The following is a 55,265-nucleotide window of genomic DNA, read 5'->3' as shown; positions in this document are numbered from 1 at the left end:
CGAGGGCTTCGGCTTTGAATCCTGGGTCGACTACGCGCTCGATGTGCCGATGTATTTTGTCTACCGCGACGGCCGCTACGTCGACGCGCTGGGCCAGAGCTTCCGCGACTTCCTCAAGGGCGAGCTGCCGGCGCTGCCGGGCGAGAAGCCGATGCTCTCGGACTGGGCGGACCATCTGACCACGATCTTCCCCGAGGCGCGGATCAAGAAGTTCATCGAGATGCGCGGCGCCGACGGCGGCCCCTGGCGGCGGCTCTGCGCGCTGCCGGCCTTCTGGGTCGGGCTGACCTACGACCAGGGGGCGCTCGATGCGGCCTGGGACATCGCCAAGGACTGGGACGCCGAGACCCGCGAGGCCTGGCGCGTCGCCGCCGCGACCGATGGCCTTGCCGCCGAGGTCGGCGGACGCCACATGCGCGAGCTGGCCGCCGAGGTGCTGGACCTGGCGCGCGGCGGGCTGAAGGCGCGGGCGCGGCCCGGCGCCGGGGGCCTCCTGCCCGACGAGACGCATTTCCTGAACGCCCTGCAGGACAGCATCGAAAGCGGCGAGGCGCCCGCCGACGAGCTGATCCGCCGCTTCCACGCGGATTGGGACGGTGACGTGCGGCCGGTCTTCGCGGAATATTCCTACTGAGGGGCCGGGGTCTGGCCCCGGCGCGCTGACCGGGGCCCGGGCCGGGCGCGCGGGGGCTCAATACCCCAGCGCGATGCCGTCCTTGCGGTGGTCCGAGGCGCCTTCCAGCACGCCTTCCGCATCGATGCGGATCGCCTGGGCGCCGCCGATCGGGCCATCGGGCACCTGCACCTCGTGGCCCATGTCGGCCAGTTCGCGGCGCACGCTCTCGGGGTAGCCGCGTTCGACCTGCAGGACCTGCCCGTCGGCGAAGGCGCGCGGCGCATCGAGCGCGTCCTGCGGGGCCAGCCCGTAGTCGCGCCAGTTGCTGACCATCCGCGCGTGGCCGGTGGATTGATACTGCCCGCCCATGACGCCGAAGCTCATGCTGACCGCGCCGTCATCTTGCAGCATGGCCGGGATGATCGTGTGCATCGGGCGCTTGCCCGGGGCCAGTTCGTTGGCGTGGCCCTCGGTCAGCGAGAAGCCCGCGCCGCGGTTCTGGAACAGGATGCCGAATTTCTCCGAGGCGATCCCCGAGCCGAAGCCGTGGAAGATCGAATAGATCAGCGAGACGGCCATGCGGTCGCGGTCGACCACGGTGATGTAGATCGTGTCCTTGTGCACCGCCTCGGCGATCTGCGTGGTCGCACCCTGGGCGCGGCGCGGGTCGATCAGCCCCGCCAGCGCCTCGGCGGTGGCGGGGTCGAGCATGTGGTCGAGCCGGGTCATATGGTCAGGATCGGCCAGGAAGCGGTTGCGCGCGTCATAGGCCAACTTGGTGGCCTCGGCCTCGATATGGGCGCGCTGGGCCCCGAAGGGATCGAGCGCGGCGAGGTCGAAGTGCTTCAGGATGTTGAGGAGCAGGATCGCCGTCGCGCCCTGGCCGTTGGGCGGATGCTCGAGCAGTTCGGTGCCGGCGTAGTGCCCCGAGATCGGCGCGCCGAAGGTGGCCTCGACCCCGGCGAAATCCTCGGCGGTGTGGGCACCGCCCAGGGCGCGGAGGCTCGCCAGCATGTCCTCGGCGACCTCGCCTTCGTAGAAGGCCTTCGGGCCGTCGCGGGCGATGCGGCGCAGGACCTCGGCCTGGCCAGGCAGGGCGAAGCGGGTGCCGGGGCGCGGGGCCTCGCCGCCGGGCAGGAAGTGGTCGCGCGCCGCGCCCTGCAGCACCTTGTGCTGGCCCGCCCAGTCGAAAGCGACGCGCGGGGCGACGGGCACGCCCTCCTCCATGTAGGCGATCGCGGGGGCGAGGCTTTGGGCCAGACCCAGCTTGCCCCAGCGTTCGGACATCCGGGCGAAGGCGTCGACGGCGCCGGGCAGGGTGACGGCCTGGGCGGAATGCACCGGCACGGTCTCGTGGCCCGCGGCGCGCAGGGTCTCGGCGCTGGCGCCGGCGGGCGCGCGGCCCGAGCCGTTGACCGCGGTGACGCCTTGCCCGGGTTCGGAGACCAGCGCGAAGCAGTCGCCGCCGATGCCGGTCATCTGCGGCTCGCAGAGCCCCAGGAGCACGCCGCCGGCGATGGCCGCATCCATGGCCGAGCCGCCGGCCTTGAGGATGTCGATCGCGGCGGCGGCGGCCAGCGGATGCGAGGTGGCCGCCATGCCGTTCTCCGCGAAGACGGCGGAACGGCTGGGCAGGTGGAAGTCGCGCATGAATATCTCCCCCGGGGCTGCACTGGCGCGAGCCTACTGCAGATCCTTCGGGCGTCAATCTCGGGAAGGGAGGGGGAAGACCTCGGCGCCGCGCACTGGGTGGGGGCTATTACGACGCGACGCCGAGGGAAGCATATTGCAGCTACAGGGAGAGTTATCGCCTTGCTCTGTGTCGCTTTTGAGCAGGGAAAGGGGTCTTTTTGAGGCGCGGGGTGCGGCGGGCGTGGATGCCGTGTAAGGCGTTGTTTTGTTGGGGAAGAAAGAGGGGCTGGTGGCGCGCGGAAGGGCTGTCGCGGGGTGGAATCGGTGCAACCATGAGGCGGGAGGTGGCCGCGGTGGGGCAGGTCGCGGCGGTAGGCGAGGGCTGCCGGGCGGTCAGTCCGGGGGATGGGATCAGGCGATCAAGTCGGGAGCCGGGATCAGGCGACCAGACCTGGGGCTGAGATCGGCCGACCAGGTCGGGATCCGGGAAAGGTCAGTGGCGCGCCTGAGCCCACGCCGTTCTTGCCCGTACGCGCTGAGCCTCGTTCAGCCGTTGCCCGGCCCACCCGCAGCGCCAACTCAGCGCACCCCAAACACCCTCTCGCCACCCACCCCTCAGGGCGCCAGCACGATGTCCAGCACGTTCTCCTGGCCGCGGCGCATGTAGCGCACCTCGTCGGAGAGGCTGTGGATGATCGACAGCCCGAAGCCGCCCTCGGGCAGGCCGACCTTGCCCTCGATCACCGGCGGGGCCGGTTTGCGGAAGACCGAGGCGGGCACCGGGCTGCCGCGGTCGGCGATGCGCAGCCGGCAGCGGCGGCCGCTGGAGAATTCCAGCCGCAGCTCGCCCGCGCCCTCGGCGTGCTGGCCATGTTCCACGACGTTGTTCAGCGCCTCGGCGCAGACCAGGGCGACGCGGCCCGCAGGGGCGGCCTCGAAGCCCGCGCCGATCAGGTCGGCCTCGAAACGGCGGCAGGTCTCGCGCACCGAGAGGAGCGCTGCGGGCAGCGTGTAGAACAGCACCACCCCGGGCTGGGGGCGGTTCGAGGTGCGGTCTTGGATGCGATTCTGGGTGCGATCCTGGGCACCGGTCCGGGCGGCGGCGTTCTCAGGCATCTTCGGCGATCCCCGCGTCAAGCGTGTCATGGATGCGGAAGATCGTGTCCATCCGGGTCAGCCGGAAGACCGTGTCCACCGTGGGGTTGAGCCGCACCAGCTCAAGCTCCTGGCCCGCTTCGAGGTGTTTCATCACCGCGACGATGGCGCCGAGACCGCTGGAGTCGACGAAGCCGACCTGCCCCAGGTTCAGCAAGATGCGCCCCGGCGCGCCCGCCGTGACCGCGCGCATCGCGTCCTTGAACTCGATCGTGGCGGCGGCGTCGATCCGCTCTGCCAAGACGTGGACCACGCGGATCGCGCCGATATCTTCCGCTTCCAGCAACATGCCGCACCTCCTACCGGGATGCCGGCAGGGTAGGGAGCAGGGCTTACCAAAAGGTAAGCGACGCCGGGATTTCCGCGGATCAGCCCTCGGCGGGGGCGGTCAGCCCCTCGACGGTGGCCTGCAGCCAGGCGCGCAGGTCGTTGACCTGGGCCACGTAGCCCTCGAGCGCGGGGGCGGCGGCGGGGGCCATCTCGGCCAGCGGCGCGGCGTAGACATAGGCCGCCCCGGCGAGAAGCGCGAGCACCAGGACCAGCATCAGCCCGCGCCCGTAGCCCGAACGGCCCCGGTCCTCGGGGTCGGGCGCGCGGCCCTGCGGGGTCTCGACCGGGCGGCGGTCGCCGGCCGAGCGCAGCGTCTGGTTGATCTCGTCGACATCCGGCAGCATGCCGCTGCGGGCATTGGGGTCGGGCTGCTCGGGCGTCGCCTCGGCGGGCGCGGGCGCAGAGGGCGCCTCGCCCTCGGGGCCGCGCATCTTCTCCATCCGGGCGCGGGACTGGCGCGCGCGCTCGGCTTCCTCGTCCTCGGCCGGCGCGTCGAGGCCCAGGTCGGGCTGGCTTTCGATCGTGCCGCCCTCGGCGCGGCGGGCGAGCGCCTCGCGGCGGGCCTCCTCGCGCAGGACATTGGTGACCTCGGGGTCGAGCTCGCGGCGCGGCGCGGTGGCAGCGGCGCCCGGCGCGGGGCCTTCCTCGGGCGGCGGCAGGCCCTCGTCCTCGGGGGTCTCATGCGCCTCGGGCGCGGGCCGGGGGGTGATGTCGTCGGGGGCGGGATCGTCCTCGGGGGCGAAATCGGGATGATGCTCGAACCAGGTGTGCCCGCAGTTCGAACACTGCACGTCGCGGCCCGCCTCGGGGATGACTTCCGTCGGAACTTCGTATTGCGCGCCGCAATTGGGGCAGATCAGTCGCATCGAATTCGCGAAACCCTTGCCGGACAAACCATCATCGTTGCGAAACAATAGGCTGGCGGCCCCCCCGGTTAAAGCCGTTTTCGGCGCGGCTCCGGATTGAAACCGGGCCGATGCTCGGGCACAACATGGCCCGGAGTGCGAGGGAACAGGCGTGATCGAATTCGACCAGGTGGCCTATAGCTACGGTGGGGGCGAACTGCTTTCCGAGCTGTCGCTGAGCCTGCCGCCGGCCTCGTTCCATTTCCTGACCGGCCCCTCGGGGGCGGGCAAGACCACGCTTCTGAAGCTGTGTTACGGCGCGCTGCTGCCGACCGCGGGGCAGGTGCGTCTTTTCGACCGCGACGTCACCCGGATCGGCCGCGACGGCGTGGCCCTGGCGCGGCGGCGGATCGGGGTGGTGCACCAGGACTGCCAGTTCCTCGATCACCTCTCGGTCGCCGAGAACGTCGCCCTGCCGCTGACCGTCGCGGGCGAGGCCAATGCGGCGATGGAATCGGACCTGAGCGAGCTTCTGACCTGGGTCGGGCTGACCGACCGCGCCCATGCGCTGCCGCCCGAGCTCTCGGGCGGCGAGCGGCAGCGCGCGGCCTTAGCGCGGGCGGTGATCATGTCGCCCGACGTGATCCTGGCCGACGAGCCCACCGGCAACGTCGACTGGGACATGTCCCAGCGGCTCCTGCGGCTCCTGATCGAGCTCAACCGCATGGGCAAGACGGTGATGATCGCCACCCACGACCTGAGCCTGATCCGCGCCGCCAAGGCGCATGTGCAGGCCCGGGTGCTGCGGATCTCGAACCGGCGGCTGCAGCTCGCGGGGGCCGACCTGTGAGCGGGATGCGCGCCGATATCTCCGCCGCCTTCTCGCGCGAGGCGGGGGCCGACCGGGTGGTCCCGCCCTCGGGCTTCACGGTGCAGCTGACGCTGTTCTCGGCGGCGGCCATGGCCTTTCTCGCGGTCTTCGCCCTGGCGCTGTCGCTGGCCGCCGGGCGGCTCGCTGACCGCTGGGGCGACGAGCTGGCGCGTTCGGCCACGCTGCGGATCTCGGCGCCCGCCGAGGAGATGCCGCGCCAGACCGCCCGCGCGCTGGAGATCCTGTCCACCACGCCCGGCGTGGCCGAGGCCCGGGCGCTCAGCGACAGCGAGCAGCGCGGGCTTCTCGAGCCCTGGTTCGGCCCCGACCTGCCGCTCGACCAGCTGCCGGTGCCGCAGCTCATCGAGATCGCCGAGGGCCCGGAAAGGCTCGATGCCGCGGGGCTGCGGCTCAGGCTCCAGGCCGAGGTGCCGGGGGCGGTGTTCGACGATCACGCGCGCTGGCGCGAGCCGCTCCTGGCGGCGGCGGGCGGGCTGCGCTGGCTCGGGGCGGCGGCGCTGCTGCTGATCGCGGGGGCCATGGCGGCCATGGTGACCCTGGCGGCCAATGCCGCGCTGGCCGCCAATGCCCAGGTGATCGCGGTCCTGCGGCTGGTCGGCGCCACCGACGCCTATATCGCCGGGGCCTTCGTGCGCCGCTTCACCCTGCGTGCGCTCATGGGCGCGGCGGCGGGCACCGGGCTCGGGGTGCTGGCGGTGACGCTGATGCCCGACACCGGCGACACCGGCGGCGTGCTGACCGGCCTGGGCTTCGAGGGCGCGGGCTGGCTCTGGCCGCTGGCGGTGCCGAGCCTCGCCGCGCTGGTCGCGCTTGTTGCAACGCGGGCCGCGGCCCGCCGGGTTCTGGAGGATCTCGCCTGATGGCCCATGCGCTGCAATGGCTGCGCTCGCTCGCGCATATCGTGACGATCTACACCGCGATGCTGGTGATCGGCATCGCCTATTTCCCCTGGGCGCTGGTCTCGGCGCGGGGCGCCCGCGCGGCCTGCAAGACCTGGTGCCGCTTCACGCTCTGGACCGCGCGCTGGATGATCGGCCTGACCTACGAGATCCGCGGAGAGGTGCCGCAGGACGAGGTGGTCATCGCCGCCAAGCACCAGAGCTTCCTCGACATCATCCTGATCTTCTACGCGGTGCCGGCGGGCAAGTTCATCATGAAGCGCGAGCTCATGTATGCGCCGATCATCGGGCAATACGCGCTGAAGATCGGCTGCGTGCCGGTCGATCGGGGCAAGCGCGGCCAGGCGATCCGCAAGATGGTCGCCGATGTCGAGAAGGGCCGCGCCGAGGCCGGCCAGCTGATCATCTATTCCCAGGGCACCCGCGTCGCGCCGGGGGTGAAGGCACCCTACAAGGTCGGCACCTCGGTGCTTTTCGAACAGCTCGGCCAGGACTGCGTGCCGGTGGCGACCAACGCCGGGGTGACCTGGCAGCGCAAGGGCATCTACCGCCGCCCCGGCACGGCGGTGGTGGAGTTTCTGCCGCGCATCGCCGCGGGCACCGACAAGCGCGGCTTCCTCGCCCGGCTCGAGACCGAGGTCGAGGGCGCCTCGGACCGGCTCCTCGAAGAGGCCGGCGGCCCCGAGGGCCTGCGTCCCGCCCGGGCCCTCCGGTGACAGCCGCCCCGGCGCGGGAGACCCGCGCGGGCCGCCTTCTGATCTACGCGCCGGTGCCGCTGTACCGCGACGCCTCGGGCCTGCACGTCGAAGGCCAGGCCGTCGCGGGGCTGCGCCGCTGGGCCGACAACTTCGCCCATGTCACCGCCCTCATGCCCGAGCTGCCGGGCCCGCCGCCCCCGGGCTACCGGCCTGCGACCGCGCTCGACCCGCTTGCGGACCGGCTGCGCCTCGCACCCATTCCCGCCGCCTATCGCCCCGACGCCTTCCTGCGCGCCCTGCCCGCAGGGCTGCGCCAGATCGGCGCTCTGATCGATCAGGCCGACTACCTGAGCTTCGCCATCGGCGGGCTCTTCGGTGACTTGGGGGTCGGTCGCGTCCCTTCTGGCGCACCGCCGGGGCCGGCCCTTCGCGGTCTGGACCGACCGGGTGGAATCCGCGGTGCTGCGCGCCGAGCAGCGCGCGCCCAACCGAAGGGTTGCGCTGCGCGCGCGGCTCTACGCCGGGCCGACGGCGCTGCTCGAGCGCATGGCGATCCGCCGCGCGACGCTGGGGCTTTTCCACGGGCAGGAGACCTATGAGACCTATGCGCCGCAAGCCCGCCGGGCCGAGATGGTGCACGACATCTCCCTGACCCGCGCCGATCACATCACTCCCGAGGCCCTGGCGGCAAAGATCGCCCGGGCGGGCGAGGGCCCGCTGCAGATCCTCTACGTCGGGCGGCTCGCGCCGATGAAAGGGCCGATGGACTGGCTCGCCACGCTCGCCGCCCTGCGCGACGCGGGCATCGCCTTCGAGGCCCGCTGGATCGGCGAGGGCCCGTCCCGCGCCGAAGTCGAGGCCGAATGCGCCCGCCTCGGGCTCGAGGACCACGTGCGCTTCCCCGGCTTCCTGGGCGACCGCGCCGCGGTGCTCGAGGCCTGCCGCGCCGCCCATGTGCTGCTCTTCTGCCACCTGACCCCCGAGAGCCCCCGCAACCTGATCGAGGCGCTGGTCTCCGGCACCCCGATCCTCGGCTATGCCGACGCCTATGCCCGCGACCTGATCCGACCCGCCGGCGGCGGCCGCCTCGTTGCCCGCGGCGCGGTGCGCGAACTGGCGGGTGAGCTGGCCAGGCTCGCCCGCGACCGCGTGGCCCTCGCCGATCTCATCACCCGCGCCGCCCGCGACGGCACCCCCTTCGACGCCGACCGCGTCTTCGCCCACCGCAGCGCGCTGATCCGGAGGTATCTGGGGGCGGGTTGACGTTGTGGGCGTTGGGCCTGACGGGAGGAATTGGTTGAGGGCGGGGCGTTTTCTTGTGGGTCCGGGCCGCCTGCGGCGTCCCGGACCGGGGGGGCGCTGCCCCCTCAGCGGGCCATTGGCCCGCATTCACCCCCGAGGTATTTTTGCCAAGCTGAAGCTGCGGGGTGTGGCGCGTGTTGGGGTCTGGGCGCGCTTATGGGCGGCGGTGTGCTGGTGGCGCGCGGGGTGAAGGGGGCTTGTGGCGCCTGGGGCGTGTCGGACGAGCCGGGTGAGGTTTTTTTGGTGTGGCGTGTCGTCGAGCGATTGCGCTGCCTCGCCTGACGCCTGACGCCTGACGCCTGACGCCTGACGCCTGACGTCCGACGCGTAACGCCTGCGGGCTGTGCGGCGGGGCTGCGGGGGGAGGGCGTCGCGGCGCGGCGGGCGGGATTTGGGATTCCGCTCTGGGCCGGGACGCGCTAGCTCAGGGGATATGGATGTTGTCGTCGTCATCGCGATCATCGCGGCGCTGTTTCTGATCCTGGGCGTGGCCGAGCCGCTCGCGGGGCGGTTGCGGCTGCCCTACACGGTGATCCTGGCGCTGATCGGCATCGTGCTGGGCCTGCTGGCCTCCTTCTTCCTGCGCACCGAGCTGACCGATGCGCTGAACCCGGTGGCCTCGGCGATCCTGGATTTCCCGATCCGCTCGAACGTCTTCCTCTATGTCTTCCTGCCGACCCTGCTGTTCCAGGTGACGCTGGGCATGAACCTCAGGCGCATGGCCGACGACTGGGTGCCGATCCTGGTCCTGGCGGTGGTGGCGGTCTTCTTCTCGACGCTCGTGGTGGGCTACGCGCTGGCCTTCGTGAGCGGCATCGACCTCATCGCCTGCCTGCTCCTGGCGGCGATCATCTCGACCACGGATCCCTCGGCGGTGGTCTCGATCTTCCGCTCGATCGCCGCGCCGCGGCGGCTGGCGCGGATCATCGAGGGCGAGAGCCTGATGAACGACGCCGCGGCCATCGCGCTTTTCGGCCTCCTGATGGGCTTCGTCATGCGCGGGGTGCCCGACCCCTCGCTGCGCGACGCGGTGCTGCAGTTCCCGGGGCTGCTCCTGGGCGGCGCGGTGGTGGGCTTCGTCCTGGCGCGCTTCGCGGTCTTCATCATGTCCTTCTTCGACCGCTACGAGGCGGCGCAGATCTCGATCTCGGTGGCGCTGCCCTATTTCGCCTATATCGCCGCCGAGCAGATGTTCGGCGCCTCGGGCGTCATCGCGGTGGTGGCCTCGGGCATGACCATGACCGTCGCCGCGCCCGGGGCGATCAGCCCGACGAGCTGGGCCAACATGCGCGAGGTCTGGGTGCTCCTGTCGCATTGGGCGGGCGGGCTGATCTTCGTGCTGGCGGCGCTTCTGATCCCGCGGCTCCTGCAGGACGTGACGCTGATCGACGTGGCGCTGACGCTCTTCGTGGCGCTGGCGGCGCTCGGGGCGCGGGCGGTGATCCTCTTCGGGCTCCTGCCGGTGCTGGCGAAGCTGAGGATCTCGCCGCCGGTGGAGCGGCCCTACCGGGTGGCGATCCTCTGGGGCGGGCTGCGCGGCGCGGTGACCCTGGTGCTGGCGCTGGCGGTGACCGAGAGCCTGCGGGTGCCCGCCGAGACCCAGCGCATGGTCGGCATCCTCGCCACCGGCTACACGCTCTTCACCCTGGTGGTGCAGGGCACGACGCTGCGCTGGATGATCGGGCGGCTGGGGCTCGACAAGCTCTCGCCGCTCGATGCGGCGCTGGCCAAGCAGGTGGTCGCCGTGGCGCTGCAGACCGTCCGCGAGGAGGTGGCCGAGCGCACCCGCTCCTACGATCTCAGCCACGACATCGTGCGCTCGGAGGCGAAAAGCTTCGGCGAGCGGCTCGACGGGGCGGTGAAGGAGGCCGAAAGCTCGGTCGACGTGCTCGACCGCGACCGGATCACCCTGGGGCTGGTGGCGCTGGCCAGCGCCGAGCGGGACATCGTCTTGGAACGGCTGAAGGAGCGCGCGGTCTCCTCGCGGCTGGCGGACCGGATCCTGACCGACGTCGACCGGCTGGTCGAGGGCGCGCGGCAGTCCGGGCGGCTGGGCTATCGCCGGGCGGCGCGCGGGGCGGTGGGGCTGAACCGCTCGTTCCGGCTGTCGCTCTGGCTCTTCAACCGGCTGCGGATCTCGGGGCCGCTGGGGCGGCTGACGGCGGACCGCTTCGAGGTGCTGCTGCTGCAGGGGCTGGTGCTGCGCGACCTCGACGCCTTCATCGACCAGCGCATCCGCCGCATTCACGGCCGGCGGGTGGCGGAGCTGCTGCACGAGCTGCTCGCGCGGCGCACCGAAATGGTGGAACAGGCGCTCGACGGGCTGCGGCTGCAATACCCGGGCTACGCCGAGGAGCTCGAGCGGCGCTTCATCCGGCGCACCGCCATGCGGCTCGAGCGGCGCGAATACGACGAGCTGCTGGAGGAAGGGCTGATCGGGGTCGAGCTGCACACCGACCTCTCGCAGCGCCTCGCCCGCCGCATGGCCCGGGAGGACCGGCGCCCGGCGCTCGACATCGTCATGCAGAAGGCCGAGGTGGCGCGGCAGTTCCCGCTCTTCTCGGAGTTCGACGAGGCGACGCTGCGGCGGCTCTCGCGGGCGCTGGTCACCCGCTACGCCGCCGAGGGCGACACGATCCTGAGCCGCAGCGCGGCGCCGGACACGGTCTATTTCATCGCCTCGGGCGCGGTGGAGCTGCGCAGCCGCGGGGTCAGCTACCGGCTCGGGCGGGGCGAGCTGTTCGGGCAGCTCGCCATGCTGACCAAGACCGCACGGCGCAGCGAGGTGCGCGCCATCGCGCCCTCGACGCTCCTGGCGCTGGACGAGCGGCGCTTCCGGCGGCTCCTGCGGCGCTCCAAGCCGATGCAGAAGGCGGTGCGCGAGAGCGCCGAGAAACGCGGCATTCAGGTGCCCTACCTCGACGAACTGGCCGCCGGCGGCGGGTGAAATCCGCGCCCCGAAGGCTTAGATAGGGTGGATGGACAGAGACGCGCCAAGAGGATAGCCAGCCGGGCCATGGCCAAGAAGAAAGACGACAACCCGAACTACAAGGTGATCGCCGAGAACCGGCGCGCCCGCTTCGATTACAAGATCGAGGAGGACGTCGAATGCGGCATCGTGCTGCAGGGCTCGGAGGTGAAGTCGCTGCGTCTCAACCAGGCCAATATCGCCGAGAGCTACGCCGAGGTGAAGGACGGCGAGCTGTGGCTGATCAACTCTTACATCGCGCCCTACGAGCAGGCGATGTTCGGCCACGAGGACCGGCAGCCGCGCAAGCTCCTGGCCTCGAAGCGCGAGCTGGCGAAGTTCTGGAACGAGACCAGCCGCAAGGGCATGACGCTGGTGCCGCTGGTCCTCTACTTCAATCACCGCGGCATCGCGAAGATCAAGATCGCGCTGGCCAAGGGCAAGAAGACCGTCGACAAGCGCGAGACTGCCGCCAAGCGGGACTGGAACCGGCAGAAGCAGCGGCTCCTGAAGGAGAACGGCTGAACTTGCCTCTCGGGGGGCCCCGTTCTAAGCACTGGAGCGACCCTGACCTGACCGAGGTGGCGAAAGTGACCGACGATCCCCGGACCCTCGTCTCGACCGACTGGCTGGCCCAGCATCTGAACGACCCCGACCTGCGGGTCATCGACGCGAGCTGGTATCTGCCGGCCATGCAGCGCGACGCCAAGGCCGAATACGAGGCGGCCCATATCCCCGGCGCGCGCCATGTCGACATCGACGCGCTGAGCGACGCGCGCTCGGAGCTGCCGCATATGGCCCCGCCGCCCGAGAAGTTCATGTCGCGGATGCGGGCGCTCGGCATCGGTGACGGCCACCAGGTGGTGGTCTACGACGGCGCGGGTCTGTTCTCGGCCGCGCGGGTCTGGTGGATGTTCAAGCTCATGGGCCACATGGATGTGGCGGTGCTCGACGGCGGCTTCCCGAAGTGGCAGGCCGAGGGCCATCCGGTCGAGGACATGGCCCCGGTGATCCGCGACCGGCACATGACCGTGCGGCGCCAGGCGCATCTGGTGCGCGACGTCACCCAGGTTTCCTCGGCCGCCAAGCTCGGCGATCACGAGATCATCGACGCCCGCCCGGCGGCGCGCTTCGCCGGCAGCGACCCCGAGCCGCGCCCGGGGCTGCGCGCGGGCCATATCCCGGGCTCCAAGAACCTGCCCTTCACCGCGCTTCTGAACGGCGACGGCACGCTGAAATCCCCCGAGGCGCTGCGCGCCGCCTTCGAGGCCGCCGGCGTCGATCTCGGCAAACCCGCGATCACCTCCTGCGGCTCGGGCGTGACCGCCGCGGTGCTGAGCCTCGCCATGGAGCGCTTCGGCAAGCGCGACCATTCCCTCTATGACGGGTCCTGGTCCGAATGGGGCCAGTTTCCGACCCTGCCCGTCGCAACCGGAGAAGATTGATGTTCGAACATCTCAAGGACCAACCCGCCGACAAGATCCTGGCGCTGATGCAGGCCTACAAGGAAGACCCGCGCGAGGAGAAGATCGACCTCGGCGTCGGCGTCTACAAGGACGCCAGCGGCAACACCCCGATCATGAGGGCGGTCAAGGCGGCCGAGAAGCGGCTCTGGGACGAGGAGCAGACCAAGGCCTATACCGGGCTGGCGGGCGATCCGCTCTTCGGCGAGCGCATGGCTTCGCTGGTCCTGGGCGACGCGGTCTCGCTCGACAGCGTGGCGCGGGTCGCGACCCCGGGCGGCACCGGCGCGGTGCGCCAGGCCTTCGACCTGGTGCGCATGGCCAACCCCGAGGCGCGGGTCTTCGTCTCCGATCCGACGTGGCCCAACCACCTGTCGATCCTGAAGCACATGGGCATCGCGCATGTGCCCTACCGGTATTTCGACGCCGAGACCGGTGGCGTGGATTTCGACGGCATGATGGAAGACCTCGCGGGCGCGGGCAAAGGCGACATCGTGCTGCTGCACGGCTGCTGCCACAACCCGACCGGCGCGAATCTCACCATGGAGCAGTGGAAAGAGGTCGCCGACCTGGTGAACAAGACCGGCGCGGTGCCGATGATCGACATCGCCTACCAGGGCTTCGGCGACGGGCTCGAGGCCGATGCCGGCCCGACCCGGCTGATCGCGGCGCATTGCCCCGAGGTGCTGATCGCGGCCTCCTGCTCGAAGAACTTCGGCATCTACCGCGAGCGCACCGGCTGCCTGATGGCGGTCGCCCATGAGGCCGGGCGGCACAAGACCAATCAGGGCACGCTGGCCTATCTCAACCGGCAGAACTTCTCCTTCCCGCCGGACCATGGGGCGCGGCTGGTGCTGATGATCCTCGGCGACGACAAGCTGCGCGCCGACTGGGAGGCCGAGCTCGAGGAGGTGCGCCTGGGCATGCTGGAGCTGCGCGAACAGCTCGCGCGCGAGCTGCGCGAGCTTTCGGGCTCGGACCGCTTCGGCTTCCTGGCCCAGCACCGCGGCATGTTCTCGCGCCTGGGCGTCGGGCCCGAGAAGGTCGAGGCGCTGCGCGAGAAGCACGGGGTCTACATGGTCGGCGACAGCCGGATGAACATCGCCGGGCTGAACGCCGAGACCGTGCCGAAACTGGCGCGCGCGATCATCGACGTGGGCATCTGATCTGGCGGAGCGGGCGGCCTTATGGGCCGCCCGCGCATGTCATGTCGCCCGGGGCCGGGGGCCCCGGTCTCCGGTGCGCCTTCGGCGGGAGAGTATTTTCGGCCCGGTCATGCTGCGGGGCGGGGTGCATTTGCCCCGGCGAGGCGCGCGGGTTTGGTCTGTTTTTTGGGGGTTGGATTGTGAGGGGCCGTGTCCGGGGTGGGGCGCGGCTTTTTTGTTGTCGGGGGCCGCGTTGGGGCCGCGGAAGTCGCCGGGGTTGGCCTGCTTTCTTGAAATGTTGGTGCCGCGCCTGAGGGGGCGGGAGTGGCCCCGCCGGTGGTGACCGGCGAGGCCTGGTCTGCTGCCAGAGGGGGAGCCCCATTGGCCGCATGACCGGGCGCGGCCATCGGCGCTCCCGCCTGTTCCGCCGGGGCAGATTGCGGGCGGGAGGGTTAATGTGGCGTTAAAGCCGCCCGGTCACGCCCGGTGGTAGGGCGTGCCAGCAAGGATCGCGGTGGCGCGGTAGATCTGTTCCGAGAGCATCACGCGCGCCAGCATATGCGGCCAGACCATCTCGCCGAAGCCCAGCGTCATCTCGGCCTCGTCGCGGAGCGTGGGGTCGATCCCGTCGGCGCCGCCGATCACGAAGGCCACGTCCTGCCGCCCGGTGTCGCGCCAGCCCGCCAGCGTCTCGGCGAAGCCCGGCGAGGAGAGCCGCCGCCCGCGTTCGTCGAGACAGCAGGTCAGCGCGCCGCGCGGCAGGGCGCCGCGCAGAAGCGCGGCCTCGGCCGCCGGGCCGCCCCCCTTGCGGTCCTCGACCTCGTTGAGCTGGACGGAAGAGATCCCGAGCGCGCGCCCGGCCCTGCGGGCGCGGTCGAGGTAGTCGTCGACGAGCATCTTCTCCGGCCCGCGCTTGAGCCGCCCGACGACGCAGAGATGCAGCCGCATTACTGGGGCGTGCGGCCGGTGGGCGTGGGCACCCACATCTTCTCGATCTGGTAGAACTCGCGGACTTCCGGGCGGAAGACATGGACGATCACGTCGCCGCTGTCGATCAGCACCCAATCGCCGGTTTCCTTGCCTTCGACCTTGGAGAGCAGGCCATGCGCCTGCTTCAGGTCCTCGACCACCTTGTCGGCGATCGCGCCGACCTGGCGCGAGGAGCGGCCCGAGCAGACCACCATGTAATCGGCCATGGCGGATTTGCCGCGCAGGTCGATCTGCACGGTGTCGTCGGCCTTCATGTCATCGAGGGACTTGCGGATCAGGGCGAGGGTGTCCTCGCTCGAGTGATCTGCATGGGTCGGGCCCGTCACGGGGCCGCCCTGTTCAGCGGTGGACGCCGCGGACGCGTGTGGCAACAGGACGATGTCCTCCTTCGGTTACGGCGCGGGGATACGCTCCCGCGCGAGGCGTGGTGTAAAGATAGCATCGGGGGCATGAAATCTCAATGACAGGGCCTTGAGGCCGGCGAGAGCCGGTCAGGCGCCATAAGGCACCCAGACCGACTTCACCTCGGTGGCGGCATCGTGGAAGGCGCGGGCGCCGCCCTCGGGGCCGAACCAGTCGCGCTCGCGGCCCTGGTCGACCAGCGTGCGCTTGAGATTGCCCGCCGCGCGGCGCTCGATCTCGCCCGAGAGATCGGCCCCGGAGAAGCTCCAGAGCGCGTCGAGATCGGCGTGATCGGCCAGCGTCTTGGCGAGGTCCGCATGCGGGCCTGTCAACAGGTTCACCGCGCCCGCGGGCACATCCGAGGTCTCGAGAAGCTGGGTCACTTCCTGGGCGATCAGCGGGAAGGGCTCGGAGGCCACCAGCACCAGCCGGTTGCCCATGGCGAGCGCCGGGGCCATGAGCGACACCAGCCCCAGCAGCGGCGCCTCGTCGGGGCAGAGCGCGCCAAGGACACCCACCGGCTCGCGCAGCGCCATGGCCAGGCCGCGCATCGGCACGGCGCGGGCCTCGCCGGCGAATTTGTCGGCCCAGGCGGCGGCCTCGAAAAGCCGGGTGATCGCGGTCTCGACCTCCTTGGCGCCGGTCTTGCTGCCGGTCATCGCGTCGAGACGCGCGGCCAGTTCGGACGCGCGGGCCGAGAGGTTCTCGCCCAGGTAATAGAGCACCTGCGCGCGGTTGTGCGCGGTGGCCCCGGACCAGCCCTTGGCGGCGCGGGCGGCCTCCACGGCGTTGCGCACGTCCTTGCGGTTGGCGATGGGCGCCTGGCCGAGGACCCGGCCCTTGGCGTCATAGACAACCTGCGCGTAGCCGCCGTCGGGCCGCGCCTGCTTGCCGCCGATGAAGAGCTTGGCGGTGCGGTCCACCGGCTGCGGCTCGGCCTCGGCACCGGCGAAGGGCGCGATGCGCTTCTTGGCCTTCGGTTTGCCCGCGGGCTTGGTGTAGGCCAGCAGCCCCTCGGGCCCGCCCTCGCGGCCGAAGCCCGACTCGCGCATGCCGCCGAAGGGGGCGGAGGCGTCGAACATGTTGGTGCCGTTCACCCAGACCACGCCCGCGACCAGCTTCGGCGCGATGTCGAGCGCGACGTTGATGTTCTCGGACCAGACCGAGGCGGCCAGCCCGTAGCGGGTGTTGTTGGCCAGTTCCACCGCCTCGGAAGGCGTGCGGAAGGTGGTCGAGACCAGGACCGGGCCGAAGATCTCCTCCTGCATGAGCGGGGAGGCGGGCGAGAGGTCCGAGATCAGCGTCGGCGGGTAGAAGCAGCCCTCGGGCACCGGACAGGCGGCGCGGTAGACCGAGCCCTCGGCGCCCTCGACCAGCGAGGTGATCCGGGCGAGCTGCTCGGGATGCACGATGGCGCCCACGTCGATCGACTTGTCGAGAGGATCGCCGAGGCGCAGCTTGTCCATCCGCGCGGTGAGCTTGGCGTGGAAGCGTTCGGCGACGCCCTCCTGCACCAGAAGCCGCGAGCCCGCGCAGCAGACCTGCCCGCCGTTGAACCAGATCGCATCGACCAGCCCTTCGACCGCGCTGTCGAGATCGGCGTCCTCGAAGACGATGTAGGGCGACTTGCCGCCCAGCTCGAGGGTCAGCGCCTTGCCGCTGCCGGCGGTGGCCTGGCGGATCTTGCGGCCGACCTCGGTGGAGCCGGTGAAGGCCACCTTGTCGACCTCCGAGGCGACCAGCGCCGCGCCGGTGGCGCCATCGCCGGTGACGATGTTGACCACGCCCTTGGGCAGGCCCGCCTGGCGGCAGATGTCGGCGAAGAGAAGCGCGGTGAGCGAGGTCCATTCCGCCGGCTTCAGCACCACGGTGTTGCCCATGGCCAGCGCCGGGGCGACCTTCCAGGCCAGCATCAGGAGCGGGAAGTTCCAGGGCACCACCTGGCCGCAGACGCCATGGGCGACGCGGCCGGGCACGGTCTCTTCCATGAGCTGGGCGCAGCCCGCGTGGTAGTAGAAATGCCGCTGGGCGGTGGGGATGTCGATGTCGCGGCTCTCGCGGATCGGCTTGCCGTTGTCGAGGCTCTCGAGCACCGCGAAGAGCCGCGAGTGCTTCTGCAGAAGCCGGGTAATCGCGTAGAGGTGCCGCGCGCGGCCGGGGCCGCCGAGCTTTTCCCAGGCAGCTTGGGCCTTGCGCGCGGCGGCGACCGCGGTGGCGACGTCGTCCTCGGTGCCCTGGGTGATCTCGGCCAGCACCTCGCCATTGGCGGGGTTCGTGGTCTCGAAGGTCTCGCCGGGCTTGGTGAAGCCGCCGTCGATGAAATGCCCGAAGCGCGCGCCCTGGTCGGTGATCCAGGCCAGCGCGTCGCCGGCCGCCTCGGGGGCGGGGCCATAGTCCATCGTCTCGAAGATCTCTTTCACGCCCATGTTCGCCTCACGCCATCGCATGCCGCCAGGACGCCGAATAGGCCCCGGTAACATGGTGTTCCAATTGCCGCTCGATATCGCCCAGAAGGCTGGAGGCGCCGAAGCGGAAGAGATGCGGAGACAGCCAGTCGTCGCCCAGCTCCTCCTTGATCAAGGCCAGGTAGGTCAGCGCGTCCTTGGCCTTGGAGATGCCGCCCGCGGGCTTGTAGCCGACGCGGAAGCCGGTGGCCTCGTGGAAGTCGCGGATCGCGCGGATCATCACCAGGCTGACGGGCAGGGTGGCGTTGACGCCTTCCTTGCCGGTCGAGGTCTTGATGAAATCCGCCCCGGCCATCATGCACACCAGGCTCGCCCGGGCGACGTTCTGCAGGGTTCCCAGCTCGCCGGTCGCGAGGATCGCCTTCACATGCGCCTCGCCGCAGGCCTGGCGGAAGGCGCGCATCTCGTCGTAGAGCGCCTGCCAGTTGCCGGTCAGCACGTGGCGGCGCGAGATCACGATGTCGATCTCCTGGGCGCCGGCCTCCACGCTTTCGCCGATCTCGGCCAGCCGCAGGTGGAAGGGCGAGAGCCCGGCGGGAAAGCCGGTCGAGACCGCGGCGACCGGAATGCCCGAGCCTTCGAGGCAGGAGACCGCGGGCGCCACCATGTCGTGGTAGACGCAGACCGCCCCGGTGGTCAGCCCGGTCAGCCCCAGCGTCTCGAGGAGGTCGGCGCGCACCGGCTGGCGCGCCTTGGCGCAGAGCCGGCGCACCCGTCCCTCGGTGTCGTCGCCCGCCAGGGTGGTCAGGTCGATCATCGAGATCGCCCGCGCCAGCCAGGCGGCCTGGTGGTCCTTTTTCACGCTGCGCCGTCCCGGCAGCGTCGCGGCGCGCCGTTCGATGGCCGAGCGGTTGGCGGTCGCGCGCATCACCCAGTCGAGGTCGAGCGCGGTCCCGGGGTTCCGGGGCTCGACGGTCTGCGGCAGGAGCGTCGCGGTCGTTGTGCTTTGCATGTGGCCGGTCTTTCCTTGTCTTGGCCGGAAAGTCGCATGGCCCGGAGCCGGGAGCAAGAAGTGCCGCTCCGTCACGTCACCCGGGCCGCGGGCCCGCGCAAGGCGCGATTGTGCGCTGGCGCAAAGCCTCTCCGCGCAGGCGGCATGGACCCGCCGGGCGGGGCCCATAGTTTCTGATCCAAGCGATAGGAGGAACTCATGGGCAAGCTCGTCAACGGCGAATGGAAAGACCAGTGGTACGACACCTCGAAGACGGGCGGGAAATTCGTCCGCTCCGAGACCAAGTTCCGCAACTGGATCACCCCCGACGGCAGCGCTGGCCCCTCGGGCGAGGGCGGCTTCCCGGCGGCAAGCGGGCGCTACCACCTTTATGTCAGCTATGCCTGCCCCTGGGCGCATCGGGCGCTGGTCTTCCGCAAGCTCAAGGGGCTCGAGGAGCACATCGGCGTCTCGGTGGTGCATCCCGACATGCTCTCGGACGGCTGGACCTTCGAGAGCGACTATCCCGGCGCCACCGGGGACCAGCTTTACGGGCTGCCCTTCGCGCGGGACATCTACCTCAAGGCCGATCCCGAGATCTCCGGCCGGGTCACCGTGCCGATCCTCTGGGACAAGGAGCGCGAGACCATCGTGTCGAACGAATCGGCCGAGATCATCCGCATGTTCAACTCGGCCTTCGACGGGCTGACCGGCAACCGCGACGACTACTGGCCCGAGGAGCTGCGCGAGGCGATCGAACCGGTGAACGCGCGGATCTACGACACGGTGAACAACGGCGTCTACAAATCCGGCTTCGCCACCTCGCAAGAGGCCTATGACGCCGCGGTCTATCCGCTCTTCGAGACGCTGGACTGGATCGAGGAGCGGCTGGCCGAGAACCGCTATCTCATGGGCGACCGGGTGACCGAGGCCGACTGGCGGCTCTTCACCACGCTCATCCGCTTCGACAAGGTCTACCACGGCCACTTCAAGTGCAACCGCAACCGGATCGTGGATTTCCCCCATCTCTGGGGCTACCTGCGCGAGCTCTACCAGTGGCCCGGCGTCGCCGAGACGGTGAACTTCGACCACATCGTGCGGCACTACCACTACAGCCACGAGTCGGTGAACCCGCACCGCATCGTGCCCATGGGCCCGGCGCTCGACCTGATGGCGCCGCATGGCCGCGACCGGCTGAAGGCCGCCTGAGCGGGCCATGCCCGGGGCGGCGCGCTTCCCAGCCCGCCCCGGCGCTGCTAGAGACCGCGCGATTTCAGAACCACACCGGGGGAAACCCATGTTCCGAACGACCGCCCTAGCGCTGGCCTTCCTGGCCATGCCCGCCTCGGCCTTCGCACAGGCCTGCGGCGGCGATTTCACCGCCTTCAAGGCCGGCCTCAAGGAGGAGGCCGTGGCGCGCGGCATCGCGCCCGCCAGCGCCGAGCGTTTCCTGGCCTCGGTCAGCCGCGACCAGTCGGTCCTGGCCGCCGACCGCCGCCAGGGCATCTTCCAGGCGCCCTTTATCGACTTCTCGCGCCGCCTGATCAGCCAGAACCGGCTCGACCGGGGCCGCCAGATGGGCGAGCGCTACGATGCCACTTTCGACCGCATCGAGGAGCGCTTTGGCGTGCCGCGCGGCGTGCTCCTGGCCTTCTGGGCCTTCGAGACGGACTTCGGCGCGGTGCAGGGCGACTTCAACACCGCCGACGCGCTGGCGACCCTGGCGCATGACTGCCGCCGCCCCGAGCTCTTCCGCCCGCAGGTCTTCGCCGCGATGGAACTGGCCGAACGCGGCGATTTCGACCCGGCGACCACCACCGGCGCCTGGGCCGGCGAGATCGGCATGGTGCAGATGCTGCCCGAGGACATCCTGACCAACGGGATCGACGGCGACGGCGACGGCAAGGTGACGCTGAAGACCTCTGAAGAGGACGCGCTGATGTCCGGCGCGGCGATGCTGGCCGATCTCGGCTGGCGCGCGGGCGAGCCCTGGCTCGAGGAGGTCTCGCTGCCGGCGGAGTTCGACTGGTATCAGACCGGGCTCGAAACCCGGAAGCCCGCGGGCGACTGGGCCGCCATGGGCGTCAGCGCCCGCGACGGCGAGATCGACCGCCCGGACCTGCCCGCCTCGATCCTGCTGCCGCAGGGCAAGGACGGCCCGGCCTTCCTCGCCTATCCCAATTTCCCGGTGCTCTTCGAGTGGAACAAGAGCTTCACCTATGTGCTGACCGCCGCCTATTTCGCCACCCGCCTCGAGGGCGCGGGGATCTACGACGCGGGCAATCCCGCGCCCGGTCTCTCGGGCGAAGAGATGGTGCGGCTCCAGGAAAAGCTGCAGGCGCGCGGCTATGACGTGGGCGGCGCCGACGGCATCCTCGGCGCGGGCACCCGCGCGGCGGTGCGCGACGTCCAGCGCGAGCTGGGCCTGCCGGCGGACGCCTGGCCGACGCGCGAGCTGCTGAATCGGCTGTAAGCAAGATCCAGGCGCCGGGCCCTGCCGCTTGGGCGGGGCCCGCGGGGCGCCTCAGGCCACCATCTTCTCGGCCTTCTTGAGGTCGACCGAGACAAGCTGGCTGACCCCCTGTTCCTGCATCGTCACCCCGAAGAGCCGGTCCATGCGCGCCATGGTCACCGCGTGGTGGGTGATGATCAAAAAGCGCGTGTCGGTGCGGCGGCACATCTCGTCGAGCATGTCGCAGAAGCGGGTCACATTGGCGTCGTCGAGCGGCGCGTCGACCTCGTCGAGGACGCAGATCGGCGCGGGGTTCGCGAGGAAGACCGCGAAGATCAGCGCCAGCGCGGTCAGCGTCTGCTCACCGCCCGACAGGAGCGACAGGGTCGAGAGCTTCTTGCCCGGCGGCTGGCACATGATCTCGAGCCCGGCTTCCAGCGGGTCGTCGCTTTCGACCATGACGAGGTTCGCCTCGCCGCCGTTGAAGAGATGCGTGAAGAGCATCGAGAAATTGGCGTTCACCTGCTCGAAGGCGGTCAGGAGCCGCTCGCGGCCCTCGCGGTTGAGCGAGGAGATGCCGGTGCGCAGGGCCTTCACCGCCTCTTCGAGGTCGGCCTTCTCGCTGGCGAGCGTGTCGTGTTCCTCCTGGACCTCGCGGGCGTCCTCCTCGGCGCGCAGGTTGACCGCGCCGAGCGCGTCGCGCTGGCGTTTCAGCGCGTTGACCTGGGTGTCGATCTGGTCGGCGGCGGGGATCTCCTCGGGGGTGACGTCGAGCCGGGTCAGCAGCGCCTCGGGGGTGGTTTCCTGTTCCTCGTCGATGCGCTCGGCGGCGGTCGTCACCGCCTCGCGGGCAGCCTCGGCGCGGGCCTCGGCGGCGGCGCGGGCCTCGCGCGCCTCGGAGGCCAGCCGTTCGGCCTCGCGCTCGCCGGTCACGGCGTCGCGCAGCAGGGTCTCGGCCTCGGCCAGGGTGTCGGCGGCGGTGCGGCGGCGGGCCTCGGCCTCCTCGATGGAGCGGCTGAGCTTGTCGTGCTGCGCCTCGAGCTCGGCCGGCCGGTCCTTGGCCTCGGCCAGTTCCTCGGCGGCCAGGTCCTTGCGCTCGGCCAGTTCCGCGCTGCGGCCCTTGGCGGTCTCGAGCCGGTGGCGCCAGCCCGAGAGCTCCTTGGTGACCTGCTGGCTGCGGGCGGTGCGGGCCTCGCCCTCGCGGCGCAGCTCGTCATGGGCGGAGCGCTTGGCCATCATGGTCATCCGCGCCGCCTCGACGGTCAGCTTGATGTCCTCGACCTCGGCGCGGGCGGCCTCGAGGTCGCCCAGCTCGGCGACGCTGCGCTCGGCCTCGGTGACCTGCTTGCGCGCGGCGGTGGCCTCGTCCTCGTGGCGCCCGACCGAGAGCCGCGCGCTGTCGAGCCGCCCTTCGGCCATGTCGCGGTCGGCCTCGGCGCGGTTCAGCGTCCGGCTCGCCTCGGTCACCGCCTGGTCGGCGGCGCGGCGGGCTTCGCGGGCCTCCTTGTCGGCGCGGGTCAGATCGGCCAGCCGGGTCTGCAGCGCCTCATGCGCCTGGCGCGCGCCGGCGAGCTGCGATTCGGCGCGGTTGACCTCCTGCTTCAGCGCCTCGAGGCGGTTCAGCTGCTCGAGCCTGAGCGCCGCGGCCGAGGGCATGTCCTCGGACCAGGCGCGGTAGCCGTCCCAGCGCCACAGATCGCCGTCGCGGCTGACCAGCCGCTGGCCCGGCTTCAGGTGGCGCTGCAGCGCCGTGCCGTCCTCGGGCTCGACCAGGCCGATCTGGCTCATCCGGCGTTCCAGGACGTCGGGCACCGAGACATGCTGGGTCAGCGCGGTGACCCCCTGGGGCAGTGGCTGGGCGGCGTCATAGGCCGGCAGCACGGTCCAGCCCGAGGGGCCGTCGGCCTCCACCTCGGGGGCGCGCAGATCGTCGGCGAGCGCGGCGCCGAGCGCCTTTTCGAAGCCCTGTTCGACCTGCAGCCGGTCGAGGATCTGCCCGCCCTCGGCGGTGTCGCGGTCGAGAAGCCGCGCCAGCGCCGTGACCTCGGCGCTGAGCGCGTTCAGCTCGCCCTCGGCGGAGCTGCGTTCGCTGCGCGCCTCGGCCTCGCGCGACTGGGTCTCGGCGCGGGCGGCCTCGGCCTCGGAGAGGACCTCCTCGGCGCGGGCGGCGGTGTCCTGGGCCTGGGCCAGCTCCTCGGCGGCGGCGGTCTTGCGGTCGGTCGTGGCCTCGAGCCGCGCCTCGGCCTCGCGCACGGTGTCGCGGGCGCGGGCGGCCTCGCCCTCGTGGCGGTCGAGGGTCTTCTGCATGTCGGCGAGGTAGCGATGCGCCGACTGGTGGCGCGCGGCGAGCCGGGCGACATCCTCGGTGCGCTCGGACAAGAGCCCCTCGCGGTCCTGCAGGACCGCGGCCGCGTCATGCGCGGCCTCCGAAGCCTCGGCGACGCGGTCCTCGTGGCCTTCGCCGGCGCGGGCCAGCTCGCGGGCCTCCCATTCGAGCCGTTCGATGGTCTCGCCGGCGTCGCGGTTCAAGCCGCTCTCGCGGTCGATGTCATGGGTGAGCTGGTCGATGCGCCGGGTCAGCGTGTTGATCGTATCCTCGGCGCGGGCCTTCTCGTCCTTGAGCGTGTCGCGCTCCACGGTCAGCCGCTGCAGGATCGCGGCGGCGACGGATTCCTCGTCGCGGAGCGGCGGCAGGCGCTCTTCCTGGGCCTCGCGCTGGGTGGCGGCCTCGCGCGCGGCCTTCTCGGCACGGGCGGCGCCGCTGACGCGTTCGCGCAGGGCCTCTTCGGCGCGGGCGCGGGCGGTGTCGGCGTCGCGCCAGCGGCGGTAGAGAAGCAGCCCCTCGGCCTGCCGCAGCTCCTCGCCGATGGCGCGGTAGCGGGCGGCCTGCCGGGCCTGCCGCGCGAGGCTCGAAAGCTGGCTCGCGAGCCCCTCGATCACGTCGTCGACGCGGGTGAGATTGGCCTCGGTGTTCTTCAGCTTCAGCTCCGCCTCGTGGCGGCGCTGGTAGAGGCCCGCGATGCCGGCGGCATCCTCGAGGATGCGGCGCCGCGACTTCGGCTTGGCGTTGATCAGCTCGGAGATCTGGCCCTGCCGGACCAGCGCCGGCGACTGCGCCCCGGTCGAGGCATCGGCGAAGAGCATCTGCACGTCGCGCGCCCGGGTGTCCTTGCCGTTGGCCTTGTAGGCCGAGCCCGCGTCGCGGGTGATGCGGCGGATGATCTCGAGCTGGTCGCTGTCGTTGAAGCCCGAGGGGGCGAGCCGTTCGCTGTTGTCGATCTGCAGCGTGACCTCGGCGAAGTTGCGCGCCGGGCGCGAGCCCGAGCCCGCGAAGATCACGTCTTCCATGCCGCCGCCGCGCATGGCGGTGGGGCGGTTCTCGCCCATGACCCAGCGCAGCGCTTCGAGCAGGTTGGACTTGCCGCAGCCGTTGGGCCCGACGACGCCGGTCAGCCCGTCGGCGATGATCAGGTCCGTGGGGTCCACGAAGCTTTTGAAGCCGGTGAGTTTGAGTTTCGAAAAGCGCAAAGGCCCGGGCCCCCGATTCCGCGTTTGACGACGATGGTGGCCGCGCGGGTCGCGGCGAGTCAAACAAAATGCCGCTCATATGGCGGTGATCCGCTCGTTATCCACAAGATATCGGCGGATGAGCGAGATTTGGCATGGTTGACCGCGGCGCGAACCACGGGTTCTCTGTGCCGCGCAGCAGCAAGAGACAGGCCGCCCCATGCCCCTCCGCATCGCAAAGGTCGACCCCTTTTCGCCCCCGATCGCGGCGGTTCTGCGCCAGAGCCACGCGCTGATGCAGGCGATGTTCCCGCCCGAGGAGAATGCGTTCCTGGACCTGCCCGCGCTCGCCGCGCCCGAGGTGACGCTCTGGGCGGCGTTTGAGGGGGTGGAGGGCGTTGCGCTCGACGGTGCGGCTCTGGATGATGCCGAGGTTTTAGGCACCGTGGCGCTCAAACGCGAGGACCGTGCCGGGCGCGCCCCCGAGCGCACCGGCGAGGTAAAATCCCTCTTCGTCAGCGAAGCCGCCCGCGGACGCGGGGTGGGCGAGGAGCTTCTCGCCCATCTCGAGACCGAAGCGCGGGCCGAGGGCCTCACCGTCCTGCGCTTGGAGACCGGGCGCGGCCTGGACGCGGCGCGACGGCTCTACGAGCGGGCGGGTTTCAGCGAGCGCGGGGTCTTTCCGCCTTATGTGCCCAACCGTTCGAGCCTGTTCTTCGAGAAGCGCCTTGGCGGTGAGCAGAGCTGAGGGATCTTTCACCGCACCGCACCGCACCGCACCGCACCGCACCGCACCGCACCGCACCGCACCGCACCGCACCGCACCGCACCGCACCGCACCGCACCGCAGGTTGCAGGGCGCTACATCAGGTCTGCTGGTGGTGGGAGGTGGCCTCCACACCGCCGGTCGCCGGGCGTAACCTCCTCGCCCAACCTTCACCACCACGCCAACCCACCCCAAACCCTCACCGCCGCCGGCAGCTCAGCGCGATGTCGCTCGCCGTGAGGCCGCCGCCGAGGTCGCGGCTTTGGGTCAGCGCCTCGCAGCTCCAGTAGCGGTTGCGCGGGGGCGGCGGCGGGTCGGGGCCGCCGGGGCAGGCGAGGCCGAGGAGCATCATCGCCTGGTCGCCGGTCACCCAGGCCACCCGGCAGCCGGTGCGCCGTTCCGCGGCCGTGCCGGCCTTGCGCGCCACCGGCTGGAAGCGCGGCAGCCATTCCGGCGAGACGCGCTGCGCCTCCAGAAGCGGGCCGTCGCGGCGGAGGAGGAAGCGCGAGCCGTCCTGCGTCACCGTCTCTGCGGGCAGACCGGAAAACCCCGGGCCGCCGGAATTGCAGGACAGACAGAAACAGGCCGCGAGCAGGGCCAGGACACGGATCACCATGCCCGCATCCTGCCGCGCGACCTCTCAAGTAAGGGTTAACGCCCGCGCCATTTTGCCGAAAGCGCGCTCAGCCCCTGGGCCAGGAAGGTCACATCCGCGCCGACGGCCACAAATTGCGCCCCGGCCTCGAAATGCGCCGCGATGGCCGCGTCCGAGAAGTCGATGATGCCGCCGGCCTTCTCCGAGGCGGCGATGCGCGCCAGCGTCTCGGCCACCACCTGGCGCATCTCGGGCGCATCGGCGCGGCCCGGGTAGCCCAGGTCGGCCGACAGATCGGCGGGGCCGACGAAGACCCCGTCGACGCCCTCGACCGCGAGGATCTCGTCCAGCGCCTCGAGCGCGGCGCCGGTCTCCACCTGCACGATCAGGCACATCTGGTCGTTGGCGCTGGCGACGTAATCCTTGTCCCGCCCGAAGTTAGTCGCGCGGCCCAAGGCGCCGCCCATGCCGCGGATGCCCTCGGGCGGGTAGCGCATGGCGCGGACCAGCGCGCGGGCCTCCTCGGCGGAGTTCACCATGGGGATCAGCAGCGTCTGCACCCCGGTGTCGAGCACCTGCTTGATCAGCCAGGGCTCGCCCATGGGCAGGCGCACGATCGGGTGGCTGTGCGGGCTGATGACCTGCATCTGCCGGGCGATGGCGGCCAGGTCGTTGGGCGCGTGTTCGCCGTCGATCAGCAGCCAGTCGAAGCCCGCGCGGGCCACCACCTCGGCGGCATAGGGATCGGCAAAGCCCATCCAGAGCCCGATCTGCCGCTCGCCCGCCGCCAGCGCCGCCTTGAAGGGGTTCTTCGGTGCCGCCATGCCATCCTCCCGCCTGGGTCACATCCGGGGGCGAGAATTTCCGCCCGGGGCGGGAATGGCAAGGGGGCTAGCGCCGGGTCCAGAGCCGCCAGGCCGACCAGAGCGCGGTGCCGAGGAAGAAGACCCCGGCGATGCCGAAGACCTCGAAGAGCGCGGCGCCGCGCGGCATGCCCCGGATCGCCACCGCGGCGGCCAGCAGGCCCAGCCCGCCGATGCTGAAGCACAGCCGGAAGATCAGCTCGCCCCGGCCGGGCCCGTTCCCGGCCATCAGAGGCTGACCTCGACGCCGGGCAGGTTCAGCGCCTTCAGAAGCTCGCGCAGCTCCTGCCGGGCGGCGATATTGGAGATGTTGAGCTGCTTGACGCCCACGTCCTTGAGATCGAGCAGCGTCAGCCCGCGCGGGAAGAGCTCGCGGAAGACCACCCGTTCCGAGAAACCCGGCGCGATGCGGAAGCCGATGCGCTTCGACAGCCGGTCGAGCGCCTTTTCCATCTTCTGCTTGTTGACCATCTGCTGGGCGCCGAGCCGGTTGCGCAGCACCACCCAGTCGATCGGCGTGAGCCCGGCCTGGGCGCGCAGCTGGCGGGCGTTCCAGACCATCTCGGAATAGACCGAGGGGCCCTCGATCTTGACCCCGTCCGAGGCGATATGCGCCAAGAGGTCGAAATCGACGAAACTGTCGTTGAGCGGCGTGACCAGCGTGTCGGCCAGCGAATGCGCCACCTGGCTCAGCCGGGTGTGCGAGCCGGGGCAGTCGATCAGCACGAAGTCGGAATCGGGCTCCAGCGTGGCGATGGCGGCGGACAGCCGGTGATCATAGAGGTTCTCGCCCGGCGGCAGGCTGTCCTTGTCGATCTCGGGCAGCTCGATATAGGTCGGCACCGGCAATTCCATGCCGGCCGAGGCGGCGTAATTGCGGCGGTTGTTGACGTAGCGGCCAAAGCTCTGCTGGCGCAGATCGAGATCCAGCGCGCCGACGCGATAGCCCAGACGCACCAGCGCCGAGGCGATATGCATCGACACGGTCGACTTGCCCGCGCCCCCCTTTTCGTTCCCCACAACGATGATATGCGCCACGATTGTCCCCAGATATTCCCCGTATCAGATCAGGCGCTACGGTATCTTGGGGGACCCCACAAGTGAAGTGCGCGCAGCCCGCAAGCCGCGAATCGCGGCCTCGGGGTCACGACCCGAAGGCGATATCGGCCACCACCGGGTAGTGATCCGAGGGCCATTCCCCGGCGAATCGCTTCTGCAGCGTCACCGGCCCGGCCTCCAGGGTCAGCTCGGGGCTGAGCGCGATATGGTCGATCGCGCCAAAGAGGTTCAGCCCGCGGTCGAAGTGATAGGTCGCGCCGGGCACCTCGAGAAAGCGCAGGCCGGTCTCTGCGAGGATCTCCACCGTGGGCGCGCCGCGCCGGGCGTTCAGATCGCCGGTCAGGATCACCGGCCCCTCGGCCCGGCGGGGGCCGAGCCTCTCGGCGGTCAGCTCTGCGGACTTCAGGCGGTTCGAGCCGCTGCTGTATTCGTAATGCAGGTTCATCACAGTGAAGCTCTGCCCGCCGTCGCGGTCGCGGAACCGCGCCCAGGAGGCGAAGGCCGGGTAGGAGCCGTCGAAGGTGCGCGAATAGATCACGTCGGGCGTGTCGGAGAAGAAGAACCACCCCTGGTCGATCTGCTCGAGCCGCGCGCTGCGGTAGAAGATCGGCTGGGTCGAGGGGAAGCTGCGCCAGTCGCCGACGGCGGCGGCGGAATAGCCCGGGTTGCGCGCGAGCAGGTAGTCGCGGGCCAGGTTCTCTTCGTCGGAATTGCCGCCCGCGAAGCTTTCCATTTCCTGGAAGGCCACGATGTCGGCGTCGAGCGCCTTGAAGGCGGCATCCATGGCCGGCGCGCGGCTGGCCCAGTCGGCGCGCGACCAGGCGCCCTCGGCGCGGTTGGCCCAGATGTAATGCACGTTGTGGGTGGCGACGCGCAGCGTGCCCTCTTCGCGGGGCGGCAGGGTGCTGTCGGTGGAATGGCCGACCTGCAGCGCGCAGGCGACCAGCGCCAGGAGGGCGACCACGGCGAGGACCGCCTTGAAGAGCCGTCTGAGGATCATCATCCGCGCCTTTCCCTGTGGTGTTGTGCGCGCGCCGGGACGGTCAGGGACCTTTGTCCGACCCCGGCGCGTTGTCGGTTGAGGGCAAGGTAAAGGACAGAACCAGGATGTCGAAGAGCCCGAGATCACAATCCGCGGCTGGCCGGACGCCTCGGCGCGGTGGGAAAGCCACCGAGGGCGAGGGCAAGGCCGAGACGCCGACCCGCGCAGCGCAGGCTGCCGAGAGCAAGGGGGGCGCGCCAGCCAAGCGGACAACGAAGAGCGCCGCGAGCCAAAGCCGGAAAAGCGCCGGCACCAAAGCGGCGCCGGCGAAGCGTGGCGCGGCGAAGACCTCCAGCGCCACGGCAGCCCCAGAGAAGCGCAGCGCGGCGAAGAGCACTGGCACCAAGACGGCCTCGACGAAGCGCGGCGCAGCAAAAAGCACCGCAACCAGCGCCAAGCCCGCTGACGCCGCCACCACGGCACCCGTCCCCCCCGCCGCCGAGACCCCCGACCACAAGGAGAAGATCGGCAGCCAGCTCGAGGCCTACCGCGCGCTGGCCGCGCGCTACGTCGAGGCGCCCTTCATGTTCCGGCCCGCCGACCTCACCGGCCAGGCGCGGCGCGAACACGTCCGGCGCACGATCCTCGAGGACCACGCCCTGCGCATCGACCAGCGCGCCCATGGCACCCGCGACAAGTTCGAGAAGCTCGCGGGCTCGCTCTTCTCCTTCTTCCGGGGCACCTCGCTCCTGTTCCATCGCGACATGCTGGGCGCCGACGCGCGGATGCCGACGGTGCTGGCGCTGGGCGACGTGCATCCCTCGAACTTCGGGGTGATGCCCAATGCCGACAACGTGCCGATCTTCGGGGTCAACGACTTCGACGACGCGATCTACGCGCCCTTCTCCTGGGATCTGAAGCGCGGCGCCACGGGCTTCCTGATCGCCGCCGAGGAAGAGGGCGGGCACAAGCGCAAGCGCCAGAAGAAGATCGCCCGCAAGTTCCTGCGCGGCTATCTCGACGGGATTCGCCATTTCGCCCGGCACGAGACCGAGATCCACGCCCAGATGCGCGAGGACAACGCGCCCAAGGTGATCCGGCGGCTCTTCGAGGAGGCCCGGACCAAGCGCGCGGACTGGCTGCAGAAGCGCTACCTCGACGACAGCGGGCGGGGCTTCCGCGCCAATGACGAGTTGACGCCGATCTCTTCGCGCCGCGACGAGTTCCAGGGGCTGATCGACGCGCTGGCCAAGGCCAACGGCATCCGCCCCGAGGGCCGCGCGGGCACGCTGCGGGTCAAGGACGTCGCGATGCGGCACGGGCAGGGCACCGCCTCGCTGGGGCTGCCGCGCTACTACTGCCTGCTCGAGGGCCCGTCGCGGGATGCCAGCGACGACCTGATCGTCGAGTTCAAGCAGGCCCGGCGCTCGGCGCTCGAAGGACTGGTGCCGCCGCATGACTTCGACGCGGGCACCAAGGCCGAGCGCATCGCCCATGGCCAGTCGGTGCATCTTTCGGATGGCGATGTCTTCTACGGCAGCGCGGAGATCGACGGGCTCAGTTTCATGTCCCGCGAGCGCGCACCCTTCCGCGAGGACATTGACCTCGACGATCTCTCGAAGAAGACCTGGAAGCGTTACGCCCATGCCTGCGGCTGGGCGCTGGCGCTGGCCCATGCGCGTTCGGACGACGCAGGCCTTCTCGACTACGACATCGAGGAGAGCATCCTCGAGGCCGTGGCGCCCGAGCGGCTCTTCATCGAGGACACGCTGCGCTTCGCCGAAGAGGCGGTGGCGCGGATGCGCCAAGACCAGGCCTACTACCGCCAGGATCTGAAGATGGGCGCCTTCGACGCGACGCTGCACCGGTATCGGTAGGGCGCGCTGTCGGGGCGGAAGGTGCGGGCGACCGGAAGGTAAGTGGGCTTTGGGCGCGCAGCGGCTACGCCCCCCTTAATTGCGCGGCCCGCTCCGCGCCGGCTCACTCCGGCGCGAGGTAGATGCCCTTGGCGGCCAGCACCTCGCGGCGGGGCAACCAGTCGTAACGCGCGTCCTCCTCGGTCGGGCCCCAGTAGAGCACCCCTCCGTAGCGCCAGGGGTCGATCACCAGCCCCTCGCGGTAGCCGTCGCCCTCGGCCGAGATGATCAGCGTCGAATGCTCCAGCCGCATCAGGTTGCGCGGCGGGGCCACGGCGCGGTGCAGATCGAGGGTCTGGAAGTCCTCCTGCCGCATCCGCCGCTCCATGTCCTGGGCCCAGTGCCAGCAGAGCCCGCGCGGCTTCAGCCCGGCGTTGACCTTGGTGTTGTGCACCACCGGGCTGTCCTCGATCTCGTAGAGCGCGCGCAATTCCAGCGGGTAGGTGACGGCGATCCGCGCGGCGCGGGCGGCCTCCTCGGGGTCGACCTCGGCGTCGAGCGCCCGGAAGGCGCGGGTCAGCGCGGCGATCTCGTCCTGGCGGCTGGTGCTGTCGGGCAGCGGCGCCGCGGCGCAGGCGGCCAGCAGGAGCAGGGCGCCGAGGCACAGCGCGCGTGTCAGGATGTTCCGCATGGTCGGCCCGTCTGTCCCTTCGCGATGAAGGGGGTTCTAGCGGGCGGGGGCAGGGCTGTCGATGCGGCCCGGCGGGGCAATGAGGGGCCCCGAACACGAAATCGCCGCCCCGAAGGGCGGCGATCCCGTAAACTTTCCGCGAGGGGACGGGCGATCAGAAGCCCAGGCCCTCGTACTTCTTCTTGAAGCGCGAGACGCGGCCGCCCTGGTCCATCAGGCGCGAGGAGCCACCGGTCCAGGCCGGGTGCACGGTCGGGTCGATGTCCAGCGTCAGCGTGTCGCCTTCCTTGCCCCAGACGGTGCGGGTCTCGAAGCTGCTGCCGTCGGTCATCTTGACGGTGACGACGTGGTATTCGGGATGAAGGTTCTTTTTCATGTCGACGATCCTTGCACCGGCTTCTTGCCGTCGCCCTTGAGGGCCTTGTAGTTGACGTCCTCGGCGATCCGGGCCGACTTGCCGCGGCGCGAGCGCAGGTAGTACAGCTTCGCACGGCGCACCTTGCCGCGGCGGACCACGGTGATCGCGTCGATATTGGTGGAGTAGAGCGGGAACACGCGCTCGACGCCCTCACCAAAGGAAATCTTGCGGACGGTGAACGAGCCGGCGATGCCATGGCCGTTCTTGCGGCTGATGCACACGCCTTCGAAGTTCTGCACGCGGGTGCGCGTGCCTTCGGTCACCTTGTAGCCGACGCGCACGGTGTCGCCGGCCTTGAAGTCGGGAATGTCCTTCCCGAGCGAGGCGATCTGTTCCGCCTCGAGTTCTGCGATCAGGTCCATCTGATCTCTCCATCTCTGCTCACGGTTGCCCCGTGAAGGTGTCTCGCGTTCCGAGAGCTCCGGTCTTCGGTCGGGTCCGCCTTGGCGCCCGCAGGAGGTCACAACGTCTTTTCCGTATCCGGGCCCGGCCACCCCGCGGCGTGTCGAAGCGTCACGCCTTGGCGCACGGGCCAGTGAGCCGACCCCAGGCGGGGCCGACCGACCCGCGCCGTATAGGGGGTTGGTCCGCGTCGATCAAGGGGGAAAAGCGCCGCCCGGGCTCAGTCCTCGCCGTCCTCGCGGGCGGCCCAGAGGTCGGGGCGCCGGGCGCGGGTCAGCGCCTCGGACTGCGCGCGCCGCCACTCCGCGATGGCGCGGTGATTGCCCGAGAGCAGCACCTCGGGAATCGGCCGGCCCTGCCAGACCGCCGGGCGGGTGTATTGCGGATGTTCCAGCAGCCCCTCGGAGAAGCTTTCCTCCTCGGTCGAGGCGGCGTTGCCCAAGACCCCGGGCAGGAGCCGCACGGTGGCGTCGATCATCGCCTGCGCGGCGATCTCGCCGCCGGTCAGCACGTAGTCCCCGAGCGAGACCTCCTCGATGCCGAAGTGCTCGATCACCCGTTCGTCGAGCCCCTCGAAGCGGCCGCAGATCAGCGTCATGCCGGGCCCCTCGGCAAGGCGCCGGGCGCGGGCCTGGGTGAAGGGCGCGCCGCGCGGCGAGAGGTAGAGGATCGGCGCCTCCTCGGGCATCCGCCCGCGCGCTTCGCTCAGCGCGCGCTCCATCACGTCGGCGCGCAGCACCATGCCCGCGCCGCCGCCCGCCGGCGTGTCGTCGACGTTGCGGTGCTTGCCCTCGCCGAACTCGCGCAGATGCAGCGTGTCGAGCTGCCAGCGGTTCTCGTCCAGCGCGCGGCCGGTGAGCGAGAGGCCCAGCGTGCCCGGGAAGGCCTCGGGGAACAGCGTGACCACCTGCGCGGTCCAGGTCTCCGAGAGGCGCTTCTCGGCCATGAGATCGCGCGGGGCCGAGGTGGCCTGGATGGATTTGCGGCCGTGAGAGCGCATGAGCCTGTCCCGAAGTGAGGTATCCGCCGCGTCCTTTAGAGGCTTGGCGGCGGGTTGGCAAAGGGGGGGATGGGTGTGGGCTGTTGGGGTGATAGGCAAGGTGGCCTCGGCCAAGGCCATCACGCACCACCCGCCACGTTACGCCCCAGCTTCTTGCGCCCGAATAGCACCGAAGGTGCCGGGCGCGCGCCGGACCGGCCCGATGGGCCGGCGCTCTTGTGGGCGAAGCGCATAGATCGCCGCTAGCCCTGACCTTGCGGGGATAAAGCGCTTCGTTCGGATGTCAGCAGCGCCGGCCCCCGGTCCGGCGCGTGCCCTCTGTTGCGAGGGGTGGCTAAGGGTCGGTTTGCCTGGGGCTGTGACAGGGGGGGGAGGCGCAGGCGGTCTGCGGAGACAAGCTCGACTGGCTGCTGAGGAGGTCGGGCGTTTGTTGATGACTTCTTGGGGAGCAGAAGGCCCAACGTCTAACGACCCCAAGCCCCCTCCTCAGTCGAAAATCCCCTCCGGGGGATCCGCAACAATCCGACCCGCGGTCAGATCCACCGTGGGCACCGCCTCGCGCGTAAACGGCAGGAGCGCGGTCTGCGAGCCTCCGGGCCGCCCGACCTCCAGCAAATCCGTCGCGCCGTGGTTCAGGACCGCCTTGATCCGCCCCAGCACCACGCCGCCGGTGTCATAGACCTCGAGCCCGATCAGGTCGGCGTGGTAGAACTCGTCGTCGGGCAGCTGCGGCAGCCGGTCGCGCGGCACGTAGAGCCGCGCGCCTTTCAGCGCGTCGGCGTCCTCCTTCGAGCGGACGCCCGAAAGCCGCGCCGCGAAGCCCTGTTTCACCGGCCGGGTGATCTGCAGCTCGAAGCTGCGCGCGCCGTCCTCGCTTTCGAGGGGCGCGTAATCGGCGATGGCCTCGGGCTCGGCGGTGAAGCTCTTGATGCGTGCCTCGCCGTGCACGCCGAACGCCCCGCCGATCACGCCCACGCAGATCCTGTCGCTCACCCTGTGCCTCGCCCGTCGCTTGTGCCCATCTCCGACCCGGTGCTTACCGCGCCGGAGGGGCAAAGCGCAATCGGGGGAGGGCTCAGCGGCCGATCTGGATACTGCGGGTCAGACCCACCCGGGCGCCCCAGTCGTCGCGGCGGCCATTGTCGACGATCGGGCTGTCGGCGGCATCGTTCATGTAGCGGTCCCAGGTGACCGCGGTCTCGACGCCCCAGTTCTCGTCGATCTGGTAGATCGCGCCGAACTCCATGCCGGCCGAAACGAGCCCGCCGTCGGCGTCATAGGCCGGGTTCAGGGCCGAGGCCTCGGAGCCCGAGACGCCGAAATAGGTGTCGGTGTATTCGCCGTTGCCGAAGAGCACGCGCGGCCCGGCGGTCAGGGTCAGCTCGGGGCTGGCGCGGAAGATCGCGTCGGCGCCCGCCTCGGCGACGACGCCGGTGTGGCCGCCGAAGCCCTGGCGCAGGTCGGCGAAGGCCATGAAATGCTCGGAGGCATAGCCGAGGCCCAGGCCCAGCTCGACCGCGGCGTCGATGTCGTCGAGGCCGGTCAGCAGGTCATGCTCGCTGGCGTCGCGCGCGGCGATGTAGCGGAAGGAGCCGCGCAGCCCGAGGCCGGTCTTCTCGGCCTGCGGGTCGGGATCGCCGAAGCGCAGCGGGCCGATGTTGGCCGATTGCAGGCCGAAGCCGATGTCGGGCTTCACCTCGTATTCCTCGGCGCCGAAATAGGCCGGGCCCGAGGCGACGCCGCCGCGCAGGGTGAAGCTGAGCGCGGGCGCGTCGGAGCCGCTCTGGGCGAAGGCGGGCGTGGTCAGGCAGGCGGCGAGGGCCGGGACGGCAAGAAGACTGCGGAGCATGAAAGGCCTTTCGGGAAGCTGCGTCGTGGGGAGCGCGCAGGTCGCGCGCAGGGGTCTTCCTGCAAGGTCTAGTGCGCGGGCGGGGGCTTGGCCAGTTTCCGCCGATGCCGTGGCGTCAGGCCGGCGAAAAACCGCGTCTTTCGAGGCGGCTGGCGCCGGGAAAGCGGGCAGGGGCGGGGATAATCCGGGGGCCGCGAGCGGGGTTGTTTCGGAAGGCAGCCGCGGGCGGCCAAATCCGGTGTGCATTCAAAAACACGATCGCCGCGCACGGCAGGACCGCAGGCCAAAGCCCCCCGCAAAAGAAAAGGCGCGCAGGGCCGAAACCCCGCGCGCCTTCTCATCTCATGCGCAGCGCGCGGAAGGATCACTCCTCCGCGGCGGCTTCCTCTGCGGGCGCCTCGGCAGCGGCGGCCTTCTCGGCGCGCGCGGCGGCGCGCTCCTGGGCGGCCTTGCCCGGGGTGCCCTTCTTGGGGTTGCTGCGCTCTTTCTTGTCGACCTCGCCGGCGGCTTCGAGGAAGCGCGACACGCGGTCGGTGGTCTGGGCGCCCTGGGCGATCCAGGCCTTGGCGCGCTCGATGTCCATGATCACCCGGCGCTCGTCGCCCTTGGGCAGGAGCGGGTTGTAGGTGCCGAGCTTCTCGATGAAGCGGCCGTCGCGCGGCATGCGGCTGTCGGCCACAACGATGGCGTAATGGGGGCGCTTCTTGGAGCCGCCGCGGGCGAGACGAATTTTCAGTGCCATGAGGGTATCTCCTTTGTCTGGCTGTTCTTTCGGGCCGGTCGTCCCGGCCTCAGGATTGGTGCTTTCGGTGGTGCTGGATGACCTCCTGAATGATGAAATTCAGGAAGTTCCTGGCGAAGCTCGGGTCGAGGTCGGCCTCTTTCGCCAGGGATTCGAGCCGCGCGATCTGGTTTTCCTCGCGCGCGGGATCGGAGGGGGGTAGGCCGTGTTCGGCCTTCAGCACGCCCACGGACTGGGTGTGCTTGAACCGTTCGGCCAGGGTGAAGACCAGGATCGCATCGAGCCGGTCGATCGACTCGCGGTGGTGCTTCAGAAGCTCGGCGGCCGCGGCCACGGGATCTGCGCTTTTGCTGTCAGTCATGGGCCGGGCCTTTCCTTGCCGGACGGATGGAGGTGCGAAGGGGTGCGTCGATCCGGGTCATGCCGGGGCCCCTTCGAGGATGCGGGCGCGGTCGAAGCGGAAGGCCACCTCGTCGGCGAAGCGGGTCGGCAGGGCCGCGTCGCGCGTCCCGCCGATATGTTCCGCGATCCGGGCCGAGGCGGCGTTCTCGCGGTGCACCACGGCGCTGACGGTCTCGAGGCCGAGCTGCTGGAAGGCATGGTCGCGCACCGCGCGGGCGGCCTCGCGGGCATAGCCCTGGCCCTCGGCCTCGGCTTCCCAGAGGGTCCAGGTCAGCTCGGGCAGGCGGTGGTCGTCGAGCTGCATCAGCCCGGCGTGGCCGAAGGCGCGGCTGTCGTCCTCCTTGCGGCAGATCGCCAGCCGGCCGAAGCCGCGCATCTGCCAGTGGCCGATCATCGCGCAGAACCGCGAGAAGGCGTCGCTGCGCGAGATCGGCCCGCCGACATAGGCCGCGCGCGGCCCGGTGTAATAGGCGGCATAGCCGTCGAAATCGCCGGCGCGCAGCGGCCGCAGGGTCAGCCGGTCGGTGTGCAGGAAGACGCGCTCGCTCATGCCCCGAGCTCCTCGGGAGAGGGGTGCCGCCAAAGCTCGTCCTCGCCCATGTTCTCGTTGTGGTAGGTGCGCTCGTAGACCGCGCCGAGGCGGGTCGCGAGCCGCTTGGAGCGGTCGTTGCCGGGCACGATGTTCGAGGTCAGCGTGGTCATGCCGAGGTCGTCATAGGCCCAGCGGCGCGCGCGGATGGCGGCCTCATAAGCCAAGCCCTTGCCCTCGAAGCCGTCGAAGACCACCCAGCCCAGTTCCGGCTCGGGCCAGGTCTCGGGGTTCCAGATGCCGCAGATGCCCGCCGGGCGGCCGGTCTCGCGGTCCTCGATGACGAAATAGCCGTAGCCATGCCAGTGCCAGTGGCCGACCAGCATGGCGAACCAGCGCCAGGCCTCGCCGCGCTGCGGGATATGGCCGAAGCCCTCGGCGCGGGCGGGGTCCATGAGGAAGGCCATGACGGCCTCGGCGTCCTCGCGGCGGGGGCCGCGCAGGATCAGCCGCTCGGTCGAGAGGGTGGGGGCGTTGGTGAGGCTCATGCGCCTGCCTCCGCCGCGCGGCGCGCGGGCAGGGCGGCGCGGCGTGCCGCCGTGGCGCGCGCGCAGGCGACACCGCGGCCCGCCGAAGCGACCGCGCCCTGCGCCGCGCCGGGCGCGAGAGGATATGCCGCCCGCGACATCATCACTTCTTCTTGCCGAAGCCCGAAAGACCGCCGGGAAGGCCGCCGCCCATGCCGCCCATGCCGCCGGGCATCCCGCCCTTGCCGCCCATGGCCTTGGCCGCGGCCTCGAGCTGCTTGGGGTCCATCTGCGAGGGATCCATGCCCGGGGGCATGCCGCCCTTGCCGAACATGCCGCGCATGGCCTGCTTCAGCGCGCCGCCTTTGCTCATCTTGCCCATCTTCTTCATCATGTCGGCCATCTGCCGCTGCATCTTCAGAAGCTTGTTCAGCTCCGAGACCTCGAGGCCCGAGCCCTTGGCGATGCGCTTCTTGCGGCTGGCCTGCAGAAGCTGGGGGTTGGCGCGCTCCTTCTTGGTCATGGAGTTGATCAGCGCGATCTGCTGGCGCAGGACCGAATCGTCCATGCCCGCGCCTTCCATCTGCTTGGCCATCTTCCCCATGCCGGGCATCATGGACATCATGCTTTCCATGCCGCCCATCTTCAGCATCTGGTCGAGCTGCATCTTCAGGTCGTTCATGTTGAACTGACCCTTCTGGAAGCGCTTCATCATGCGCTCGGCCTGTTCGGCCTCGAGCGTCTGCTGCGCCTTCTCCACGAGCGCCACGATGTCGCCCATGCCGAGGATGCGGCCGGCGACGCGCTCGGGTTCGAAGGTCTCGAGCGCGTCCATCTTCTCGCCGAGGCCGACGAACTTGATCGGCTTGCCGGTGACCTGGCGCATCGAGAGCGCCGCGCCGCCGCGGCCGTCGCCGTCCATCCGGGTCAGCACGACGCCGGAGATGCCGATGCGCAGGTCGAAGTTCTCGGCGGTATGCACCGCGTCCTGGCCGGTAAGGCCGTCGACCACCAGGAGCGTCTCGCGCGGGTTGGCGACGTCGCGCACCGCCTCGACCTGGGTCATCAGCTCCTCGTCGATCGAGAGCCGGCCCGCGGTGTCGAGCATGTAGACGTCGTAACCGCCGAGGCTCGCCTGGGTCTTGGCGCGCTTGGCGATGGCGACCGGGTCCTCGCCCTTGACGATCGGCAGGGTGTCGACGCCGATCTGCTTGCCGAGGATCTCGAGCTGCTCCATCGCCGCCGGACGCTGCACGTCGAGCGAGGCCATGAGCACCTTCTTGCGGTCGCGCTCGGTCAGGCGCTTGGCGAGCTTGGCGGTGGAGGTGGTCTTGCCGCCGCCCTGCAGGCCGACCATCAGGATCGGCGCGGGCGGGTTGGAGATGCGCAGGTCGCCGGGGTCGGCGCCCTCTTCGCCGGCGAGCACGGTGATCAGCTCGTCGTGGACGATCTTCACCACCTGCTGGCCCGGCGTCACCGACTTGGTGACCGCGGCGCCGGTGGCCTTCTTCTCGACCGACTTGATGAAGGCGCGCGCCACCGGCAGCGAGACGTCGGCCTCGAGCAGGGCCACGCGGACCTCGCGCAGCGCGGTCCTGACGTCCTCCTCGCTGAGGGCGCCCTGCTTGGTCAGCCGGTCGAAGACGCCGCCCAGGCGATCTGACAGGTTCTCGAACATGGCGCTTCCGCCCCCTTCATCTTCCGTTGTCCACTGCCCCCGAGGTGGGGACTGCGGGCGCGCCACGCAAATGGCGCAGGCTCAAACCAGTAGCGCCCCCGTGGGCGCAACGCGCTGACGGAGGGCGATCCCGGGCCAAGCCCATGGGACCGGAAGTTCTGCCACTTCCGGAGTTATCGAGGCGCGATACGCGCGCGGAGCGGGGGAGTCAAGGGTGCGGGTGTTGTGGGGCGGAGGGAGGCCGAGCAACGGGTGGGCTGCGCTGTTGGCGGGCTGAGCGGTGGGAGGGTGAAGCACCGGGTCGGCGGGACGGCGGATTGGTGGACGGCTGCCCAGCACTCGCTCTGAGCTTCGGGAGCGGTAGTCTCCCGGGGCCAGTGCGCCAAGGCTGCACCTGGCGCGGTCACCGCGCACCACCCACCATCAAATGCGTACCGCCCACCACCACGTGTTTGCCCTCCTTCTTGCGCCCGAACAGCACCGAAGGTGCCGGGCGCGCGCCGGACCGGCCCCTTGGGCCGGCGCTCCTTTGGATGGCGTGCATAGCATGCCCCTAGCTCTGACCTTGCTGCCATAAAGTGCCTCGCCCAGAGGTCAGCAGCGCCGGCCCCCGGCCCGGCGCGCGCCCTCTGTCGCGAGGGGTGATGGCGGCGGAGGGCGGGGATTGAGATGCAGGGTCGCCAATCAACAGGGGTGATGCGTTCTGAGCCTGTGCACCCCGGGCTGCATTCTGCGGTTTTCCTCAGGCCAAAGGTCGCCAGGCTCGCGCGTCTTGCGCCCGAATAGCATCGAAGATGCCGGGCGCGCGCCGGACCGGCCCGATGGGCCGGCGCTCCTTGGAGTGGCGCGCATAGCTATCTCCTAGTCCTGACCTTGCTGGGATAAAGCGCCCTGCTCAGAGGTCATAAGCGCCGGCCCCCGGTCCGGCGCGCGCCCTTTGTTGAGCTGGTTGAGAGGGGGCGGGGACTTGCCTTGTGTCAGGTCACGCGGAGGGCGGCGCTGCGGCGAGCGGAGGGCAGGAGGGAAAGGTAGGGGAGGGAAGAGAAAGTTAGGGGAAGACGGGGAAATGAAGGCAGGAGAGGGGAGCAAAGGAGACGACACGAGAGGGGAGGAGAGCAAGGGGGACGAGAGGAGACGGCAGGAGGCGAGAAGCGATGAGAAGATATTTGAGAGGAGGGTTGGAGGAGCAGAGTGGAGAAGCGAAGCCTCTCTGAGGAGGCGCGAGCAGCATCACCGAGCGAGACGCAGCCGCCCATCTGTCTGAACGCAAAAAGGGGCACGACCGCAGCCGTGCCCCCTTTCTCACGAACGTCTTTGCAGTATGAGGCAGCAGGGGCAGGATCGCCGGCAAGCCACCCTGCTTCAGGGCCCAACTCCAAAAGCCAGTCCCCCCACGCACACGCCCAAACCTCCTCAGGCGCGCACCGCCCCCAGCCTCAAGCCGCCAGCTTCGCCAGCTGGTCCTCGGCGGATTTCATCGCCGCCTCGGGGTCGACCATCAGCAGGTCGGCGCTCACCAGTTCGACGTCGGTGATGCCGATGAAGCCCAGCACGTGGCGCACGTAGGTCGAGGCGAAGTCGATGTCGGAGCCGGCACGGGTGCCGCCGGAGGCCACCACCACGATGGCGCGCTTGCCCGTCAGCAGGCCCTCGGGACCCTCTTCGGTGTAGCGGAAGGTGACGCCCGCGCGAGCCACCAGGTCGATCCAGGTCTTGAAGCTGACCGGGGTGCCGAAGTTGTAGATCGGCACGCCGATCACCAGCGTGTCGGCGGCGCGCAGCTCCTCGATCAGGCTGTCGGAAAGCGCCAGCGCGGCGCGCTGGTCCTCGCTGCGGTCGGCCTCGGGGGTGAAATTGGCGCCGATCCACTCGGCGTCGACCGCTGGCAGCGGGGTGGCGAGGTCGCGCTCGATCACCTTGTCGGCGCCGAGCTGGTCGACGACGCGGGCGGTCAGGTCGCGGGAAACCGAGCCCTCGCGGCGCGCGGAGGTATCGATGTGAAGAACGGTCTGGGTCATCTCGGGCCTCTCATGAGGAAATGTTGCGTGACCCCTCGTATCTGTCACTTGCATTTCCGCACTCAAGAAGCCCAAATGAACAAGAACTGTGGGTGGATGCACAAAGAAAAGGGCCTGAGATGGAAAACTGGGACGAGGTTCGCACCGCTTTCCAGGTGGCGCGCATGGGCACGGTCTCGGGGGCGGCGGATGCGCTGGGCGTGCACCACGCCACGGTGATCCGCCATATCGACGCGCTCGAGGGGCGGCTCGGGGTCAAGCTCTTCCAGCGCCACGCGCGGGGCTACACGCCGACCGAGGCGGGCCAGGACCTCTTGCGCGTCGCCCAGACCACCGACGAGCAGTTCCACCAGCTCGCCAGCCGCATCAAGGGCCGGGGCTCCGAGGTCTCGGGCGAGCTCATGGTGACCTCGCTGATCAACTTCGCGCCGCTCCTGGTGCCGGCCATCGCCTCCTTCCAGGCGGCCCATCCCGAGGTCATCGTGCGCTACCTGACCGACGACCGGGTGTTCCGGCTGGAATACGGCGAGGCGCATATCGCGCTTCGGGCCGGGCCCAAGCCCGAGGAGCCCGACAACGTCGTGCAGGCCTTTATGAAGCAGTATGTCGCGCTTTACGCCTCGGTCGACTACATCGAGAAGGAGGGGCGGCCGGCCACCTCAGAGGACATGCTGAAGCACCGTTTCGTCGGCCCCGAGAACATCGAGAACCGCGCGCCCTTCTTCCGCTGGATGAAGGAGAACATCCCCCGGGAGCGCATCGTCTTCCGCGCCGCCGACAGCCGCGTGACGGAGCGGGCGGTCTCGGACGGGGTGGGCATCGGCTTCGTCTCGGTGCGCGCCGCCGAGGGCGACGACCGGCTGGTCGAGGTCATGCCGCCGCTCGAGGACTGGGTCTCGAACACCTGGCTGGTGACCCATGTGGACCTGCACCGGACCGCGAAGGTGCAGGCCTTCCTGAAGCATCTGAAGGCCTATGTCACGGAGCAGGGGCTGTCCTGAGGGGGGCGGGCTCGCGTGATGTGATGGGGCGGGAGCGCTCAGTCGCCGCTGGACGGGCGAGAGTCCTGATGCCGCCGGGCCGGTGAGAGCGCCTCTCCGCTGCTGAGCGAGCGAGAGCCCTCCGTAGCCGCCAAAGGGGCAGGGCGTGCCCGCACTCGCCAAACCGGCACGACTGCCCCGCCATCGCGCCGGGCCTACCCCCCGCGCTCGCCGCGCTCTTCGCCGGTCGCGCCGCCCTCCGCTGGCGTCGCGGGCTCCAGCCAGTCGTCCGGGGCCTCGCCCGGGACCGCCTCGGCGGACTTCCCGGGGGACAGCTCCGCCTCCAGGAACCGCTCGAAGGCGTCGAGGTTGATCGGCTCCACCTGGCCGAAGCCCTGCATCCAGACCGCCGCCTCGCGCAAAGCGTCCGGCTCGAGCTGACACCACTTCAACCGCCCGCGCTTGTCCTGGCTGATCAGCCCCGCGCCGGCGAGGATCGCGAGATGCTTGGAGATCGCCGCCAGCGACATCTCGAAGGGCTCGGCCACGTCGCTCACGGCCATGTCGTCCTCGAGCAGCATGGCGAGGATCTGCCGCCGGGTGGGATCGGCGAGCGCGGCGAAGATGAGGTCGAGGTCATGCGACATGGGCCGGCAGTTGCGCCCGAGTTGGCGGTGCCGTCAAGCGGGCGCGAGACCATTGTCAACTTGGCGGTTGAATATGCGCGCGGGCGGGGTTTGGGCCCAGCGCGGGCCGGGCGGATGGTGGTGCCTCGGTTTGGCACCTGCCAAAGGCAAGCAATTCCAATGGCTTACCGACCCACTCCCTGCGGCGGCCTGCCGCTTGACTCGAAGCCGGGGGGCGCATAGCAACCAGCCAAACTCCGAATGGGGCCGATCCGACGTGGAAGACCACGACCGAAAACGGCGCATGGCGTCGCTCGACGAGAAGATCGCGGCAATGAAGGCGGCGAAGGCGCCGCCCAAACGCCACCAGGAGGAGCACTACAGCCAGGCCCAACACGCCTGGCGCATGGTTACCGAGCTGGTCGCCGGATTGGGGATCGGCTTTGGCATCGGATTTGGGCTCGACAGCCTCCTGGGCACGAGCCCCTGGCTTCTGGTGCTGTTCACGATGCTGGGTTTCGCGGCCGGGGTGAACGTGATGATGCGTTCGGCCAAGGAAATCCAAGAGAAACGCCTGGCCGAGACGGCCGAAGAGGACGAGGGGAACACGCATGGCGACTGAAACCGCAGCTGCTGAAGGCGAAGGCAGCAGCCTGGTCTTCCACCCGATGGACCAATTCATCGTCTCGCCGCTCTTCGGCGACGGTCCGGTGGGCATGTTCACGATCACCAATGTGACGCTCTGGCTGGCGATCACCGTGCTCTGCGTCATCGGCCTGCTGGTGCTCGGCACCAGCGCCCGCGCGATCATCCCCTCGCGCGCCCAGTCGATCGCGGAACTGGCCTACGGCTTCGTCTACAAGATGGTCGAGGACGTCACCGGCAAGGAGGGCGTGAAGTATTTCCCCTACATCATGACGCTCTTCATGTTCATCGTCCTGGCGAACTTCCTCGGGCTGATCCCGATGGCCTTCACCACCACCTCGCATTTCGCGGTCACCGTGGTGCTGGCGCTGGCGGTTTTCATCTCGGTCACGGTGCTGGGCTTCGTGAAGAACGGCATGAGCTTCCTGGGCCTGTTCTGGGTCAGCTCGGCGCCGCTGGCGCTGCGGCCGATCCTCGCGGTGATCGAGCTGATCTCCTACTTCGTGCGCCCGGTCAGCCACTCCATTCGTCTGGCGGGCAACCTCATGGCCGGCCACGCGGTGATCAAGGTCTTCGCGGGCTTCGCGGCGATCGCGGCGGTCTCGCCCATCGCGGTCCTGGCGATCACCGCCATGTACGGGCTGGAGATCCTGGTGTCCTTCATCCAGGCTTATGTCTTCACCATCCTGACCTGCGTGTACCTCAAGGACGCGCTGCATCCGCATCACTGATCCGGGGCGCGCGGGCGGCCCTTGCGGCGGCCCGCTCTCCCGCGCGGCGCGACAGCGCCGAATGTCACCAACGAACGCAACTTCCAATTCGTAAGGAGTAACACCATGGAAGGCGATCTCGCACACATCGGCGCAGGCCTCGCAGCAATCGGTTCCGGCGCAGCCGCCATCGGGGTGGGCAACGTGGCCGGCAACTACCTGGCCGGCGCCCTGCGCAACCCCTCGGCGGCCGCATCGCAGACCGCGACCCTCTTCATCGGCATCGCATTCGCCGAAGCTCTGGGCATCTTCGCGTTCCTCGTTTCGCTCCTGCTGATGTTCGCGGTGTAATCCGCTAGGATAGATCCTTGCGCGTGGGCGGCGCCGGTCTCCGGCACCGCCCGCAGTGATCCAGACATCAACCGGAGGACGCCATGGCGACCGAACCGATTGCCGAGGAGATCGCCGGTGCCTGCGTGGGCCCCGACGGCTCTGCCATCGGCATGCCGCAGCTCTGCGGCGACTGGGTGTGGAACCAGGTCTTCTGGCTGGTCCTCACGCTCGTGGTCATCTACTTCATCCTGTCGCGCGTCGCGCTGCCGCGGATCGCGGCCGTGCTGGCCGAGCGTCAGGGCACGATCACCAATGACCTCACCAAAGCCGAAGACCTGAAGAAACAGGCGGCCGAGGCCGAGGACGCCTACGAGAAGGCCCTCGCCGACGCGCGCTCCGAGGCCCAGAAGATCGCCGACGAGACCCGCGACGAGATCAAGGCCCAGGTCGCCGATGCGCAGGCCAAGGCCGATGCCGAGATCGCCGCGAAGACGGCGGAATCGGAGAAGGAAATCGCCGCGATCCGCGATTCCGCCCTCGCCAATGTCGAGGCGGTCGCCAAGGACACCACCGCTGCGCTTGTCGCGGCACTGGGCGCCTCGGCGGATCAGGGCGAGATCGACAGCGCCGTCGACCAGCGGCTGAAAGGGTGACCGAGATGAAAAAGCTGATCGCGATTTCCGCTCCGCTCACCCTGGCCGCCACGCCTTCGCTGGCCGCGGGCGACGTGTTCTTCTCGCTGAAGAACACCGACTTCGTGGTGCTCATCGCCTTTCTCGTCTTCATCGGCGTGCTGTTCTACTTCAAGGTGCCGGGCCTCGTGTCGAAGCTGCTCGACGACCGCGCCCAGGGCATCCGCTCCGAGCTCGACGAGGCGCGCGCCCTGCGCGAGGAGGCCCAGAGCCTTCTGGCCAGCTACGAGCGCAAGAGCCGCGAAGTGCAGGACCAGGCCGACCGCATCGTCGCCAAGGCGCGCGACGACGCCAAGGCCAACGCCGAACAGGCCAAGGCCGATCTTCAGCGCTCCATCGAGCGCCGCATCGCCGCGGCCGAGGACCAGATCTCCTCGGCGGAACAGCAGGCGGTGAAAGAGGTCCGTGACCGCGCCATTGCCATCGCGACCGCCGCCGCGCGGGACGTCGTGGCGCAGAAGATGGGCTCGGCCGAGAAGGCCAAGCTGATCGACGAGGCGATCGACACGGTGGGCAAGAAGCTGCACTGAACCGACCTTCCGAGGGACAGGAAGATCGAACCGTCCGGGGCCCAAGGTCTCGGGCGGTTTTTTGTGGCCGGGGCTGTGCCGGGAGCCGCCGTTAAGCGCGGGCCCCGCTTGGCGGTTCCGCTTCGCCCGGGGCTGGGGTAAACCTCGCCCCGCGGGTTGCGCGCCGGGCCTGTCCGGGGCCGCCACCCCGCTTCGGGCCGCCCGCGAGACCGCGCGCATCGGGCCGCCGGAAGATTGACCAAACTTGCCAGCTGGGTCAAAATCTTTGCACGCGTAAATTTTGGGGACGCTCGTGGCCAAGATCAAGAACATGGAGGAGTTCGCCGCCGTCAGCGGGATCTCGCGGCCGACGATCTCCAAGTATTTCCACGATCCAACCAGTGTGCGCGCCTCGACCCGCGAGAAGATCGAGAAGGCGCTGGAGCGATTCGACTACCAGCCGAACATCTACGCGGTGAACCAGAACCGGCGGCTGACCAAGAACATCGGCATCGTGGTGCCTTACCTGGCCGACCCCTTCTTCGCCGAGATCGCGCGCAACCTCGAGGAACGCTGCATCGCCGCCGGGCTGCGCCCGACGCTCTATTCGGCGCACGGCAAGACCGAGCTCGAGGTCGACATCCTGAACGACCTGCGCGCGCTGAAGCCCGCGGGGGTGCTGCTGGCGCCGCTTGGCCGGGCCTCCGACCGGGGCGCCATCGAGAAGTTCTGCAAGGACGTGCCGACGGTGCTCTTCGACAGCAATATCGACGGCATGGGCGCGGCCTTCATCGGCTCGGACAACAACAGTTTCGTCGACCAGACCGTCGACTATCTGACCCGCAGCGGCGAGCCGCCGGCCTTCTTCGAGATGCGCCACCCGGCGAACCCCAACGCCAACAAGCGCCGCCTGGCCTATCTCGCGCGGATGGAGAAGCTGGGCCTCGAGCCGCATGTGATCTCGGTCGCGGGCGAGGGCTGGGCCTTCGAGGAGATCGGCCGCCGCGGCGGGCTCGAGGTGCTGGAGCGCAAGGCGCTGCCCACCGACACGGTTCTGTGCAGCAATGACCGCCTGGCGATCGGCTTTTTGTCTGCCTGCTGGGAAAAGGGCGTGAAGGTCGGCATCGGCGAGGACTGCGACATCCGCGTCGCCTCGCAGGACGATCACCCCTTCTCGCGCTTCACCTGCCCGCCGCTGACCACCGCGGCGCATGACTACGAATCGGTCTCCAAGAACACCGTCGAATCGCTTTTCGCGCTGATCGAGGCCGGCGGGCGGCTGCCCGAGCGCCAGGAAACCCTGGTCCCGGCGCGGCTGATCCTGCGCGCTTCCGCTTAAAAACCTCGTAAATTTGCGCGCGTAAAATTTTTGTTGACGCGCGGTAAGGAATCCCGCAAGGTTTCTCTTGAGCACTTCGGCTCGAAAGGGAGGAACTGATGTCTTTCAAAACCGCACTTTGTGCGGCCAGCGCGCTTGCCCTCACCGCAGGCGTGGCTGCCGCCCAGACGACCGTCACCATCGCCACCGTGAACAACGGTGACATGATCCGGATGCAGGGTCTGACCGACGACTTCACCTCGAAGCACCCCGACATCGAACTGGAGTGGGTCACGCTCGAGGAAAACATCCTGCGCCAGCGCGTCACCCAGGACATCGCCGCCAACGGCGGGCAGTTCGACGTGCTGACCATCGGCATGTACGAGACCCCGATCTGGGCCAAGAACGGCTGGCTCGTGCCGCTCGACGACATGGGCGACGACTACGACGCCGAGGACATCCTGCCGGCCATGCGCGCCGGTCTGAGCCACGACGGCCAGCTTTATGCCGCGCCCTTCTACGGCGAAAGCTCCATGGTCATGTATCGCACCGACCTGATGGAAGCCGCCGGCATGGAAATGCCCGAGGCCCCCACCTGGGAAGAGATCCGCGCCGCCGCCGAGGCGATGACCGACAAGGAGAACGAGGTCTACGGCATCTGCCTGCGCGGCAAGGCCGGCTGGGGCGAGAACATGGCCTTCATCACCACCGTGGCCAACTCCTTCGGCGCGCGCTGGTTCAACGAGAACTGGGAAGCCCAGCTCGACAGCCCCGAGTGGGCCGAGGCGGTCAGCTTCTACAACGACCTGCTCGAGAACTACGGCCCGCCGGGCGCCTCGACCAACGGCTTCAACGAGAACCTGGCGCTGTTCCAGCAGGGCAAATGCGGCATGTGGATCGACGCCACCGTGGCGGCCTCCTTCGTGACCAACCCCAACGACTCCACCGTGGCCGACAGCGTCGGTTTCGCGCTGGCGCCGAACAAGGACGGCGTCGAGAAGCGCGCCAACTGGCTCTGGGCCTGGGCGCTCGCCGTGCCCGCGGGTTCGGATGCCACCGATGCGGCCAAGACCTTCATCGAATGGGCGACCTCGAAGGAGTATCTCGCGCTCGTCGCCGAGAACGAGGGCTGGGCCAACGTGCCCCCGGGCAGCCGGACCTCGCTCTACGAGAACCCCGAGTACCAGAAGGTCGCCTTCGCGGACATGACGCTGCAGTCGATCAACGCGGCCGATCCCAGCGATCCGACCGTGGGTGACGTGCCCTATGTCGGCATCCAGTATGTCGCGATCCCCGAGTGGGCCGGCATCGGCACCGCCGCCGGCCAGGAGTTCTCGGCCATGGTCGCGGGCCAGCAGAGCCCCGAAGAGGCGCTCTCCAAGGCCCAGGCCCTGGTGACCGACGAAATGGAGGCGGCAGGCTACTGACGCCTTCCTCCCGACCCGGGGGGCGGCCCGCCCGCCCCCCGGGGACCGCTGCCCCGCGCGCGCCGCGCCTGTCCCGGCGCCCGCCCGCTGCCGGCGCCCGCTGCGCGGCCCGAGCCCCCGACGCCCGCCCGCATCGCGCGCCCCCGCGCTCCGATCACATGGCCGCCCGCCCGGCGCCTGTCCTGGAAGGATGAGATCATGGCCACGCAACACGCCCGCTCCGCCGCCCGCCTGATGATGGCGCCCGCCGTCATCCTGCTCCTGGGCTGGATGCTCGTCCCGCTGACGATGACGCTCTACTTCTCGTTCAAGCGCTACCTGCCCTTGCGCGGCGGTGACCTGGGCTGGGTCGGCTTCGAGAACTACGCCCGCTTCGTCACCTCCTCGAGCTTCTGGCCCGCGGTCCAGGCGACGCTGATCATCGTCGGCGGCGTGCTCCTGGTGACCGTGGTCTTCGGAGTGCTGATCGCGCTTCTGCTCGACCAGCCGATCTGGGGGCAGGGGGTGGTGCGCATCCTGGTCATCGCGCCTTTCTTCGTCATGCCCACCGTCTCGGCGCTGGTCTGGAAGAACATGTTCATGGACCCGGTGAACGGCCTTTTCGCGCACTTGTGGAAATTCTTCGGGGCCGAGCCGGTGTCATGGCTCTCCGAGGCGCCGCTCTTCTCGATCGTGCTGATCGTCGGCTGGCAGTGGCTGCCCTTCGCGACGCTGATCCTGCTGACCGCGATCCAGTCGCTCGACAGCGAGCAGCTCGAGGCCGCCGAGATGGACGGCGCCCCGGCCCTGTCGCGGTTCTTCTACATCATCCTGCCGCATCTCAGCCGGGCGATCACCGTGGTGGTGCTGATCCAGACGATCTTCCTTCTGTCGATCTTTGCCGAGATCTTCGTGACCACCCAGGGCTCCTTCGGGACCCGGACCCTGACCTACCTGATCTACCAGCGCGTTCTCGAAAGCCAGAACGTCGGCCTGGGCTCCGCGGGCGGCATCTACGCCGTCATCCTCGCCAATATCGTCGCGCTCTTCCTGATGCGCATCGTCGGCAAGAACCTCGACGCCTGAAGGAGACCTCACCATGGCCCGCGCCGTCACCACCCGCCGCAAGACGATCAACAGCCTCGCCGCATGGACGGTCGGCCTGCTGATCTTCTTCCCGATCCTCTGGACCATCCTGACGAGCTTCAAGACCGAGGCGACCGCCATCGCCGACCCGCCGGTCTTCCTGTTCTTCGACTGGACGCTCGAGAACTACAGCGTGGTGCAGGAGCGCTCGGACTACATGCGCTTCCTGTGGAACTCGATCATCATCGCCGGGGGCTCGACGCTCCTGGGCATCCTGATCGCCGTGCCCGCCGCCTGGTCCATGGCCTTCGTGCCCTCGCGGCGCACCAAGGACATCCTGCTGTGGATGCTCTCGACCAAGATGCTGCCCGCGGTCGGCGTGCTTTACCCGATCTACCTGCTGTTCATCCAGCTCGGGCTGCTCGACACCCGGATCGGCCTGACCATCGTGCTGATGCTGATCAACCTGCCGATCATCGTCTGGATGCTCTACACCTACTTCCGCGAGATCCCGGGCGAGATCCTCGAGGCCGCGCGGATGGACGGGGCGGGCCTGCGCGAGGAGATCCTCTTCGTGCTGACGCCCATGGCGATCCCGGGCATCGCATCCACGGTGCTGCTGAACATCATCCTGGCCTGGAACGAGGCCTTCTGGACGCTGAACCTGACCGCCGCCAAGGCGGCGCCGCTCACCGCCTTCATCGCCAGCTACTCCAGCCCCGAGGGCCTGTTCTACGCCAAGCTCTCGGCGGCCTCGACCATGGCCATTGCGCCGATCCTCATCCTGGGCTGGTTCAGCCAGAAACAACTTGTCCGCGGCCTCACCTTCGGCGCCGTGAAGTAAGGAGACACCGATGGGACAGATCACCCTCAAGCAGGTCACCAAGAGCTTCGGCGACGTTCAGGTCATCCCGCCGCTCGACCTATCCATCGAAGACGGGGAATTCGCGGTCTTCGTCGGCCCCTCGGGCTGCGGCAAGTCCACGCTCCTGCGGCTGATCGCCGGGCTCGAGGACGTCAGCTCGGGCAGCATCGAGATCGACGGCGCGGCGGCCACCGACATCCCCCCGGCCAAGCGCGGGCTGGCCATGGTGTTCCAGAGCTACGCGCTTTACCCGCATATGTCGGTGCGCAAGAACATCGCCTTCCCGATGAAGATGGCGGGCGTGCCCGAGGACGAGCAGACCCGCCGCATCGAGGCGGCGGCCTCGGCGCTGAACCTGACCGACTACCTCGACCGGCGGCCGGGGCAGCTCTCGGGCGGCCAGCGCCAGCGGGTCGCCATCGGCCGGGCCATCGTGCGCGAGCCGGCGGCCTTCCTCTTCGACGAGCCGCTGTCGAACCTCGATGCGGCGCTTCGGGTCGGCATGCGGCTCGAAATTTCCGAGCTGCACAAGCGGCTCGACACCACGATGATCTATGTCACCCACGACCAGGTCGAGGCGATGACCATGGCCGACAAGATCGTGGTGCTGCGCGCCGGGGTGATCGAGCAGGTGGGCTCGCCGCTCGAGCTCTATCGCGCGCCGCGCAACCTCTTCGTCGCGGGCTTCATCGGCAGCCCGAAGATGAACTTCATCGAAGGCTCCGAGGCGACATCGCGCCAGGCCCACACCATCGGCATCCGGCCCGAGCACATCGAGGTCACCTCGGAGGGCGGGCCCTGGACCGGGCGCGTCGGCGTGGCCGAACACCTGGGCTCGGACACCTTCTTCCATATCCACGACACCGGTCTGGCCGAGACGCTCACCGTCCGCGCTCCGGGCGAGGTCAGCTTCCGCCACGGCGACAAGATCTCGCTCAGCCCGCGCGAGGACCAGATCCATCGTTTTGACGCGGAAGGGCTGCGCATCGCATGACACGGCTGGCAGGCAAGACGGCGCTGATCACCGGAGCGGCGCGCGGCATCGGCCGCGCCTTCGCCGAGGCCTACCTGCGCGAAGGCGCCAGGGTGGTGATCGCCGACATCGACATGGCGCGCGCCGAGGCCTGCGCGCGCGAGCTGGGCGAGGCGGCCTTTGCCGTCGAGATGGACGTCACCCGCCAGGAGAGCATCGAGGCCGGCGTGGCCCGCAGCGCCGAGGCCCTGGGCGGCATCGACATCCTGGTGAACAACGCCGCGCTCTTCACCGCTTCCCCCATCGCCGAGATCACCCGCGCCGATTACGACCGGGTCTTCGGGGTCAATGTCGCGGGCTGCCTTTTCACCATGCAGGCGGTGGCGCGGCACATGATCGACCGCGGCAAGGGCGGGCGGATCATCAACATGGCCAGCCAGGCCGGGCGCCGGGGCGAGCCCCTGGTGGCGGTCTACTGCGCCTCCAAGGCGGCGGTGATCTCGCTCACCCAGTCGGCGGGGCTGAACCTGATCCAGCACGGCATCAACGTGAACGCCATCGCCCCCGGCGTGGTCGACGGCGAGCACTGGGACGGCGTCGACGCCTTCTTCGCCAAATACGAAGGCAAGAAGCCCGGCCAGAAGAAGGCCGAGGTCGGCGCCGCCGTGCCCTACGGCCGCATGGGAAGGGCCGAGGATCTGACCGGCATGGCGGTTTTCCTGGCCTCGCCCGAGGCCGACTACATCGTCGCGCAATGCTACAACGTGGATGGTGGCCAATGGATGAGCTGACCCCGCTGTCGAACGCCACGCTGGACCGCCTGCCCCGGGGCGTGCGGGTGCCGCGCTACGACCGCGCGGCGCTCAGCCCCGGCATCCTGCACATCGGGCTCGGCAATTTTCACCGCGCCCATCAGGCCTGGTATCTGCACCGGCTGATGGACGAGGGCCAAGCCCAGGACTGGGCGATCCTCGGCGCGGGCGTGCGCCCCGCCGATGCCGCCACCCGCGAGAAGCTCCTGGCGCAGGATTGCCTGAACACGCTGATCGAGCTCGATCCTTCCGGCCGGGCCGCCGAGGTCACAGGTCCGATGATCGACTTCCTGCCGGTCGAAGAGGGCCATGCCACGCTGATCGCCCGCATGGCCGACCCGGCGATCCGCATCGTGTCGCTGACCGTGACCGAGGGCGGCTATTACCGGGACGCCGCGGGCGGTTTCGACGCCGCGCATCCCGACATCCGTCACGACGCGGCCCACCCCGAGGCCCCGCGCACCGCCTTCGGGGCCATGGTCGCGGCGCTGAAGGCGCGGCGCGCGGCGGGGCACGGGCCCTTCACCGGGCTCTCCTGCGACAACGTCCAGGGCAATGGCGCGGTCCTGCGCCAGACGGTCGAGGGGCTCGCGCGGCTCTCCGATCCCGCGCTGGCCGACTGGATCGCGGCGGAATGCAGCTTTCCCAACTCCATGGTCGATTGCATCGTGCCCGCCACCGGCCCGAAGGAGATCGCCCTGGCCCGCGAGCTGGGCATCGCGGATGCCGCGCCGGTCACCCATGAGAACTTCCGCCAATGGGTGATCGAGGACGACTTCTGCGCCGGCCGCCCCGACTGGGACCGGGTGGGGGCGACCTTCTCGGACCGGGTGCACGACTACGAGACGATGAAGCTGCGGATGCTGAACGCAGGCCACCAGCTGCTGGCCAACGCCGGGGAGCTTCTCTCGGTCGAGACCATTGCCGGCTGCATGGCGCATCCCGCCATCGCGGCGTTCTTCACCACGGTTGAGACGCGGGAGATAGCGCCGCAGGTCTCCGAGGTGCCGGGCATGACGCCCGAGGGTTACGCCCGGCTGATCGCCGGGCGCTTCGCCAATGACGCCATCGTCGACACCGTGCGGCGCGTGGCCTTCGACGGCTCCTCGCGGCACGCGGGCTTTCTTCTGCCGATGATCCGCGAGCGCATTGCCGCGGGGCAGGGCATCGAGGGGCTGGCCCTGGCCGAGGCGCTCTGGGCGCGGATGTGCACCGGGCGCCGCGAGGACGGCAGCGAGATCGCGCCCAACGATCCGCATTGGGAGATGCTGGCCGAGGCCGCCGCCCGCACCGGCGCGGACCCCGCGGCCTGGAGCGGTTTGCGGGTCATCTACGGTGACCTGGCGGAGGCCCCGGCCTTCACCGAGGCTTTCGCCCGCTGGGCCCGCCGCGTCTGGTCCGAGGGCACCGAGGCGGCGCTGCGCGCCTATGTGGCGCAGATGGCGGGATTGGGGTGGGGTGGCGGCTGAGCCGCTGAGGCGGGTCGGCGCAGTCTCTGCGGCTGCGGCATCCGCTGTGCCTCTCCGGCTCGGGCTTGGGCTCGGGCGGCAACCTCCGTTCCGCTTTGCGCGGCGTTGAGGCGCGCCGCGAGCCAGCGCGGGCGTCTCACGCCCCGCGCCCCAACCCTCACCGCGGCATCGGCGTCTCGTGGCGGTTGTACTCCGTCCAATCGGTGATCTCGGGATAGAAATGCCGCCGCCAGGCGCGGACCCGGGGGTTCATCACCCGCCGCCAGACCGGCGGGATCATCGCCGCCACGGTCATCACCGGGTAGCCATGCGGCAGCTGCGGGGCCTCCTCGGCGTCATAGGTCTGCAGAAGCGGGAAGCGCCGGTCGGGCTTGTAGTGATGATCCGAGTGGCGCTGCAGGTTGATCAGCAGCCAGTTCGAGGCCTTGTGCGCCGCGTTCCAGGAATGCCGCGGCTTGACGTGTTCGTATTTGCCCCCGCCCAGATGGGCGCGGGTGAGCCCGTAGTGCTCCACGTAGTTCACCAGTTCGAGCTGCCAGACCGCCACCCCGGCCTGCACCAGGAAGAGCCCGACACCGGCCCAGCCGCCAAGCGCGAAGGCCCCGGCGAGGCAGGCGATCTGCAACCCCCAGTAGAGCCAGAACGGATTGCGGTGATGCGTCCAGGGCAGGCCCTTCCGCGCCAGGAGCGCGCGTTCGGCTTCGAAGGCCGAGCGTAGCGACTGCCAGAGGACGCGCGGGTAGAAGCGGTGGAAGCCCTCGTTGTAGCGCGCCGTCACCGTGTCGCGCGGGGTGCCGACGTAGCGGTGATGCACCAGGAGGTGTTCCGAGCGGAAATGCGAATAGAGCACGGTCGCGAGCAGAAGGTCGGCCAGCCGTCGCTCGCCCGCGTTCTTCTGGTGCATGAGCTCATGGGCGTAGTTGATCCCCACCGCCCCGGTGACCACGCCGACGCCGAAGAACAGCGCGATCCGCTCCAGCGTGGAGAGATGCTCGGCTGAGGTCGCATAGCCGATCAGCGCAAAGAGCGTGACGACCTGCAGGGGACACCAGATCAGGGTGATCAGGCGATACCAGAAGAGCTGGTCCTCGCCGGTCTGCGGGTCGGCGTTCTCGAGGTTGAGGCCCAGTGCCGCGTCGAGCGCCGAGAAGAGATACCAAGTGACGAGCGGCGTCAGCACCAGCCACCAGCCGCCGAGGAAGGCGCCCAGCCAGAGCACCGGCAGCAGCGTCAGCGACATCCAGAAGGGCAGCGCCGCGCTGATGCGGGTCAGTTTCTCGGGCGGCAAGAAGCCCGGTTCGGGGCCGGTCGGATGGGCGTCTGACATGTCGGGGCGGGCCTTGTGTCGCTCTGCAGAACCTCAACCGGAACGATACCCCCGTGGTGGGGTATCGCAAGAGGTCAGATGCGCGCGGGGTGGGGCAGGGGCGCGGTGGCTGTAGAAGGAACTGCGGCTGGGACCCGACTCGGAACACCACCCGGCTCCCTCGTTGACGCCCGCCCCGATGCGCCAGCCAAGCGCCCTGTCCGACGGGCGAGCGCAGAGCATTGGCCAAGCCCCTTCAACCGTCCCAATCCGTCACAACACTGAACCTTCCCAATCCGCCAAGCCACTGACCACATCGAGCCTGTCCCCCGCTCTCACCCAGAGGGCGCGCGCCGGACCGGGGGCCGGCGCTGCCGACCTTCGAGCGGCGCGCTTTATGGCAGCAAAGTCAGGGCTCATTGTGAGCTAGGCGCACTGCCCCAAGGAGCGCCGGCCCAAGGGGCCG

53 protein-coding genes and 1 pseudogene (1 of these 54 running past the window's edge) are annotated in these 55,265 nt (G+C 69.7%); 26 read left to right on the top strand and 28 right to left on the bottom strand.

What is annotated here, in order from left to right:
• On the top strand, window positions 1-634 hold the end of the coding sequence (locus LR948_RS11615) for a glutamate--cysteine ligase (protein WP_232754193.1). The gene continues 737 nt to the left of window position 1, outside the view; 634 of the gene's 1,371 nt are visible here — the last part of the coding sequence; its start codon lies off the left edge, out of view; the stop codon is at window positions 632-634.
• 57 nt (window positions 635-691) lie between these two features.
• Here the strand turns inward: LR948_RS11615 and LR948_RS11610 are convergent, their stop codons facing one another.
• The 4 genes from LR948_RS11610 to LR948_RS11595 all read right to left on the bottom strand — a co-directional run bounded on the left by LR948_RS11610 (window position 692) and on the right by LR948_RS11595 (window position 4,599).
• The gene (locus LR948_RS11610) at window positions 692-2,266 is read right to left on the bottom strand and encodes a gamma-glutamyltransferase family protein (RefSeq protein WP_232754192.1); all 1,575 of its coding nucleotides are present in this window, start codon (window positions 2,264-2,266) and stop codon (window positions 692-694) included.
• A 597-nt stretch (window positions 2,267-2,863) separates the two neighbouring features.
• Window positions 2,864-3,364 carry an ATP-binding protein gene (locus LR948_RS11605; RefSeq protein WP_232754191.1) on the bottom strand — a complete coding sequence of 167 codons (501 nt, stop codon included), beginning with the start codon at window positions 3,362-3,364 and terminating at the stop codon, window positions 2,864-2,866.
• The gene (locus tag LR948_RS11600) at window positions 3,357-3,692 is read right to left on the bottom strand and encodes an STAS domain-containing protein (protein WP_232754190.1); all 336 of its coding nucleotides are present in this window, start codon (window positions 3,690-3,692) and stop codon (window positions 3,357-3,359) included. Before LR948_RS11600 ends, LR948_RS11605 begins: the two co-directional genes overlap by 8 nt.
• A 79-nt stretch (window positions 3,693-3,771) precedes the next feature.
• Entirely contained in the window at window positions 3,772-4,599 is an 828-nt protein-coding gene (locus tag LR948_RS11595; protein WP_232754189.1) for a zinc-ribbon domain-containing protein, read from the bottom strand.
• 151 nt (window positions 4,600-4,750) lie between these two features.
• On the opposite strand from LR948_RS11595, the gene LR948_RS11590 reads away from it, so the two are divergent.
• The 8 genes from LR948_RS11590 to LR948_RS11555 all read left to right on the top strand — a co-directional run bounded on the left by LR948_RS11590 (window position 4,751) and on the right by LR948_RS11555 (window position 13,966).
• A complete protein-coding gene (locus LR948_RS11590) occupies window positions 4,751-5,428 on the top strand; it encodes an ATP-binding cassette domain-containing protein (RefSeq protein ID WP_232754188.1) in 678 nt (225 codons plus the stop codon).
• Window positions 5,429-5,433: 5 nt separating this feature from the next.
• Window positions 5,434-6,330: an ABC transporter permease gene (locus LR948_RS11585; RefSeq protein ID WP_232754378.1), complete on the top strand. Its 897-nt coding sequence runs from the start codon at window positions 5,434-5,436 to the stop codon at window positions 6,328-6,330.
• The gene (locus tag LR948_RS11580; RefSeq protein ID WP_232754187.1) at window positions 6,330-7,085 is read left to right on the top strand and encodes a 1-acyl-sn-glycerol-3-phosphate acyltransferase; all 756 of its coding nucleotides are present in this window, start codon (window positions 6,330-6,332) and stop codon (window positions 7,083-7,085) included. The genes LR948_RS11585 and LR948_RS11580 overlap by 1 nt, the downstream gene beginning before the upstream one ends.
• 357 nt (window positions 7,086-7,442) lie before the next feature.
• Window positions 7,443-8,330 carry a glycosyltransferase gene (locus LR948_RS11575; protein WP_232754186.1) on the top strand — a complete coding sequence of 296 codons (888 nt, stop codon included), beginning with the start codon at window positions 7,443-7,445 and terminating at the stop codon, window positions 8,328-8,330.
• Window positions 8,331-8,802: 472 nt separating this feature from the next.
• The gene (locus tag LR948_RS11570) at window positions 8,803-11,316 is read left to right on the top strand and encodes a cation:proton antiporter (RefSeq protein ID WP_232754185.1); all 2,514 of its coding nucleotides are present in this window, start codon (window positions 8,803-8,805) and stop codon (window positions 11,314-11,316) included.
• A gap of 69 nt (window positions 11,317-11,385) precedes the next feature.
• Window positions 11,386-11,862 (top strand): SsrA-binding protein SmpB, encoded by a 477-nt coding sequence (smpB, locus tag LR948_RS11565; protein WP_232754184.1) that lies wholly within the window; start codon window positions 11,386-11,388, stop codon window positions 11,860-11,862.
• 65 nt (window positions 11,863-11,927) lie between these two features.
• Window positions 11,928-12,782 carry a 3-mercaptopyruvate sulfurtransferase gene (gene sseA, locus LR948_RS11560; protein ID WP_232754183.1) on the top strand — a complete coding sequence of 285 codons (855 nt, stop codon included), beginning with the start codon at window positions 11,928-11,930 and terminating at the stop codon, window positions 12,780-12,782.
• The gene (locus LR948_RS11555) at window positions 12,782-13,966 is read left to right on the top strand and encodes an amino acid aminotransferase (RefSeq protein ID WP_232754182.1); all 1,185 of its coding nucleotides are present in this window, start codon (window positions 12,782-12,784) and stop codon (window positions 13,964-13,966) included. The genes sseA and LR948_RS11555 overlap by 1 nt, the downstream gene beginning before the upstream one ends.
• A gap of 456 nt (window positions 13,967-14,422) precedes the next feature.
• Here LR948_RS11555 and rlmH read toward each other — a convergent pair whose 3' ends face one another.
• The 4 genes from rlmH to deoC form a co-directional block, all read right to left on the bottom strand.
• Entirely contained in the window at window positions 14,423-14,893 is a 471-nt protein-coding gene (gene rlmH, locus LR948_RS11550) for a 23S rRNA (pseudouridine(1915)-N(3))-methyltransferase RlmH (protein WP_232754181.1), read from the bottom strand.
• A complete protein-coding gene (rsfS, locus tag LR948_RS11545; RefSeq protein WP_232754180.1) occupies window positions 14,893-15,261 on the bottom strand; it encodes a ribosome silencing factor in 369 nt (122 codons plus the stop codon). Before rsfS ends, rlmH begins: the two co-directional genes overlap by 1 nt.
• A gap of 165 nt (window positions 15,262-15,426) precedes the next feature.
• A complete protein-coding gene (locus LR948_RS11540) occupies window positions 15,427-17,763 on the bottom strand; it encodes an aldehyde dehydrogenase family protein (RefSeq protein ID WP_232754179.1) in 2,337 nt (778 codons plus the stop codon).
• 7 nt (window positions 17,764-17,770) lie between these two features.
• Entirely contained in the window at window positions 17,771-18,754 is a 984-nt protein-coding gene (deoC, locus tag LR948_RS11535) for a deoxyribose-phosphate aldolase (RefSeq protein ID WP_232754178.1), read from the bottom strand.
• A gap of 198 nt (window positions 18,755-18,952) precedes the next feature.
• On the opposite strand from deoC, the gene LR948_RS11530 reads away from it, so the two are divergent.
• Together LR948_RS11530 and LR948_RS11525 are read left to right on the top strand one after the other, a co-directional pair.
• On the top strand, window positions 18,953-19,942 hold the full coding sequence (locus LR948_RS11530) for a glutathione S-transferase family protein (RefSeq protein WP_232754177.1): 990 nt from the start codon (window positions 18,953-18,955) through the stop codon (window positions 19,940-19,942).
• 88 nt (window positions 19,943-20,030) lie between these two features.
• The gene (locus tag LR948_RS11525) at window positions 20,031-21,206 is read left to right on the top strand and encodes a lytic murein transglycosylase (protein WP_232754176.1); all 1,176 of its coding nucleotides are present in this window, start codon (window positions 20,031-20,033) and stop codon (window positions 21,204-21,206) included.
• Window positions 21,207-21,257: 51 nt separating this feature from the next.
• Here LR948_RS11525 and smc read toward each other — a convergent pair whose 3' ends face one another.
• Window positions 21,258-24,713, bottom strand: a complete 3,456-nt coding sequence (gene smc / locus LR948_RS11520) for a chromosome segregation protein SMC (RefSeq protein WP_232754175.1) — start codon at window positions 24,711-24,713, stop codon at window positions 21,258-21,260.
• Between the two features lie 199 nt (window positions 24,714-24,912).
• Between smc and LR948_RS11515 the strand changes: the two genes are divergently transcribed.
• Window positions 24,913-25,440: a GNAT family N-acetyltransferase gene (locus tag LR948_RS11515; RefSeq protein ID WP_232754174.1), complete on the top strand. Its 528-nt coding sequence runs from the start codon at window positions 24,913-24,915 to the stop codon at window positions 25,438-25,440.
• Window positions 25,441-25,657: 217 nt separating this feature from the next.
• On the opposite strand, the gene LR948_RS11510 is transcribed toward LR948_RS11515, so the two are convergent.
• The 5 genes from LR948_RS11510 to LR948_RS11490 form a co-directional block, all read right to left on the bottom strand.
• Complete coding sequence (locus LR948_RS11510; protein WP_232754173.1) at window positions 25,658-26,074, bottom strand: hypothetical protein; 417 nt, start codon at window positions 26,072-26,074, stop codon at window positions 25,658-25,660.
• Between the two features lie 35 nt (window positions 26,075-26,109).
• Window positions 26,110-26,877: an HpcH/HpaI aldolase/citrate lyase family protein gene (locus LR948_RS11505; RefSeq protein ID WP_232754172.1), complete on the bottom strand. Its 768-nt coding sequence runs from the start codon at window positions 26,875-26,877 to the stop codon at window positions 26,110-26,112.
• Between the two features lie 67 nt (window positions 26,878-26,944).
• Window positions 26,945-27,145 carry a hypothetical protein gene (locus LR948_RS11500; RefSeq protein WP_232754171.1) on the bottom strand — a complete coding sequence of 67 codons (201 nt, stop codon included), beginning with the start codon at window positions 27,143-27,145 and terminating at the stop codon, window positions 26,945-26,947.
• The gene (locus LR948_RS11495; RefSeq protein WP_232754170.1) at window positions 27,145-27,954 is read right to left on the bottom strand and encodes a division plane positioning ATPase MipZ; all 810 of its coding nucleotides are present in this window, start codon (window positions 27,952-27,954) and stop codon (window positions 27,145-27,147) included. The genes LR948_RS11500 and LR948_RS11495 overlap by 1 nt, the downstream gene beginning before the upstream one ends.
• A 106-nt stretch (window positions 27,955-28,060) precedes the next feature.
• A complete protein-coding gene (locus LR948_RS11490; protein ID WP_232754169.1) occupies window positions 28,061-28,978 on the bottom strand; it encodes an endonuclease/exonuclease/phosphatase family protein in 918 nt (305 codons plus the stop codon).
• A 104-nt stretch (window positions 28,979-29,082) separates the two neighbouring features.
• Here LR948_RS11490 and LR948_RS11485 point away from each other — a divergent pair, with 104 nt between their 5' ends.
• Entirely contained in the window at window positions 29,083-30,834 is a 1,752-nt protein-coding gene (locus LR948_RS11485; RefSeq protein ID WP_232754168.1) for a DUF2252 family protein, read from the top strand.
• A gap of 103 nt (window positions 30,835-30,937) precedes the next feature.
• Here the strand turns inward: LR948_RS11485 and LR948_RS11480 are convergent, their stop codons facing one another.
• The 12 genes from LR948_RS11480 to LR948_RS11425 all read right to left on the bottom strand — a co-directional run bounded on the left by LR948_RS11480 (window position 30,938) and on the right by LR948_RS11425 (window position 41,069).
• Window positions 30,938-31,504: a hypothetical protein gene (locus LR948_RS11480; RefSeq protein WP_232754167.1), complete on the bottom strand. Its 567-nt coding sequence runs from the start codon at window positions 31,502-31,504 to the stop codon at window positions 30,938-30,940.
• A gap of 154 nt (window positions 31,505-31,658) precedes the next feature.
• On the bottom strand, window positions 31,659-31,880 hold the full coding sequence (rpmE, locus tag LR948_RS11475) for a 50S ribosomal protein L31 (RefSeq protein WP_232754166.1): 222 nt from the start codon (window positions 31,878-31,880) through the stop codon (window positions 31,659-31,661).
• On the bottom strand, window positions 31,877-32,284 hold the full coding sequence (gene rplS / locus LR948_RS11470; RefSeq protein WP_232754165.1) for a 50S ribosomal protein L19: 408 nt from the start codon (window positions 32,282-32,284) through the stop codon (window positions 31,877-31,879). The genes rpmE and rplS overlap by 4 nt, the downstream gene beginning before the upstream one ends.
• 260 nt (window positions 32,285-32,544) lie before the next feature.
• Window positions 32,545-33,324, bottom strand: a complete 780-nt coding sequence (gene trmD, locus LR948_RS11465) for a tRNA (guanosine(37)-N1)-methyltransferase TrmD (RefSeq protein WP_232754164.1) — start codon at window positions 33,322-33,324, stop codon at window positions 32,545-32,547.
• Window positions 33,325-33,810: 486 nt separating this feature from the next.
• Window positions 33,811-34,317: a ribosome maturation factor RimM gene (rimM, locus tag LR948_RS11460; protein ID WP_232754163.1), complete on the bottom strand. Its 507-nt coding sequence runs from the start codon at window positions 34,315-34,317 to the stop codon at window positions 33,811-33,813.
• An 82-nt stretch (window positions 34,318-34,399) separates the two neighbouring features.
• Window positions 34,400-35,173, bottom strand: a complete 774-nt coding sequence (locus LR948_RS11455; protein WP_232754162.1) for a MipA/OmpV family protein — start codon at window positions 35,171-35,173, stop codon at window positions 34,400-34,402.
• Window positions 35,174-35,537: 364 nt separating this feature from the next.
• Window positions 35,538-35,915 carry a 30S ribosomal protein S16 gene (gene rpsP, locus LR948_RS11450; RefSeq protein WP_232754161.1) on the bottom strand — a complete coding sequence of 126 codons (378 nt, stop codon included), beginning with the start codon at window positions 35,913-35,915 and terminating at the stop codon, window positions 35,538-35,540.
• A gap of 49 nt (window positions 35,916-35,964) precedes the next feature.
• Entirely contained in the window at window positions 35,965-36,276 is a 312-nt protein-coding gene (locus LR948_RS11445; RefSeq protein WP_232754160.1) for a chorismate mutase, read from the bottom strand.
• Between the two features lie 57 nt (window positions 36,277-36,333).
• Window positions 36,334-36,867, bottom strand: coding sequence for a GNAT family N-acetyltransferase (locus LR948_RS11440; RefSeq protein WP_232754159.1), 534 nt, complete (start codon window positions 36,865-36,867; stop codon window positions 36,334-36,336).
• Window positions 36,864-37,394: a GNAT family N-acetyltransferase gene (locus LR948_RS11435; protein ID WP_232754158.1), complete on the bottom strand. Its 531-nt coding sequence runs from the start codon at window positions 37,392-37,394 to the stop codon at window positions 36,864-36,866. The genes LR948_RS11440 and LR948_RS11435 overlap by 4 nt, the downstream gene beginning before the upstream one ends.
• Before the next feature lie 142 nt (window positions 37,395-37,536).
• A complete protein-coding gene (gene ffh, locus LR948_RS11430; RefSeq protein WP_232754157.1) occupies window positions 37,537-39,051 on the bottom strand; it encodes a signal recognition particle protein in 1,515 nt (504 codons plus the stop codon).
• Window positions 39,052-40,487: 1,436 nt separating this feature from the next.
• The gene (locus LR948_RS11425) at window positions 40,488-41,069 is read right to left on the bottom strand and encodes an FMN-dependent NADH-azoreductase (RefSeq protein WP_232754156.1); all 582 of its coding nucleotides are present in this window, start codon (window positions 41,067-41,069) and stop codon (window positions 40,488-40,490) included.
• 119 nt (window positions 41,070-41,188) lie between these two features.
• Here LR948_RS11425 and LR948_RS11420 point away from each other — a divergent pair, with 119 nt between their 5' ends.
• Window positions 41,189-42,070 (top strand): LysR family transcriptional regulator, encoded by an 882-nt coding sequence (locus LR948_RS11420; RefSeq protein ID WP_232754155.1) that lies wholly within the window; start codon window positions 41,189-41,191, stop codon window positions 42,068-42,070.
• Window positions 42,071-42,372: 302 nt separating this feature from the next.
• Here the strand turns inward: LR948_RS11420 and LR948_RS11415 are convergent.
• Window positions 42,373-42,696 (bottom strand): annotated as a pseudogene (locus LR948_RS11415) (ArsR/SmtB family transcription factor); the annotation flags it as partial.
• A 283-nt stretch (window positions 42,697-42,979) separates the two neighbouring features.
• On the opposite strand from LR948_RS11415, the gene LR948_RS11410 reads away from it, so the two are divergent.
• The 12 genes from LR948_RS11410 (at window position 42,980) to LR948_RS11355 (ending at window position 53,493) form a co-directional block, all read left to right on the top strand.
• A complete protein-coding gene (locus tag LR948_RS11410) occupies window positions 42,980-43,297 on the top strand; it encodes an AtpZ/AtpI family protein (protein ID WP_255702952.1) in 318 nt (105 codons plus the stop codon).
• Window positions 43,287-44,051 (top strand): F0F1 ATP synthase subunit A, encoded by a 765-nt coding sequence (locus LR948_RS11405; protein ID WP_232754153.1) that lies wholly within the window; start codon window positions 43,287-43,289, stop codon window positions 44,049-44,051. The genes LR948_RS11410 and LR948_RS11405 overlap by 11 nt, the downstream gene beginning before the upstream one ends.
• Window positions 44,052-44,156: 105 nt before the next feature.
• A complete protein-coding gene (locus LR948_RS11400; protein ID WP_072775827.1) occupies window positions 44,157-44,381 on the top strand; it encodes a F0F1 ATP synthase subunit C in 225 nt (74 codons plus the stop codon).
• A gap of 83 nt (window positions 44,382-44,464) precedes the next feature.
• Window positions 44,465-45,016, top strand: coding sequence for a F0F1 ATP synthase subunit B' (locus LR948_RS11395; protein WP_232754152.1), 552 nt, complete (start codon window positions 44,465-44,467; stop codon window positions 45,014-45,016).
• Between the two features lie 5 nt (window positions 45,017-45,021).
• Window positions 45,022-45,585 (top strand): F0F1 ATP synthase subunit B, encoded by a 564-nt coding sequence (locus LR948_RS11390; RefSeq protein ID WP_232754151.1) that lies wholly within the window; start codon window positions 45,022-45,024, stop codon window positions 45,583-45,585.
• A 292-nt stretch (window positions 45,586-45,877) separates the two neighbouring features.
• On the top strand, window positions 45,878-46,903 hold the full coding sequence (locus LR948_RS11385; protein ID WP_232754150.1) for a LacI family DNA-binding transcriptional regulator: 1,026 nt from the start codon (window positions 45,878-45,880) through the stop codon (window positions 46,901-46,903).
• 98 nt (window positions 46,904-47,001) lie between these two features.
• The gene (locus LR948_RS11380; protein ID WP_232754149.1) at window positions 47,002-48,309 is read left to right on the top strand and encodes a sugar ABC transporter substrate-binding protein; all 1,308 of its coding nucleotides are present in this window, start codon (window positions 47,002-47,004) and stop codon (window positions 48,307-48,309) included.
• Window positions 48,310-48,507: 198 nt separating this feature from the next.
• On the top strand, window positions 48,508-49,374 hold the full coding sequence (locus LR948_RS11375; protein ID WP_232754148.1) for a carbohydrate ABC transporter permease: 867 nt from the start codon (window positions 48,508-48,510) through the stop codon (window positions 49,372-49,374).
• Between the two features lie 13 nt (window positions 49,375-49,387).
• Window positions 49,388-50,218 (top strand): carbohydrate ABC transporter permease, encoded by an 831-nt coding sequence (locus LR948_RS11370; protein ID WP_232754147.1) that lies wholly within the window; start codon window positions 49,388-49,390, stop codon window positions 50,216-50,218.
• A gap of 10 nt (window positions 50,219-50,228) precedes the next feature.
• Complete coding sequence (locus LR948_RS11365) at window positions 50,229-51,233, top strand: ABC transporter ATP-binding protein (protein WP_232754146.1); 1,005 nt, start codon at window positions 50,229-50,231, stop codon at window positions 51,231-51,233.
• Entirely contained in the window at window positions 51,230-52,003 is a 774-nt protein-coding gene (locus tag LR948_RS11360) for an L-iditol 2-dehydrogenase (protein ID WP_232754145.1), read from the top strand. Before LR948_RS11365 ends, LR948_RS11360 begins: the two co-directional genes overlap by 4 nt.
• Window positions 51,991-53,493 carry a mannitol dehydrogenase family protein gene (locus LR948_RS11355; protein ID WP_232754144.1) on the top strand — a complete coding sequence of 501 codons (1,503 nt, stop codon included), beginning with the start codon at window positions 51,991-51,993 and terminating at the stop codon, window positions 53,491-53,493. Before LR948_RS11360 ends, LR948_RS11355 begins: the two co-directional genes overlap by 13 nt.
• Before the next feature lie 157 nt (window positions 53,494-53,650).
• On the opposite strand, the gene LR948_RS11350 is transcribed toward LR948_RS11355, so the two are convergent.
• Window positions 53,651-54,820, bottom strand: coding sequence for an alkane 1-monooxygenase (locus LR948_RS11350; RefSeq protein WP_232754143.1), 1,170 nt, complete (start codon window positions 54,818-54,820; stop codon window positions 53,651-53,653).
• Window positions 54,821-55,265: the final 445 nt, after the last annotated feature.

Origin of the sequence: Roseivivax sp. GX 12232 (assembly GCF_021272185.1) — a bacterium.
Taxonomy (GTDB): Bacteria; Pseudomonadota; Alphaproteobacteria; order Rhodobacterales; family Rhodobacteraceae; genus Roseivivax.
The sequence above is the reverse complement of the archived record's forward strand: the minus strand, read 5'-3'. Positions and strand labels throughout refer to the sequence as shown.

Bases quoted from the DNA above. Each gene is read 5' to 3' on its own strand.
- LR948_RS11610 (WP_232754192.1), bottom strand. From the start codon at position 2,266: ATGCGCGACTTCCACCTGCCCAGCCGTTCCGCCGTCTTCGCGGAGAAC.
- LR948_RS11605 (WP_232754191.1), bottom strand. From the start codon at position 3,364: ATGCCTGAGAACGCCGCCGCCCGGACCGGTGCCCAGGATCGCACCCAG.
- LR948_RS11600 (WP_232754190.1), bottom strand. From the start codon at position 3,692: ATGTTGCTGGAAGCGGAAGATATCGGCGCGATCCGCGTGGTCCACGTC.
- LR948_RS11595 (WP_232754189.1), bottom strand. From the start codon at position 4,599: ATGCGACTGATCTGCCCCAATTGCGGCGCGCAATACGAAGTTCCGACG.
- LR948_RS11585 (WP_232754378.1), top strand. From the start codon at position 5,434: ATGCGCGCCGATATCTCCGCCGCCTTCTCGCGCGAGGCGGGGGCCGAC.
- LR948_RS11580 (WP_232754187.1), top strand. From the start codon at position 6,330: ATGGCCCATGCGCTGCAATGGCTGCGCTCGCTCGCGCATATCGTGACG.
- LR948_RS11570 (WP_232754185.1), top strand. From the start codon at position 8,803: ATGGATGTTGTCGTCGTCATCGCGATCATCGCGGCGCTGTTTCTGATC.
- smpB (WP_232754184.1), top strand. From the start codon at position 11,386: ATGGCCAAGAAGAAAGACGACAACCCGAACTACAAGGTGATCGCCGAG.
- LR948_RS11555 (WP_232754182.1), top strand. From the start codon at position 12,782: ATGTTCGAACATCTCAAGGACCAACCCGCCGACAAGATCCTGGCGCTG.
- rlmH (WP_232754181.1), bottom strand. From the start codon at position 14,893: ATGCGGCTGCATCTCTGCGTCGTCGGGCGGCTCAAGCGCGGGCCGGAG.
- LR948_RS11540 (WP_232754179.1), bottom strand. From the start codon at position 17,763: ATGGGCGTGAAAGAGATCTTCGAGACGATGGACTATGGCCCCGCCCCC.
- deoC (WP_232754178.1), bottom strand. From the start codon at position 18,754: ATGCAAAGCACAACGACCGCGACGCTCCTGCCGCAGACCGTCGAGCCC.
- LR948_RS11530 (WP_232754177.1), top strand. From the start codon at position 18,953: ATGGGCAAGCTCGTCAACGGCGAATGGAAAGACCAGTGGTACGACACC.
- LR948_RS11525 (WP_232754176.1), top strand. From the start codon at position 20,031: ATGTTCCGAACGACCGCCCTAGCGCTGGCCTTCCTGGCCATGCCCGCC.
- LR948_RS11515 (WP_232754174.1), top strand. From the start codon at position 24,913: ATGCCCCTCCGCATCGCAAAGGTCGACCCCTTTTCGCCCCCGATCGCG.
- LR948_RS11510 (WP_232754173.1), bottom strand. From the start codon at position 26,074: ATGGTGATCCGTGTCCTGGCCCTGCTCGCGGCCTGTTTCTGTCTGTCC.
- LR948_RS11505 (WP_232754172.1), bottom strand. From the start codon at position 26,877: ATGGCGGCACCGAAGAACCCCTTCAAGGCGGCGCTGGCGGCGGGCGAG.
- LR948_RS11500 (WP_232754171.1), bottom strand. From the start codon at position 27,145: ATGGCCGGGAACGGGCCCGGCCGGGGCGAGCTGATCTTCCGGCTGTGC.
- LR948_RS11490 (WP_232754169.1), bottom strand. From the start codon at position 28,978: ATGATGATCCTCAGACGGCTCTTCAAGGCGGTCCTCGCCGTGGTCGCC.
- LR948_RS11485 (WP_232754168.1), top strand. From the start codon at position 29,083: ATGTCGAAGAGCCCGAGATCACAATCCGCGGCTGGCCGGACGCCTCGG.
- LR948_RS11480 (WP_232754167.1), bottom strand. From the start codon at position 31,504: ATGCGGAACATCCTGACACGCGCGCTGTGCCTCGGCGCCCTGCTCCTG.
- rpmE (WP_232754166.1), bottom strand. From the start codon at position 31,880: ATGAAAAAGAACCTTCATCCCGAATACCACGTCGTCACCGTCAAGATG.
- rplS (WP_232754165.1), bottom strand. From the start codon at position 32,284: ATGGACCTGATCGCAGAACTCGAGGCGGAACAGATCGCCTCGCTCGGG.
- trmD (WP_232754164.1), bottom strand. From the start codon at position 33,324: ATGCGCTCTCACGGCCGCAAATCCATCCAGGCCACCTCGGCCCCGCGC.
- LR948_RS11455 (WP_232754162.1), bottom strand. From the start codon at position 35,173: ATGCTCCGCAGTCTTCTTGCCGTCCCGGCCCTCGCCGCCTGCCTGACC.
- rpsP (WP_232754161.1), bottom strand. From the start codon at position 35,915: ATGGCACTGAAAATTCGTCTCGCCCGCGGCGGCTCCAAGAAGCGCCCC.
- LR948_RS11445 (WP_232754160.1), bottom strand. From the start codon at position 36,276: ATGACTGACAGCAAAAGCGCAGATCCCGTGGCCGCGGCCGCCGAGCTT.
- LR948_RS11440 (WP_232754159.1), bottom strand. From the start codon at position 36,867: ATGAGCGAGCGCGTCTTCCTGCACACCGACCGGCTGACCCTGCGGCCG.
- LR948_RS11435 (WP_232754158.1), bottom strand. From the start codon at position 37,394: ATGAGCCTCACCAACGCCCCCACCCTCTCGACCGAGCGGCTGATCCTG.
- ffh (WP_232754157.1), bottom strand. From the start codon at position 39,051: ATGTTCGAGAACCTGTCAGATCGCCTGGGCGGCGTCTTCGACCGGCTG.
- LR948_RS11425 (WP_232754156.1), bottom strand. From the start codon at position 41,069: ATGACCCAGACCGTTCTTCACATCGATACCTCCGCGCGCCGCGAGGGC.
- LR948_RS11420 (WP_232754155.1), top strand. From the start codon at position 41,189: ATGGAAAACTGGGACGAGGTTCGCACCGCTTTCCAGGTGGCGCGCATG.
- LR948_RS11410 (WP_255702952.1), top strand. From the start codon at position 42,980: ATGGCGTCGCTCGACGAGAAGATCGCGGCAATGAAGGCGGCGAAGGCG.
- LR948_RS11405 (WP_232754153.1), top strand. From the start codon at position 43,287: ATGGCGACTGAAACCGCAGCTGCTGAAGGCGAAGGCAGCAGCCTGGTC.
- LR948_RS11400 (WP_072775827.1), top strand. From the start codon at position 44,157: ATGGAAGGCGATCTCGCACACATCGGCGCAGGCCTCGCAGCAATCGGT.
- LR948_RS11395 (WP_232754152.1), top strand. From the start codon at position 44,465: ATGGCGACCGAACCGATTGCCGAGGAGATCGCCGGTGCCTGCGTGGGC.
- LR948_RS11390 (WP_232754151.1), top strand. From the start codon at position 45,022: ATGAAAAAGCTGATCGCGATTTCCGCTCCGCTCACCCTGGCCGCCACG.
- LR948_RS11380 (WP_232754149.1), top strand. From the start codon at position 47,002: ATGTCTTTCAAAACCGCACTTTGTGCGGCCAGCGCGCTTGCCCTCACC.
- LR948_RS11375 (WP_232754148.1), top strand. From the start codon at position 48,508: ATGGCCACGCAACACGCCCGCTCCGCCGCCCGCCTGATGATGGCGCCC.
- LR948_RS11370 (WP_232754147.1), top strand. From the start codon at position 49,388: ATGGCCCGCGCCGTCACCACCCGCCGCAAGACGATCAACAGCCTCGCC.
- LR948_RS11365 (WP_232754146.1), top strand. From the start codon at position 50,229: ATGGGACAGATCACCCTCAAGCAGGTCACCAAGAGCTTCGGCGACGTT.
- LR948_RS11360 (WP_232754145.1), top strand. From the start codon at position 51,230: ATGACACGGCTGGCAGGCAAGACGGCGCTGATCACCGGAGCGGCGCGC.
- LR948_RS11355 (WP_232754144.1), top strand. From the start codon at position 51,991: ATGGATGAGCTGACCCCGCTGTCGAACGCCACGCTGGACCGCCTGCCC.
- LR948_RS11350 (WP_232754143.1), bottom strand. From the start codon at position 54,820: ATGTCAGACGCCCATCCGACCGGCCCCGAACCGGGCTTCTTGCCGCCC.